This window comes from Lentzea kentuckyensis (assembly GCF_002150765.1).
Classification (GTDB): domain Bacteria; phylum Actinomycetota; class Actinomycetes; order Mycobacteriales; family Pseudonocardiaceae; genus Lentzea; species Lentzea kentuckyensis.
The window spans coordinates 55,868-113,270 of sequence record NZ_MUYM01000054.1; the positions used below are offsets into that span (position 1 = coordinate 55,868).

Below are 57,403 nucleotides of genomic sequence, written 5' to 3' on the forward strand. Positions count from 1 at the left end.
GTGCCGTCGGTCCGCGCGGCTGTCCGGGTCGGACTGCTGACGAACCTGCTCAACCCGAAGCCGGGCGTCTTCTACCTCTCGCTGCTGCCCCAGTTCCTGCCCGTCGGACAGCCCGCGTGGGGCGGCGTGCTCGTGGCCATCCACCTCGGCATCGGCCTGCTGTGGTTCCCGATCGTGATCACGGCGGCCGGCCGCGCGCGTGCTTTCCTGCTGCGGCAACGGATCCTGCTGGACCGCCTCTCCGCGTCCGCGCTGATCGCCTTCGGCCTGAAAACGGCGGCGGACGCGCGCTGACGTGTGATCTCATGACCCCATGACGACCGCCGCCCTCCTGGCCTTCACCCTCGTCGCGCTGCTCACCGTCGTCACGCCCGGCCTCGACACCGTGATGGTGTTGCGGACGGCGTTGCTGAGCGGCAGGCGTGCGGCGTTCGGCGTTGTCCTCGGCATCACGCTGGGGTGCCTGGTGTGGGCGGTCGCGAGTCTCGCGGGCTTGACGGCGCTGCTCACCGCGTCCGAACTGGCCTACGACGTCGTCCGCTGGCTCGGCGCCGCGTACCTGATCTACCTGGGCGCCAAGGCGTTGTGGCATTCGCGGAAGTCCGTGTCACTCGAGGACTCACGTCCGGTGCCGGATGCCAGGGCGTCATTGCGTGCCGGACTGCTGACGAACCTGCTCAACCCGAAGGTCGGCGTCTTCTACCTGTCGCTGCTGCCGCAGTTCATGCCCGCCGGCCAGCCCGCGTGGGGTGCGGCACTCGTCGCCATCCACCTCGGCATCGGCCTCGTGTGGTTGCCGATCCTGATCGCGCTGGCCGGCCGTGCCCGTGCCTTCCTGATGCGTCAACGGGTCCTGCTGGACCGTCTGACCGCATCCGTGTTCGTCGGACTGGGTTTGAAGCTGGCGTTCGAAGCGCGCTAGTAGTCCAGTCGGGTGAATATCGGCTACCCCGATCAGAATGCGCAATTTTGCCGATGCGTCCGTATGAGGGCCTGGGTGAGATTGATGGTCCGGCGTCGAGCTCAGCGTCGGACGGGCACTCCCGGTGGGTTGGGTTGGCCACGGTGATGACCGTGATCATCCGGGGGGAAGTGATCGCGGGGCGTTGGCCCAGCACCACCGGGTGCCCGTGCAGTTCGGAGCGCTTCAGCGTTCGCCGGTGGCCGTGCGATGCCAGGCCGCGAGCGCGACCCTGTTCGGCAACCCCAGCTTCGCGCGGATGTTGACCACGTGCCGGTCCGCCGTCCGCGGCGAGATGAACAGCCGGGCCCCAATCTGCTTCGAGGTCAGCCCGTCCGCGACGAGTCCGGCGATCGTGAACTCCTGCCTGGTCAGCCCACCCGGCAGTGCGGGTTTGACCGGTCGCCGCTCGGATTCCGGCACCGGTTCGAGCGCGAACTCCATCGCCTGTTCGTGCCGCAGGTCGGCGCCCAGCGTCGTGATCACCTGGTAGTCGTCGCCGAGCGCGCGGCGGACGGTCCGGTCAGCGCGTTCCAGCATCTTGTGGAACGGGCTCATGCTGCCGAACGCGACCCGTGAGATCCGTTCCTGCGACCGCAGCGCACCGAGCAGGCGGGCTGCACGGTCGTGCGCACCCAGCTCGGCGCACGTGCAGGCGAGCAGCCACAGGGTGTACGCGGGACCCCAGGCGTCGCCGAGCACCAGTTGGATCCGCAACGCCTCCACCGCGAGCGCGTGCACCTGTGCGGGGTCGCCGTGGATCAGTTCGTAGAGACCCTGCTGCCAGAGTCCCCAGGCGTGCGCCCAGTCCGCGCCGCTGTCCTCGCCCAGCCTGACCAGCCCGGTCGTGGCCTTCTCCGCCGCCTCGGCGTCCTGCAGGAAGCACGCGGCCATCGTGTGCAGCAGCTCGGTGATGTAGGTGTCGCCCGGCGACGCGAAATCGCGCGAGAGCTCGACGACGTGCGCGTACAACGGCACGGAGTCCGCTGAGCCCTCGACGTAGAAGAGGTGCGTGGCCTCGACGAACACCAGGTGCACGTCGGTCATCGGCAGCCGCGGCAACGAACGGGCCTCGTTCATCAACGGGATCGCCGCCGCCATGTCGCCCTGCGTCTGGGCCAGGTAGGCGATGTGCGCCAGCAGCGACGTGCGCAGCGGCGGCTCGGTGATCACCTTGAGCGCCACCGCGAGCAGGTCGCGCGCCTGGCCGAGCATGCCCGCGAACGACGTGAACCGGGTGCGCTGCACGTTCATCGCCATGACAGTGCCGATCTCGGCCAGGTCCGGGGTCTCGAGCGCGTGCCCGATCGCGGCGCGGATGTTCGGCCACTCCTCGCGCAGCCGTCCCATCCACAACGCCTCGTCCGGCGAGAACCACGAGCGGGTCGCCTCATCCACGAACCCGCTGTAGTGCAGCACGTGCCGTCGCAACGGCTCGTCCGCGCTCACGAGCAGACGAGCGCCGAACTGCGCCACGGTGTACAGCAGCCGATAGCGCGTACGCCGGGTGACCGGACTCGTCGTCGCCACCACGATCGACTTGCGGACCAACGCGGACAACGGCTCCAGCACGTCCGCGCCCACCACCGCCTCGGCGGCTGTGCGATCGAAGTCCGCGGGGAACACCGACAGCGTCCCCCACAGCTGCCGTTCCTCGTCCGTGCAGTGCCGCGCGGACCACTCGAAGGCCCGCTCCAGCGTGGCGTGGTGCGCCGGTCCGTGCGTGTCGCCGATCAGGAGGTCGAACCGGCGGTCGAGCTGGTCGAGCACGTCGGTCAGCGACATCTCGGCCAGCCGCGCGGCCGCGAGCTCGATCGCGAGCGGCAGCCCGTCCAACGCCCGGCACAGCGCCGTGACCTCGGGCAGGTCGTTCTCGGTCAGCATGGCGCCCGCCGCGTCCGCCCTCTCCAGGAACAGCTGCACGGCGTCCTCGTCGACGGTCAGCGGCGGCACCCGCAGCAGATGCTCGCCGTAGACGCCGAGCTGTTCCCGCGAGGTCGTGAGGATCGTCAGGCCCTCGCAGTCGCGCAACAGGTGGTGCACGAGGTGCCGAACGGCTTCCAGCAGGTGCTCGCAGTTGTCCAGCACGAGCAGCAAGTGCTTGTCGTACAACGACTCCACCAGCCGGCCGAGCCCGGAGTCCGGCGAGTTGTCGACGATCCGCAGCTCGGCCGCGACCGTGCGCGCGAGCAACGCCGGATCCTTGAGATCCGCGAGCCGCACCTCCCAGACCCCGTGCTGGAACGCGGACGTCCGGGTCATGGCGCGCCCGGTCTCCACGGCGATGCGTGTCTTGCCCACACCGCCGGCACCCACCAATGTGACCAGCCTGGCCTTGCCGAGGAGTGCCTCGGTTTCGGCGAGCACCGCCCGGCGGCCGATGAACGTCGTGGTCTGGGCAGGCAGATTGCCCCGCACGGTCATCGGCGCATCTTCGCTCAGTGACGCTCTGGTGTGCTGATGAGGATCACCTCACCACCCTTTCGGCCTAGTGGGTTCGACCGTGCGTGGTCGCCCGCTCACGAGAACGAATGATCATCTTGGTCGCCAGCCGCAGTCCCTGCCGCGCGTTGAGGTGCGGCAGGTACGCGCGGCTGACCGCGTTCGCGATGCGGGGCAGCGCGGCCGAGTCCGGGTAGGCCATGAACATCGGCCGGTAGCTCGGCTGGAACTTGGCCTTGAACGCGAACAGCGAGCGGAACCCGTAGACCGGCTCCAGCACCTGCCCGGTGAGGTCCAGGACGCGCTGCAGCGCCCGAGGGCGTTCGCCTCGGTCCAACCTGGCCAGCGGCGCTCCCGACAGGCTCAGGAACCGCGCGCCCTCGGCTTTCAGGTCCAGCGCGGCCGAGGCGATCAGGAACTCCATCGAGCCGCGGAAACCGTGCGAGCGGCGACGCATGAAGTCGAGCGTGTACCCGACGACCTCGCCGTCGGCGTACACCGGCAGCCAGCTCGTGATGCCGTGCACCGTGCGGTCGGCGTCCACGGCCAGCAGGCAGCGCACACCGTCGCCGGTGAGCTCCTCCAGCCCGCCGAGCGTGAAGCCCATCTCCGGCAGCCCTTTGTCCGCCACCCACTCCGACGAGATCGACCGGATCTGGTCGGTGATCGCGAACGGCGCGTCGGCGTACGTGCACCACTCGGCGGTGATGCCCTCCTTGCCGGCCTTGTTCAGGGCCGTGCGCACGTCCTGCCACTTCTTGCCGGTGAAGGCCAGCGTGTCCAGTTCGATCACGGTGTCCTCGGCGACCTGCACCGCGGACCACCCCAGGTCCTCCACCTCCTTCCGCGTCTTCTCGCCCACGCTGTACAGGCACGGCGTCCAGCCGTTGCGCGCGCAGAACTCCGCGAACCCGCGCACGGCGTCCACCGGCGCCGGACCGATCGGGTCGCCGACGGTCAGCGCGATCGTCGCCACCACCCGGTACGCGATGGCCGTCTCGCCGTCGGGCGTGAACCAGTACTGGTTGCCACGCCACGTCGTCATGTACGACAGCGACGAACCGCCGTAGCGCCGCATCAGCTCGCGGGCGTGCGCCGCCTCCTCCTCGCACGCGGACGGCCACGTGCGCCACGACGCCATCAGCAGACCCGCCAGCACGATCAGCCAGAACACCACGCCCGTGTACTCGAACAGCAGCATGCCGATGAACCCCTTGGCGGAGAACTGCAGCGGCACCAGGTCGAGGTAACCCGGCGGCAGGAACCGCGTCGGCAGATCAGCGAGCAGCTCGGTGAAACCCGGCTCCGGCGTGAACTGGTCGCGGACCAGGTACCCGCCGAAGACGTACAGCGCCGACAGCAACCCGATGCTGCCCGCCGTGAACCGCCAGAACTTCGTGACGGCATGCCGAGGTAGACGCACTGCGAAATGCTTGCGCGTCAACAACAGCACCACGGTGATCGCGAGCGGCGCCAGCATCGGCACGCCGAACGAGACCGTGAGCTCCAGCAGGCTGGCGTCCGGAAAGCGCGCGACGTACACGACGTACGAACCGATGAACGCCGCGAACGCCACGTTGAACACCAGCGCCGACCGCCACGCGAACCGCCGGCCGCGCCGCAGCCCTTCCGCCAGCACGAGCAGCAGCAACGCCGGCAGCAACGACATCACGAGCGCGGGGAACCGCCCGTACGACAGCTGAACCACCATCGTCCGGCACAGCTCGACCGCGTCCGAGGCGCACATCGCGTCGACGTCGTCGGGCGACGGCTGTGCGACGGCCACGACGTCCGCGAACCACCACAGCGGGCCGTTCGGGTACGGCGACATCATCGACACCACCGGTCCGAGCGCCGAAGCCGCGAGCAGCAGCGCCACCAGCACCCGCGTCTCCTGCAGCGGGCGCTCACCGGTCAGACCGGCGGTGCGCCCGGCTCCGCCCTTCACGACAGCGTTTTTTGGTATGGCAGCCCCGATCAGCAACCCGGCCACGCCACCGGACAGTCGGAGCAGGTCTTCGAACCAACCCGAGTACAGCGTAAGGACCAGCACCGACAAGATCAGCAACAGCCGGACGCGGCGCCTCCACAGCGGTGGCATCCGGAACGTCAGCGCGAGCGCGAGTCCGACCCCGCCGGTCGACGGCCCCGCCGTGACCTCGCCCACCAGCGACTCGAGCCAGCCCCAGTGCACGTCCCGCCCGAGCAGCACCAGCCCGAGGCCCAGGAACGAGCCGAGCACGTGCGAGGACAGGAAGATCGCCGCCGTGCGCAGCGCTCCGAACGTGCGCTCGGCCAGCGGGCCGAACACGAGCAGCAGCACGGTGGTTCCGACGTAGCCCAGCAGGTCCATCGACCACAAGGCCGAGCTGAACACGGTCCACAGCTGGCTCTCGGTGCCGAAACCGGTGCGGGCGAGCAGACCGTCGCTCGCGCCGTTGATCGCACCGGTCAGTGCCCCGAGGGTCCAGAGGACGACGAGGAACGTGCAGGTCAGTGGCGCGGTGCGGAACAACCGGGCGATCATCTGACCAGCCCTGTCCGCTGCGCGAGCCACGGCAGCGAGCTGTAAAAGCCCGGCCGCCACACGTTCCAGTCGTGCGCTCCCGGTAGTTCCTTCCACTGGACGTCCATTCCGGCCTTGCGACAGGCCTCGAACACCTCGGCGTCAGCCGGGCGGTAAAGAGCGTCGTCCTTGCCGGCCACGATCACGCCCGCGGTGTGCGGGAACCGTTTCCTGGCAAGGATGTCCATGGGATTCACGCGGATGAACGCCGCTTCGTCGCCGCCGAAGGCGGCCTTGACCGTCTCAGCGCGCGTGCCGAGCGTGGGCTCGCGCTGGCCGGACAGGTTGATGAAGTTCCCGTACACGTCAGGCGCGCGCACCGCGAGCTGAAGAGCGCACGTGCCGCCGTGTGAGAAGCCCGAGATCGTCCACGCTTCACGGCGTTCGTCGACCGTGAGGCGTTCTTTGATCCACTTGGGCACGTCGCGGGCCAGGTAGCTCTCCGACTGGCCCAGTTTCGAGTCGAGGCAGAGCGTGTTCGCCGTGGTGGAACCGAGCTGGTCGGCCATCACGACGATCGGTGCCAGGCCGTTGTGGGCGCGCGCGAACGCGTCCATGTTCTCGATGATCCCGCCGGCGTCGTACCAGTCGCGGGGCGTACCGGGCTGGCCGGCCAGCAGGACGATCACCGGCAGCCGCGGCCGGGGTTTCGCGGTGTACGCGGGCGGCAGGTAGATCCACGCCGGGCGGGCCCGGAACGTGCCGGGGATCTCGATCTCGGACAACGTGCCCTTGTCCGGCAGTCCGGCGGGGGCCTTCCAGACCTCGGCGAGCGTCTTGCCGGGCGGCACCTCGAGCACGTCCGAGGGCGTCTCCTCCTTCTCCGGGAGGTTCACGCTCGGGTTGTGGAACAGCTGCATCACCGCCCGCGCCGTCGGGTACTGCCCGAAATAGGCGTTGGTGGCCGTGATGGCGCTTGTGATGACGACGATCGCGGCGATCACGCTCAACACACGTCCGTACCATCGCGACGGACGTAGCCGTGCAACAGCGAGAGTCAGCGCCACGAGTGCCACGCCCAGCCACACCATCAGAATGATCGGCATGGGTTCGGGCCAGGGCTTCCACAGGTTGTTGACGACGAGCGTCAGCCCGGTCACGAAGAGCGCGCACACGAGCACGACGATCGGCAGCACGCGAACCCACCAGGTCCGGTTCTTCCGAATCACGAGGTATGTCAGTGCGAGCGCGGCCGCGACCGTGGCGGCCTTCGGGATCGGTCCGTATATCAGCGACAGATCCAGCGGGCTGAGCATGCCTCGTATTCTTCAGGAAGCCTTCAGGCGGCACATCAGAGGTTCGTCTTAGTTCAGGGCTGTGAACATCAGCCTTAAGAATGACAACCGGTCAGTCGGATGGCACGTCGCGCCACGCGTTCGTCAGCACCCGCAACGCCTCAGGATGCTCGGCGATCTCCGCGGCACGGGACAAATCGGACTCCGCCATCCCCAGTTCGCGCAACGAGGTCGCCGCACCGAACCGTTCGGCCGTGTCGTGGATCTGCTTGGCCAGGTCAGCGGGCGCCGTGTGGGAGAGAAGTGCCGTGTGCGTGGCGGCATGCGGCAATCCGAACGTACCGCCCAAAACGTGCGCGAGCTTGTGGTGCAGTCCCATGGGGACGGACGCGAGACAGGTGCCCGCGAGCCAGGCCGAGGACAACAGTTCGGTCCGCGCATCCACAGTGGAGGGGTTTCCGCTCAAAGCGTGCAAAACGCCATCAATCGCCCGGGAAGCGATGGCGTCGATCAACGGGTTCTCGTTGCCTCGCGCGGTGACGGCGTGTGCGAGGGCGTTCAGCGCGCTCGTCACCGTCACGTCGAGCGGCAGGTCCAGGGTCAGGTCGACGTCGTAGATCACCGTGTCCGGCTGGATCGACGCGTCCCGTCGCGTCTTCTTCAGCCCCGACGACGTCTCGCCCAGCACCGGTGTGACCTCGGACCCCGCGTAGGTCGTCGGAATGATGATCTGAGGCACGCCGGCGCGCACCGAGAGCGCCTTGGACAGTCCCGTGCTCGACCCGCCGCCTACCGACACCACGCAGTCCGCGCCGTGTTCGCGTAACAACGCGAGCGCGCGCTCCGTGACCTCGACCGGCGTGTGCATCGCCGCGCCGGTGAACCGAGTGGCGAGCAGCGGACCGAGCCCGGCCGCCACCTTGTCCCCGCCGTGCCGGGCGATCAGCAGGACCCGCGTCGCGCCCAGCCGCTCGGCCTCGGCGCGCACGGTGGCGGCGGTGCCACGGCCGAAGACGACGCGGCTGCGCGCGGGTTCGAAGGTGAAGCTCACGAAGGTCGAATATTCGCGACCGGGCGTAGCCGCGCAACCGCGAAGGATCAAGCCTTTCGGCTCTGACGGGTGATCTCGTCACTCCATAGCGTGAAACTTCATGAAGCGTGTTCGTGTTGTAGTGGCGTTAGCAGGGGCCCTGACCCTGACGCCAATCCCTGCCACAGCGGCGACACCGGCGTTCACCCTGTCCGGTGGGGTGTCCGCACCGATCCACTCGATGGCCGACGCGGTCCGCGAGACCGTCTACGTCGACTCGGGTCTCGACCTCGACGGCGACGGCACCCGCGACCGGGTGACCGCCGACATCATCAGACCCTCCACGACCGGGCGCGTGCCCGTGATCATGGAGGCCAGCCCGTACTACCAGAGTGCGGGCCGCGGGAACGAGAGCGAGGTCAAGACCTACGACTCCGCCGGCCTGCCGGTGAAGTTCCCGCTCTTCTACGACAACTACTTCGTGCCGCGCGGCTACGCCGTCGTGCTGGTCGACTTCCTCGGCACGAACCGGTCGCGCGGCTGCGTCGACGTCGGTGGCCAGTCGGAGATCGCGTCCGGCACCGCCGTGATCGACTGGCTGAACGGCCGGCGCACCGGCTACACAACTCTGACCGGCACCGCGACGAAGGCCGCCTCGTGGTCGACCGGCGCCGTCGGCATGATCGGCAAGTCGTGGGACGGCTCGATCGCGAACGGCGTGGCGTCGACCGGGATCGACGGGCTGAAGACCATCGTGCCGATCGCGGCCATCAGCTCCTGGTACGACTGGTTCCGCTCGGACGGCGTGTCCTTCACCGGTTACGGCACGCCGACCAGTCTGGGTTCGAACTTCGAGAACTCCAACGCGCGTTCGCGGTGTGGTGCCGTGCGCACGCAGATGACCAACGGTGCTCCGTCCAACGGTGACTACACGGCGATGTGGCAGGCACGTGACTTCGTGCGCAACGCGTCGCGCGTGAAGGCGTCGGTCTTCGCGATTCACGGGCAGAACGACCTGAACGTGAAGACGGTGCAGTACGGCCAGTTCTGGGACGCGCTGCCGGCGTCGGTGCCGAAGAAGCTCTGGTTCTCGCAGACCGCGCACGTCGACCCGTTCGACTTCCGCCGTGGTGAGTGGGTCGCGACGCTGCACCGGTGGTTCGACCGCTGGCTGCTGAACGTGCCGAACGGGATCGAGAACGAACCGCAGGTGTCCTCGGAGCGTGCGCCGGACCAGTGGGCGGACGACCAGACGTGGCCTCCCACGGGCACCGTCGGCACCGTGTTGCGTCCTTCTTCTTCGGGCCTGGGCACGGCAGCGGGCACCGGCACCGCGGCGTTCACCGACAACGGCAGCGGTACGCCGTCGAACTGGCTCTCCGGTTCGAACACGGGCAGGGCGATCTACTCGACCGCGCCACTGGCCTCGGACCTACGCGTCGCCGGTACGTCGTCGATCACCGTGGGTGTGTCGTCGTCCACGTCGACCGCGCACCTGACGGCGTACCTCGTCGACTACGGCCCGGCTCGGGTGCGGACCGGTGAGGGCATCCGGACCCTGACGACCGAGTCGTGTTGGGGCGAGAACCGCACGGGTGATGACGCCTGTTACCGCAACACGGAAGCAACGGCCGGCGACGTCGACGCGCAGATCATCGCGCGCGGATGGGCGGACCTCGCGAACTACGCGTCGCTCTCGGCTCCGCGCACCATCACGCCGGGAACCAAGTACCGCATGACGTTCCGACTGTCCACAACGGACCACGTCATCCCGGCGGGGCACCGGCTCGGCCTGCTGATCGCCGGCACGGACTCGAGCGCGACCGTCCGGCCGAGCCAGCTGCCGAGGCTGACCGTCGACCTGGCGGACACGTCGGTGCGGATCCCGCTGCTGGGCACGGTGCCGTCGGCTTCGGCGGTCCCGCTGGTCGCCAGCAGCGTTTCCGCTGGTACGAGGAGCGAGTTGGGCTAGCGCCCCGGACTGTCGGTGCTGCTCGCTAGCATCGGCGCCATGGGTTCTACAGACCACGGGGACGCGCTGCAGGTCCTGCAGCGCGTCTTCGGGTATCCCGAGTTCCGCGGCGACCAGGCCGCCATCGTCGAGCACGTGATCGCGGGTGGCGACGCGCTCGTGCTGATGCCGACCGGTGGCGGCAAGTCGCTGTGCTACCAGGTGCCCGCCCTGGTCCGGCAGGGCACCGGCGTGGTGATCTCCCCGCTCATCGCGCTGATGCAGGACCAGGTGGACGCGTTGCGCGCGCTCGGCGTGCGCGCGGGCTTCCTGAACTCCTCGCTGTCGTGGGACGAACGGCGGATGGTCGAGGCCGAGTTCGTCAACGGCGAGCTCGACCTGCTCTACCTGGCGCCGGAACGGCTGACGTCCGAGGCCACCCTGCGCCTGCTCGACCAGGGCGAGATCGCGCTGTTCGCGATCGACGAGGCGCACTGCGTCTCCCAGTGGGGCCACGACTTCCGCCCGGACTACCTGATGCTGGCGCACCTGCACGAGCGCTGGCCGAAGGTGCCCCGCATCGCGCTCACGGCCACCGCGACGGACGCCACCCGCAAGGAGATCCTGACGCGCCTCGAACTGGGCGAGGGCCGCCAGTTCGTGTCGAGCTTCGACCGCCCGAACATCCAGTACCGCATCGTCGCGAAGAAGGAACCCAAGAAGCAGCTTCTCGACCTGCTGCGCGGTGAGCACCAGGGCGAGGCCGGCATCGTCTACTGCCTCTCCCGCGCCTCGGTCGAGAAGACCGCGGAGTTCCTGGTGGCCAACGGCATCCAGGCCCTCCCGTACCACGCGGGGCTGGACGCGTCGGTCCGGCAGCGCAACCAGGCCCGGTTCCTCCGGGAGGACGGCCTGGTCATGGTCGCCACCATCGCCTTCGGCATGGGCATCGACAAGCCGGACGTCCGCTTCGTGGCCCACCTCGACCTCCCGAAGTCGGTCGAGGGCTACTACCAGGAGACGGGCCGGGCCGGCCGCGACGGCCTCCCGTCCACCGCCTGGCTCGCGTACGGCCTGCAGGACGTGGTGCAGCAGCGCAAGATGATCGAGTCCTCGGAAGGCGACCTGGCGTTCCGCCGCCGCTCCCAGGCTCACCTCGACGCGATGCTCGCCCTGTGCGAGACCATCACGTGTCGCCGCACCATGCTCCTCGACTACTTCGGGCAGACCGGCGTTCCCTGCGGCAACTGCGACACCTGCCTGACGCCGCCGGAGTCGTGGGACGGCACGGTCGCCGCGCAGAAGATCCTCTCGACGGTCTGGCGCCTGCGCAACGAGCGCGGCCAGAAGTTCGGCGCCGGCCAGACCATCGACATCCTGCTGGGCCGCAAGACCGCCAAGATCATCCAGTTCGACCACGACCGCCTCAGCACCTTCGGTCTCGGCGAGGACCTGAACGAGAGCGAGTGGCGAGGCGTCGTCCGTCAGCTCCTCGCTCAGGGCCTGCTGGCCGTGGAAGGCGAGTACTCGACGCTGGTCCTCACCGAGGCGAGCACCGAGGTCCTGAGCCGCAAACGCGATGTCCTCATGCGCAAGGACCCGGCCCCGGTCCGCTCCACCACCCGCGTGGCCTCCCCGAGTGCAGCCAAGGCGAAGGTCGACCTCCCGGCGGAGGCAGGCCCGCTCTTCGAGGCTCTGCGCGAGTGGCGCGCTCAGCAAGCCCGCGAACAGAGCGTCCCGGCCTACGTGATCTTCCACGACGCCACCCTGAAGGCCATCGCGGCCTCCCGTCCCGGCTCGCTCACCGCCCTGGGTGCGGTGAGCGGCGTGGGGCAGGCGAAGCTCGCGAAGTACGGCGAACAGATCCTGGAGGTGGTGGCGGCAGGCGGCCCGGCCCCCGCTGCCGAGCCGGTGGCCCCTGCCCCCAAGCCGAAGTCCAGGACGACGAGCACGGGCGGTGCGGCGTGGGGGTCGGACGCGGACGAGTGGCCGGAACCGGAGGAGCCCGACGAGCCGATGGACTGGTAGCGGTCAGCTCGCCGCCCGCCTTGATGTCCGGTGCGGCTCAGGTCACCTTTTCGATCTGAGCACGCTTGATGACGTTCTTGCCCGATTCGCCGACCAGGTTGAAAGCCGCGCTGTTCAACACCACACAGCCCGACCCGACGCCGATGATTCGTACGGTCGTCTGCCGCGCGTTGTCCAGATTGGTCACCCGGACCGAAGTCCCGACCGGCAGCTGCGACGAAAACGCTCCGGCCGCGCCACCGACGGCGGACAACCCGACCGTCGCACCGTCGCAGACGACCTGACCGACCACGCCGGAAGACCGGACCCGAGACGTGGAGGTCCGGGCGGGTGCCGGTGCCGGCGCATTCCCCACGATCTCCACGCGAGTTCGCCGGAGAACGCTTTCCGCCCCGATCCGCGCCGAATCATCGGAGCGCAGCGAGTCAAAGGCAGCGGTGTTGAGCGAGGCGCATCCGTTCGACACCCCGGTGACCGAAACGGTGATCGCCTTGCCGTTGGCGAGATTGGTGATTCGCAAAGACGTTCCGACCGGGAACTGGTCGGACAGCACACCGGCGGGTCCGCCGGACGCGACCGAGCTCAGCGCCTTGCCCGCGCAGACCTCCTTGCCCGCCACCCCCGACTGCGAGGAGGGGGCGTCGGAACCGGCGAGGGCGAAGGCCGCACCTCCGACGGCCGCGATGACCGAGAACGCCCCGGTACCCGCGATCCAGCCCTTCGACCAGCGCATGTGCAACACCCGACCTTTCTTTCAGGCCGTACGGCCCGCAGATCGGGAAGGTTCAACGGCGCGTGGCTCGAACCAGCGCGGTTGGGTCACATGACGCCAGGTGATCTCGCAGGGCGACGTGGGCGAACCGGTACTCGCCGTCGACGCGGGTGAGCAGCAGCCGGTCCTGGGCGACGTGCAGCAAAGCCTTGCGGCGGAACGACAACTCGCCGAGCGACAACGGCCGCGTGACGCCTTCCGCGGCCGCTTCGGCGAGTGCGTCGAACGGCCAGACGTAGTCGCGGGCAGCGGTCGGCGTCACCAGCAAACCCAGTGCGACGCCCAGCGCCGGTCCCCATGATCCCAAGATCCCGAGCCCGCCCAGCGCACCGACCAATCCGAGCACCGGGACGGCCGGCTGCACCCACCACGGGCGCCCGATTCTCATGCGTTGCTGTTGCACCGGGCGCACCGTGCTCCACACCCGTCCCACGGCCGCTGCGAACACACCGCCTGCCACGCCTGCGGAAAAGCCGATCCCCATGCCCGCCAACACCACGTAGGGACCGGTCCAGATCATCAGGACTCCCGGCGTCGCGGCGATCAGTACGGACCACGCCGCGGGCGCTTTGCCTGGTACGAAGCCCAACGCCAAGAAGAATGACACCACCACCACGAACACATACGCCACGAAGTACGGCCACGGCGTGCCAATGCCACCAAGCCACAAACCGGCGAGCCCGACCAGCAGACCCGCGAACACGCCTGCGAGAAAACCGAGCGCAGCCGTCAGAATTCCGTGTGCGCGTCCAGGCGGGTGGAAGACGTGCGGCAGTTTGTTCACCAGCGCGAGCAAAGAAGAAGACGCGACGACAAAAACGACTGCGGGCAACAACCCGAGCTGTACACCGGTCAAAAACGCCACGGCACACACACCACCGGCATATGCGGCAGGTACCGCGCGCACGAACAGCAACCACAAAGGACGCGTTGGCAGCAGCGGAATCCACGCACGGCGGTGAGGCATGTGCACCGGCGCGCCGAGATCCGGCCTGCCCAACCGTGCGAGGAACTTCAACGCGCGGATGGTCGGGCCCGCGGCACGTTGGTTCGAAAGCCGCTCCACCACGAACGACCCCACGAAGTCGATGCCGATCGTGTCGACCTGCTTGTCCAGATGGGTGAGCGCCAACAGGTTCAGCGCCAGCGGTGAGTCGAGCCGTTCCCAGATCGCCGGCGTCAGCGCGGACTCCAGGCTGTCGAGACGTGGGCTGACCGAAGCGATGTACTCCAGCACCTGGCCGCGTGACAACGGCTCGACGTGGACCGACGGCAGGTTCTCGATCGGAGCCGTCGAGCAGACGACCGACGCGAACGGGGCGAGTTCGGACTCGCAGTGCGCGCGATCGACGCGCGGCACCTCGTCCAGGCCGTCGATGAGCACGGCCACCCGCTCACGGCGCAGCCAGATCGTGCCGGCCGAGCGGCTGATGCCGTAGCGCCGGTTCATCTCGCGCAAAAGCCACGCGGTGAACTCGGTCGGCTTGCGGGTGCCGTACGCGCGCCACGTCGCCAAGTCCACGACAACGGGAATCGGTGCCTCGGGGTCGTTTCGCGCGCGCTCGACCAACACCAGGCACAGCTCGCGCAGCAACGTCGACCGCCCGCTGCCGACCGGGCCGACCAGAACCATGGTGTGGCCGAGCCGGTCGTAGACGGCTTCCAGGTCCGAGGAGGAGATCTCCTCGCCCTCGACCCGCACGAAGAGCCGCGGCTGCCGCAGCACGCCGAGTTTGATCTGGGTCTGTGCGGCCAGCGACGAAGCGAGCAGGGCCTTCACGCGCGTCTCGACCCGTCCCAGGGCGGCGGTACGGCTGCTCGTCTCGTGACCGCGCACACGTTCCCAGATGGCAAGACCGATCGCGACCAGGACCATCGCTCCGACCGTGGGCCAGAGCCACCGGCCGAACCGGCCGAGGAACTCCGGAGTGGCCCCGCCGGTGCTCACACTGATGGCCGCCGGAAGCAGTAAAACGACGGTGACCAGGCACAACGCGGCCAGGGCGGTCAGCCGTGCCGCTCTCGTCACCCCGCTCGGATCCACCTTCACCTCCGCGATCCCGGCGAACGACGGTAACCGGGCCGCCGGGATCGCGGAAGTGACTCAGAGGCGTTGCCAGAGCGACGCCGCGTTCGGTGGTTCCCACGTCGTGATCGACGTGTGCGCCTGCAGGCACTGATAGTCCAATCCGGCGTAACTCACACGCGAACCAGACGCATAAGCAGTCCCAGGCGCCCACGCTGGGTATGTCCCACCGCCGGGAGGTTCCGTCGTTGTGGTGGTTGGTTGTGATCCACACGCCCCGAAGACCTCGAACTCCCAGAACGAGAACCCGTACACAGTGCCGCGGTTCTTGCCGTTGAACCTCACATGTCGCGCGCTACCGGAAATCCCGATGTCCTCCACGCCACCTGAACCGGTGAACGTCGTGTACGCGTCCCGCCAGGAACTTCCGTTGTCGGACAGCTGAATCGAGTACGCACGACCGTATGCGGCCTCCCAGTTGATGCGCACTCGCGAGAGAGCGCGCGAGGACCCGAGATCGACCTGCCACCAGTGCGGTTCGCTGTGCGCGGACGACCACCGCGTCGACGTCGAACCGTCCACCGCGAACGCCGCCGCCTGGTTCCCGCTCTCCGTACTGGACGCCGACGTCGGCCGGTTCCGCGACAGCAGCGGCCCGCACGTCGGTGGAGGAGTGGTGGTGGTCGTGGGTCCGCCGCCGGATCCACGCGTCCACACACCCACGTAGTCCACGACCATCGGAATACCCGGCACGATTCCCGGACCCGGTGTGCGCGTGCCGGAGTAGTTGTCGGGGAACTCGCCGCCGATCGCGACGTTCAGGATGATGAAGTACCCGGCGTGCCCCGTCATCTGGTTCCAGGTGTCCGCGGGCAGCTGGTTCTGGTTGACCTGGTGGAACAACTCGCCGTCGACGTACCACCGCAGCTGTTGTGGCGACACCGAGGCGTCCCACTCGAACCGGTAGGCGTGGAAGCCGCCCTGGCACGAGGCGCCGGGGCACGGCCGGTTGTTCGCGATGCCGTTCTTCTCGTTGCACGGCCCGCCAGGCGACACGCCGCAGTGCAGAACGCCCCACACACGGTTGACGCCGTTGACGTTCTCCATGATGTCGAACTCGCCGACACCGGGCCAGTTCCACCAGTTCCCGCGGTACGGCGAACCCAGCGCCCAGAACGCGGGCCAGTACCCCAAAGCCGCGGCACCGGACACGTTCGGCATTTGGATCCGCGCTTCCATCCGCAACACGCCGCCGACGGGTGCCTTGAAGTTCTGCGCGTTCGTCTCGATGCGGGCGGACGTCCAGTTGCCCGCGCCGTCCCGGCGTGGCGTGATGCGGAGGTTCCCGCCACCGTCGAGCGAGACGTTCGCCGGATTGCTGGTGTGCGCGGCGATCTCGCCGGTGCCCCAGTTCGCTGGTCCGCCCGGATAGCCGTGACCGAGCGAGAAACGCCAGTTTCCCGTGTTGGGCAACGAGTTCGCCGGTCCGGTGAAGTCGTCGCCGAACACCTGCGTCCACCCGGCAGGGGGAGGTGGAAGCGCGGCGTTGGTGTCGTGAGCGACAGCGACCAGCGCGCTCACCGAGAGCACGCCGGCCGCTGCCAAGGCGATGGATGTTCGTTGTCGAGTGAGCCTCATTGCCAACCCTCCGAACGAGCGCGTGAGAGCGCTCCCACGGACGATGGTGGCAGGCCTGTCAACGGTGCGGAGACATCACTTTCGCCGGTACCGGTTCCGTGCGATCACTGCTGCTCGCCGAAATTCCGGAGGCCTTCCTTGAGTTTGTCCTCGCCCTTGTCGATGTGCTCGCTGTGCTTGCCGCCGGTCTTCTCGTCGGCGAACTGCCCGGCGCGCTCGACGCCGTCGTCGACCTTGTCTCCGTGCTGGCCGATGAGATCCTTGGCCTTGTTCTTCAGGTCATCGAAGCCCATGACTGCATCACCTCCCTATGGAGTTCGGGGTACCCCGTGTCGCATCCGGTACACGTCACTGGATGGAGTGAAGCGCGGCCACAGTGGACGTCCAGATCGAGGCCACGCGGAGTGCGCAAGTGATCCGTTAAACCTTGCCGGGGTACCGTCTGTTGCACTAGGAAACGCGCATGAGGCGATTCGCAGTCGGTCTGGCAGTGATGGCACTGGCCGTTGGGTTCATCACCACCGGAACCGCGTCCGCGCAACCAGCTGTGCAGCCTGACGCACGGCCTGACTGCGGTTACACCGTGACGCCGGACGAACCTCCCGCTCGTCCGGTGTCCGTTCCCCACGACCCGTGGTTCACCAAGGGCAAGGTCCTGGTCAAGGTCAAGACGAACCAGGGCGACATCCCGCTGGTGCTCGACCGCGCCAAGGCGCCGTGCACCGCGCACAGCTTCATCCACCTGGCACACCACGGCTTCTACAACCAGACCGAGTGCCACCGCCTCACCGCGTACCCGACGCTGAAGGTGCTGCAGTGCGGCGACCCGTCCAACACCGGTGAGGGCGGCCCCGGCTACAAGTACAAGGACGAGCTGCCGACGGACCTGAAGCCCGCGCCGAACGACCCGACGGGCCTGCGTCGCATCTACCCGCGCGGCACGCTGGCCATGGCCAACGCCGGCCCGGACACGAACGGTTCGCAGTTCTTCCTCGTGCAGTCGGACTCGATCCTGCGCCCGAACTACACGGTGTTCGGCCAGATCCTGCCGGAGGGCCTGAAGACCCTCGACAAGATCGCGGCGGGCGGCATCGCGGGCGAGAACCCGCTGGACGGCCGTCCGAACGTCAAGTCCGAGCTCAAGTGGGTGTTCCCCCTCGGGCTCTAGTGCTGGGCCCAGCCCTTCAACGCTCCGTAGAACGCATCCGAGAGCCGCCGGACCACCTGATCCTCAGGTAGTCCGGCGGTTTTCGTCAGATCGATGATCTCGCGCGGGTCGAACAACGCGTTGTGCAGAAAGCGCGCCACGGACAGCAACGCGTCCGGCAACGCGAGATCGATCAAGACCCCGCGTAACGCACGGTCCCACGCATTGCACGACAGCGACGTCATCGCGTCGGCGGAATGCAGACGCTCCAAGAACCCCTGCTGTGACCAGAACCGCACGATCACGGGACCGTGCACGTTCTGCATCTTCACCCAGCGCGTGGCCTGGTGTTCGAACAACTCCTTGCCGGTCTTGCGGCATCGTTCGCCGTGCTCGATCAACGACTCGATGACGTCCTCGTGATAGGCCGCCACAAGTGCTTCCACCGAAGGAAAGTGGCGATACGCCGTCGCTTGCGAAAGCGCCGCCCTGCGCGCGATGGACTGCATCGTCGCCGTTGCTGGTTCAGTCCGCAGGACGTGCGTGGCCGCATCCAGCAATCGCTTGCGGTTGCGGCGCGCGTCACTGCGGCTGCTCGTCTCCTCCGGCAGAGCGTCCTCCCACCCGCGAACCCCGTTGCGAGTGCAGGATAAGCGGAACGATCAACGGAACGAGGCGATTCCGGTCAATGCGTGGCCGATGGATAGCAGGTGGATGTCCGAGGTGCCCTCATACGTGAGCACGGATTCCAGGTTGTTCGCGTGGCGCAACGGCGAGTACTCCAACGAGATGCCGTTGGCGCCGAGAATGGTCCGGCTTTCCCTGGCGATCGCGATGGCCGACTCGACGTTGTTGTACTTGCCGACGCTGATCTGCTCCGGCTTCAACGTGCCGGCCTCCTTCAGCTTCGCGAGGTGCAACGCCAGCAGCATCGCGTTGCTGACCTGGACCGACATGCTCGCCAGCTTCCGTTGCGTCAGCTGGAAAGCGGCGATCGGCCTGTCGAACTGGATGCGCGTGCCCGAGTAGTTCAGTGCCGCCTGCAACGAATCCCGCGCGGCGCCGACAGCACCGAACACGATCCCGAAGCGCGCCTCGTTCAAGCACGAAAGGGGAGCGCGCAAGGAAGTCGCGAGCGGTAGTCGCGCGCTTTCCGGCAGCCGCACGTCCTCCAGGATCAACTCGGAAGTGACGGATGCTCGCATCGACAGCTTGTTCTTGATGTCCTGCGTCGAGAATCCCGGTGTGCCGCGGGGAACGAGGAATCCTCGAATTCCCTCCTCGGTCTGCGTCCACACCGTGGCGACGTCGGCCAGACCGCCGTTGGTGATCCACATCTTGGTGCCGTTGAGCACCCAGTCCGAGCCGTCCCGCACGGCGCGCGTGCGCATGCCGGACGGGTTCGAGCCGAAGTCCGGCTCGGTCAGCCCGAAGCACCCGATCGCCTCACCGGCGGCCAGGCGCGGCAGCCACTCCTGCTTCTGCTCCTCCGAGCCGTACTTCCAGATCGAGTACATCGACAGCGAACCCTGCACGGACACGAAGCTGCGGATCCCGCTGTCCACGGCCTCCAGTTCGAGGCACGCGAGCCCGTACGCCAGCGCCGACGTGCCGGCGCACCCGTAGCCCTCGAGGTGCATGCCCAGCACGCCGAGCTTTCCGAGCTCCTGTGCCAGCTCGCGGGGCAGGACGCCCTGCTCGAACCACGAACCGATGTGCGGCCGGACGTGATCGGACAGGTACGCCGCGACGGTGGCCTGGATGTCGCGGTCCTCGTCGCTCAGCAACGACGGGATGTCCAGCAACTGCAACGGGTCCTGCACTGGGTCCGGCACTTCACTGCTCCAGCTTCGGCGGGCGCAGCCGGTAGGTGACCGGCGTGCGCGACAGGCGGATGGGGTTCGCGACGAGCGTCATGTCGCCGATCGTCGCGGTGGGGTGGAGGTCCAGCGACTCGGCCAGCGCGAACGCGTGCGCGACGTCGTTCACCGGACCGCACGGAACACCAAGGGGCGTCAGCGTTTCGAACCAGTGCTGCGCCGGGCGGGCCCGCAGCCGCACCGAGAGGAGCTCGAACAGCTCGTCGACGTGCTCGACCCGGTCGGAGTTCGTCACGAACCGCGGATCCGTGGCCAACTCGGGCACGTCCAGCACCGAGCACAGCCGGCGGAACTGCCGGTCGTTGCCCACGGCCAGCACGATCGGCTGGTCGGCCGTCGGGAACACCTCGTACGGCGCGATCGACGGATGCCTGTTGCCCATCGGCTTCGGCACCGCGCCGGCCAGGGTGAAGCCCGCGCTCTGGTTCACCATGCTGGACAACAGCACCGTCAGCAGGTCCAGCTCGACCAGCTGACCCAGCCCGGTCGACTCCCGGTGCCGCAGCGCCGCCAGGATGCCCACGCAGGCGTGCAACCCCGTGAGGACGTCGACCAGCGCCACACCGGTCTTCACCGGCTCGTACGGACCGGGCCCGGTCACGCTCATCAACCCTCCCACGGCCTGCACGAGCAGGTCGTAGCCGGCCAGGTCCGCGCCCTTGCCCGAACCGAACCCCGAGATCGAGCAGTAGACGAGGTCGTCACGCCCCAGCGACTCGTAGTCCAGCCCGAACTTCTTCATGGTGCCCGGCTTGAAGTTCTCGACCACGACGTCCGCACGCGCGATGAGCTCGCGCGCCTGCTCCCGGCCTGCCCGGGTCGACAGGTCGATCTGCACGGACGACTTGTTCCTGTTGACGGACAGGAAGTACGTCGCCTCGTCCGCGTAGTGCGGCGGACCCCACGTGCGGGTCTCGTCGCCACGGCCCGGCTGCTCGACCTTGATCACTTCGGCACCGAGGTCGCCGAGCATCATCGTCGCGTACGGCGCCGCCAGCACCCGGCTGAAGTCCGCGATCACCACGCCTTCGAGCGAGCTCATGCGACCCGCCCCCGCAGCTTCATCGCGGCCAGCACCCGGTCCTGCGCCAGCTCCCGTGCGGCCACATGTGTGGTGGTGCCCCGGTTTCCGGCCTCGGCGATGACGTTCGCCGCGTTCGCCCTCAGCTTCGAGGACACGGCTTCCAGCACCGTCGCGGGGTTCACCGGGAACGGCGAGTACCGCGCGTCCATCCCGAACGCGGCCGCGACCACGCCACCGGCGTTCGCGATGAAGTCCGGCACGACCGTGATCCCGCGCCGTGCGAGAACCTCCTGCGCCGCAACGGAAGTCGGCAGGTTCGCGCCCTCGACCACCAGGGTGGTGTCGAGCTCGCCCGCGAGTTCCGCGTCGATCACGTCCTGCAGCGCCGCCGGCACCAGCACGTCGCACGGCACCCGCAGCTCGGCACCGAGCTCGCGCACGTCGCCGTACTCCTCGACCGCGAGGTCACCGAATTCTCCTCGCAGCTTCAGCAGCCGTGCGACGTCCAGCCCGTCGGGATCCACCAACGCGCCGTGCACTGACGACACGGCAACGACGACAGCACCGAGTTCGGCGAACCGCTTCGCCGCCGCGGCACCGACCGCGCCAAAACCCTGAACGGCCACGCGTTTGCCTTGCAGGGCCATCAGTTCGTCCGCCACCTCGGCCACGCCGAACCCGGTGACGCCCAGCTCGTCGTACGGAAGACCGCCGAGTTGAGCCGGTGCGCCCATCATAGCGCCGCGGTCCGACAGTTCGTCCTGGACGATCGCGGCGTCCCGTTCGGTGAGGCCCATGTCGAGCCCGAGCACGTACTCGCGCGGCACCTCGTTGGAGAGCTTGCGCGCGAACGCCCGCAGCGCCGCTTCCTTGTCAGGAGAGGAAGGATCGAAGACGATCCCGGCCTTGGCGCCGCCGAAGAACAGGTCGACCCCGGCCCACTTCCACGTCATCACGCGCGCGAGCCGGGCGATCTCCGCGACGGTCACGTGCGGGCTCATCCGCGTGCCGCCCTTGCCCATGCCGCGCGCGGTGTTGTCGATGACGAGCACACCCTTCACGCCGGTGCGCCGGTCCGACACGCAGACGACCTTCTCGGGTCCCCATTCGTCCATGAGCTGGAGAACGTCCATCAGCTTTCCCTCACACGCAGTTGAGTTCCGGCCGCGCCTGGTCGGCGGCGAACCGGGCGGCGTCCAGACTGGACACGTCGACGAACGGCTCGCGGCCGAGCACGAGGTCGCGCACGACCTCCCCGACCGCTGGGCCCTGCAGGAAACCGTGCCCGGAGAAGCCGGTGGCGTAGAAGAACCGGCCGGCCGAGCCGATCAGCGCGTTGTGGTCCGGCGTCACCTCGTACAGCCCGGCCCACCCGTTGCGCACGCCCACGTCCAGCAGCTTCGGCGCACGCCTGCCGATCGCCTCGGTGAGCCGGGGCAGCCAGGCGTCGGACATGTCCAGCTTGAAGCCAGGGGTCTCGTCCGGGTCGGACATGCCGAACAGCAGCCCGCGGCCCTCGCGGTGGAAGTAGAAGGTGCTGCCGAAGTCGATGGTGAAGGGCACCACCCGATCGTGTAGTTCGGGCATGGGCTCGGTGAACATGATCTGGCGCCGCAGGGGAGAAACCGGCAGGTCAACGCCCACCATCTCGCCGATCTCCCGCGACCACGCACCGGCCGCGCAGACCAGATTCCCGGTCGAAACCTCGCCGCGGTCGGTCTGGACGCGAAAAGTGTCGGACCCCGTCCCTACGATCGATCTCACGGTGGTTCTGGTGTGGAAACGGACACCGGATCGGCGGGCCGCGGTGGCATAGCCGAGGACCACGGACTCAGGAGTGCAGTGTCCGTCGTCCGGCGAGAAGGTCGCCGCGAGCAGGCCGTCCGTTTCGATCAACGGCGACATCCGTCGTGCTTCCTCGACAGTCAGCATGCGACTGCGCACTCCGAGGGAGTTCTGGAGGTCGACGTTGCGCTCGAACGCCGTGACGTGTTCCGGAGAGGAAAGGAGGAACAGATAACCGACCTGGTGCAGATCGATCTCCTGCCCGGGCCGCTGCGGAAAGCGCTGGAACGCTTCGAGTGATCGGGCGCCGAGCCTGATGTTCAGCTCGTCGGAGAACTGGGCGCGCACCCCACCCGCTGCTTTGCAGGTGGAGCCGGAACCCAGCTCATCCCTCTCCACGACCACGACATCGCGGACGCCTGCCTCGGCGAGGTGGAAGGCAATGGATGTGCCCATCACCCCGCCGCCGATGACGACGACCTCGGCCTGACCGGGCAGCTCAGCCGAGCCGGTAGTCAAGGTTCGCCTCGATCTCGAGCGTGTCCATCTGCGCCTTCTGCAGCTTCCCGGAGTAGTCCCAGTTCATGGACTGCCAGCGGGTGAACTGGTCGAGCACCCACACGCCCGACTGCCGGGAGCCGTTGCCGCTCTTGCCGTTCCCGCCGAACGGCAGGTGCGCCTCGGCCCCGGACGTCGAGTTGTTGACGCTCACCATGCCGGCGGAGATGGCGGCCCGGAACCGGAAGGCCTTGTTCGGGTCCGTGGTGTAGATCGAGCACGACAGGCCGTAGCCCGGCTTGTTGCCGAGCTCGATCGCCTCGTCCAGGTCCGAGTACTTCATGACGCCGACGATCGGGCCGAACGTCTCCTGCAGGAACAGCTCGTCGTCGGCACGCACACCGGAAACGATTGCGGGGTGGTAGAAGAAGCCGTTCTCACCAGTGAAGCCGTTGCGGGAACTGGCAGCCGTGATGCGGCCGGTCGGGCCGTGCACCGTGTGGTGCTCGCCGATCCAGCCGAGGTACTTCTCGTACGCCAGTGCGAACTTCTCGTCCAGCAACGGTCCATACAGGACATCGCCCGTCGGGTCGCCCACGCCTGCCTCGGCGACGGCTTCGACGAACCGGGACAGGAACTCGTCGTACACCGACTCGTGCACGATCGCCGTGCCGAGCGAGGTGCAGCGCTGGCCCGCGGAGCCGAAGCCGGCGAACAGGGCGCCTTGCACGGCCAGGTCCAGGTCGGCGTCCTCGGTGACGACCATCGGGTTCTTGCCGCCGAGCTCCAGGCACGGCGTCTGGAGGTGGCGTCCGCACAGTTCGCCGATCCGCACACCGACCTCGCTGGACCCGGTGAACCCGACCTTGTCGACGAGGCCCTCCCGCAATGACTGCTCCAGGCCGTTGAACGTCTCCGACCCCTCGGCGAAGACGATCTCGAACACGCCGGCCGGGATGCCGGAGGCCTGGAACACGTCGTAGAAGGCCTGGGCCGACGCCGCGGAGTACTCGGCGGGTTTCCACACGACCGAGTTGCCGCAGAGCAGCGCCGGGATGATGTACCAGGACGGCACGGCGACCGGGAAGTTGCCGGCGGTGATGATGGCCGCGACGCCGACGGGGTTGCGGAACGTGAAGAGCTGCTTGTCGGGCATCTCCGACGGGACGGTCTGCCCGTAGAGGCGCCTGCCCTCGCCGACGAAGAAGTTGCAGGTGTCCACGATCTCCTGCACCTCGCCGCGGGCCTCCGCGATCGGCTTGCCGATCTCGCGGGTCACCAGCTGGGCGAGCGGCTCGAAGTTCGCCTCGACGAGCCGGCCGATGTTGCCGATGACCTGTCCACGCACGGGCGCGGGCACGCGGGCCCACGCGCGCTGTGCCGCCTTCGCTCGTTGTGCTGCGTCGACGAAGGTGCGGCTGGTCCCGAGCTCGATCTCGGTGACCACGTCGGAGGTGTTCGACGGGTTCGTGGAGACATAGGGCATGCCTCCACCCTGGTAGTTGTGCGAGGCTTCCGCCAGAGGTCGCAGAATGAAACCTCGCGACGTCGAGCATAAGCTGACCTGGTGCTCAACCCGGTCCATCTCCGCACGCTCGTCGAGGTCGTGAAGGCCGGCTCGTTCGCCGAGGCGGCCCGCCGCCTCGGCTACACGTCGTCGGCCGTCTCGCAGCAGATCTCGGCGTTCGAACGCGCCGTCGGCGTGACGCTCTTCGAACGTGAGGCGCACTCGATCAGGCCGGCCAGCGCCGCGTTGCTGATCGCCGACCGCGGCGGCGAGCTGCTCGCCGCGTTCGACGGCTTCGAGCACGAGGTCAAGGCGATGGTGCAGGGGCTGCGCGGGCGCCTGCGGATCGGCACGTTCCCCACGGCGAGCTCGCGGGTCGTGCCCAAGGCGCTGGCGAAGCTGTCGGCGGACCTGCCCGGCGCCGAGATCCGCCTGGACGAGGCCGAGCCGGACGACGTGCTGCCGCTCGTGCTGACCGGCGAGCTCGACCTCGCGCTGGTCTACGCCTACGACCTCGTGCCGCAGACGTGGCCGGAAGAACTGACCGTGGTGCCGTTGCTGGACGAATCTCTCCTGGTCATGGTGCCGGCCGAGCATCCAGCCGCGAAAAACAACGTCAAACTCGAAGATCTCAAGGACGAACGCTGGATCGCGTCCCGGGATGGCACCTCCGGAGCCACCTGTCTCACGCGCTTGTGCGCCGCTTCCGGGTTCGCGCCAAAAATTGTTTTCCGAAGCAACGACTACGAGGTCGTGCAGTCACTCGTGGCAGCAGGCGTCGGTGTCGCTCTGGTGCCCGCGCTCGGTTACAAGGGGTTGCCGGGCACGCACGCGATGCCGTTGCGCAGCAAGCCGTTGCGCAGGCATGTGCACGTCGTCCACCGCACCGCGAATACCAACCCGTTGTTGCGGGACGCGGTAAACGCTCTCCAGGAAGTTTGCCAAAACGCCGTGGGCGGCTACATATCTCGGCCATGATGGAGAAATGGGGGAACTCAGCAGCGATGGGGCGCTGGCTGGGATCGGGGACTGGGGTTCACCGGATCAGCGCGCGCACATCAGACATTTGATCGACAACGCCGGACCGGGCGTCGAGGAAATGATCCTCGACGCGCTCGACGATGCGGGCGAGGTTCGCCCGCTGCTGTGCCGGGTGCTCGCGGAACGCGATCCTGACCGCGACCCGGAATACGCGCTCCGGTATTTCTACGCCGAGACGGACGGGCCGGTCCGCCGGTGGCTGGGCCAGGAGGTCTACCGCAGTCCGTGGATGTGGCTCTACGGCATCACCAGGCTGCGCAACGCGAACCCGGTCGCCCGCGTCACGCCGGACGCGACGCATTGGCAGGCCACCCGCCGCCAGATCGCGGTGATCGCGCTCGGCGACACCGCCGACCCGGCCGCGCTCCCGCCGGTCGTCGGCCGCCTGCGCGACGTGAAGTGGTGGGTCCGGACCCAGGCGGCGGCAGCCGTCCGCCGGCTGGCGAAGTCGGGCGTGCAGATCGGCGGCGCCAGCGAGGCGTTGCTCGGGTGCCTGCACCACGACCGTCAGGAGGTGATCGAACAGGCTGCTGCCGCACTGGCGCTCCCGGCGCTGCGCGAACGCCTCCTGTGGTCACGCGCGACGTTGATGCCGCTGGCCGGCGCCATTGTCGACAACGCACTCGACGGCGTGGTCGTGCCGCTCGCACCGCTGTGGCCGGGCGAGGTCTGAGGGCGTCCGGCTACTCGCCGGTCCGGCCGTCCGCGAGTTCGCGGAGCAGATCCAGATGCCCCACGTGCCGCGCGGTTTCCTGGGCCACGTGGGCCAGGATCCACCGGACGGTGAACTTCTCGTCCGCCGCGCTGTCACCGGGCTTGCGCTGCTTCAACGCCTCTGCGTTGGTCCACTCCTCGCGGTACGCCTGGAGCAACGACTCAGGCGTGTCCTCGGCCGTGAGGTCCCACGACGGGTCCGGGTCGCCCTCCCACAACGACGGCAGGTCCAGCCCCGCGCCCGCGATGCACAGCCAATACCGTTCCACCGCAACGAGATGCTTGAGCACACCGAGCGCGGTCAGTTTCGGCGACGTGGCGATCGGGGCCGTCGCGGCCTGGTCGCGGGTGAGCCCGTCGACCTTCAGCACGGCCGTCCTGCGCAGGAAGTCCAGGAACTCCCAGGCGAGCACGCTTTCGTCCGTGGCGAGGTTCGCGGGCCAGGTTCGAGTCACCGGGCGAGTGTGTCAGTCTCAGTAGTAACGGCGTAGCTGAGGCCAGATTTCGTCCCACGACTGCGTTGGCGCCGTACACGCCCAGATCTCCGTGCCGTCCTCGTCGTTCTCGATGACGTTGCGGTGCTGTGCGACGCGCTTGCACCCGGTGAACGGCGGCGCGTTGAAGCCGACGAGCAACACGTTCTTGTTCGACGTCTGGGGCGGTCCCCAGTCGTAGAACGACATGTGGCCGGAATAGACCTGGATCGGCGTGAAGGTCTCGATCGCGCCCGCCTGGCCGTAGTTGCGGGCGATCACGACCGGCCGGTTGTTCTCCCAGTACGCCTTCTCGACGGTGGCGGCGAACTCGTTCCAGCCGACCTGTTCGCCGGGCTCCTGGTTGAGGGCGAGGATCGGCCCGATCGCCTCCCTCGGCAGCACCGGCAGCGAGACGACCACCGCGGGCACCACGCTCGAGACCACCAGCACGGCGCCGGTCACCTTGCGGCGCAACAACCATTCCTGGGCCTGCCGCGCGCCGGCCGCCACCAGCACGAGCAACAACGACACCGCGTAGTACGGCTTGCCGCCGGTGATCAACGTGAGCGCGCACAGCACCGGGTAGGCCAGTGCGACGGAGCGCAACGTCCTGTCGCGCCAGAGGTTCCGGAACCCGATCACCCACACCGGCACCAGCAACGGCGACAGCAGCAGGAACTGCATCGGCACGAACATGACGCGGTTCTCCAGGCCGTCGTCCTCGCTGATGCCCTGGGCGACCGTGAGCAAGGGGAAGTCGTGCAACGCCTGCCACGCCACCACCGGTGCCGCGATCACCATGCCGACCGCGATCCCTGCGGGCAGCCACCACGTGCGGAACACGTCACGCGGACCGGTGATCAGCAACGAGATCGCCAGCGCCGCGACCAACAGCAGCAGCAACCACTTGTTCGCGAGTCCAACCCCGATGGTCGCGCCGATCGCGAGCCACCACCGCCCGTCCTTCGACTTGAGCAGCCTGATCGTGAAGTACCCGATCAGCGTCCACACCAACAGGTCCAGCGTCGCCGTCGACAGCATGTGGTCCACCGCGAGCACGTACGACCCGGTGGCCGACGCGGCCGCGGCGAACACCGCGCCACCACCGAGTTCCCTGGCGACGAGCGCGACCACGACGGTCGTCGCGAGCGCCATCAACGTCGCCACGACGCGCAGTCCCGTGGGCGTCCTGCCGAACAGCTCGGTCGAGATGTCGGCGAGGATCGGCGTGATCGGTGGCTGGTCGACGTAGCCCCACGCGGGCCGGTCGCCGGCGGCCATGAAGTAGAGCTCGTCCCGGTGGAACCCGTACCGGCCCGACAACGCGGTCAGCACCACCGCCTGCACAGCGAGCACCATCCCCAGCCCACGCCTCATGGGCGGACGGTACCCAGCGGGTGGATGATCAGGTGGCGGTTTTCCGGTACCAGCGCGGTGAGGTGTTGATCGGCGGTTTCAGTCCCGCGTTGACCACGATCATGCCGGGCCCCGCCGCACTGGCCAGCGCGTCCCGGAGTCCGTCGAAGCCGTCGAGCGTGATCGCCGGAATCCCGAAGCTCTCCGCGAGCTTCGCGAAGTCGGGCCTCGTCAGGTCCACCCCGCTGATGGCGTGGTTCGCGACCTGCTGGTCGTACCGGAGCATCCCGTACCCGCCGTCGTCGACGAGCACGATCGTCAACGGCAGCCCCTCCTGCTTGAGCGTCGCGAGATCCCCGCACGCGAACAGGAACCCGCCGTCTCCCACGACCGCGATCGTCCGCCCGGCGACGGCCGCCCCGAGCGCCGCCGGAAACCCGAACCCGAGCGTCCCCCACCCGACCGGGTAGGCCAGCCCGCGCGGCTTGGTGACGTGGTGGAAGCCGCCGATCCAGTACCCGGGGATGCACATGTCGGCGACGATCGTCGCGTCGGTGCCCTCCAACGCCCGCAGCAACTGCACAGCTTCCGACGAATCCGCTTCGGCCAACGCACGCACTTCCGCGTTGACCGCTTCGACGTCCACCGCGGCGTCCTTGCCCGCGACCCCGGTCGCGAGCGCGGCGGTGACCGCGGCCGCGTCACCTTCGATCGTGACGTCGGCGGGGTAGTTCTTGTTCGCCTCGGCCTTGTCGATGTTGACGGCCACGAGGTTGCGCGGCTTCGGCTGCAACCAGTTCTGCGTCATCATGCCGTCGAAGTCGGTGCCGATCGCGATGACCAGATCGGCGTCGTCCCACAACTTCCCCACGGGTGGCGCGTGCACCGGTCCCCGCACCACCCAAGGACTGTCGACCAGCCCGCGCGCGCCATAAGTGGTGACCACCGGTGCCTGCAACCTGGCCGCCAGCGCCCCCACCGCCACCCCGGCCCCCGACCGCGCGGCGCCACCACCGACCCAGATCAGCGGCCGCTCGGCCCGGTCGATCAGCGCTTCGGCCTCGGAAAGGTCCGGGACGACATGGGTCTGTGGCACCTTCGCCGGCGCGTGGCCGGCCACCTCGGCGGACAGGAAATCCGTTGGCACACCGAGATAAACGGGCCCGTGTGGGCTCCGCACGGCCTGTTGCACCGCCTTGTCGGTGAACGCCGCCAGTTCGCCTGCCGCCGGCACGTCGAACGCCGCCTTGGTAACCGGCCCGAACATCGCCTTCTGGTCCCGCGTCTCGTGCAACACACCCCGATAGACCCCGGGCTGCCGGAGCGTGGACGGGATGTCCGTGGCGATCACCAGCACCGGACTGCCGGACGCCCACGCCTCACCCGTGGCACCGAGCGTGTTCGCCGCCCCTGGCCCGGTCGTCACCACCGCCACACCGAGCCTGCCGGTCGCCCGCGCGTAGCCGTCCGCCGCGTACACGGCCGTCTGCTCGTGCCGCACCCCGATCATGCGGATGCCGGGGTGCTTCCGCAGCGCCTCCCAGATGGCGAGGTTGTGCACGCCGGGCAGGCCGAACACGACCTCGACGCCGTGCGCGGCCAGCACTTCCAGCAGCCTCTCGGCACCCTTGGACATGAGCCCGACGCTAAGGCTCGCTTATCGCTGCGGCAACGGGTGTGCAGCAGGTCTGGTGCTCAGCGTCAGCCCGCCTCACCGCGGCAGGGCCCGGCCGGGGGAGGGCTCGACGAATTCACATTTCTTCGTACAGCTCATGGATTCGACCGGCCCGAACCTCGGGCGACGGCGGTGTGGCGTCTGTGTGCAATTCGGCTCGGCGCCGCGCGGATTCACCCTCTGGGGTGAAATGGCTGATCGGGTTGGACCATGATGGCAGGCCCGTTCAGCTGAGTGAGCGAACGGTTGTCCGCAGCGCGTGCACCCCCGGTTGACCAGGGCGATTCCATCTGGGGTAGTACTACTACCAGGAGGTACGCCGGTGTCGGCGCCGTTCCGGGAAAGGCGGGGCGGAATGGGTGTGTTAATGAGATGTGTCAACTTTGATTTGTCGGGGATTCGCCAACTCGTGAAATGGTCTCCAGATGATTGACGACTGAACCATGTTCATGACATACCCCCTTGTGTCACTATGTGCGCGACCGCACGACCTGGGGGTTGGAGATGCTGTACTTCGGTGGGCTGTTCGGAGTGGTGATGTTGTGTCTGACGATCTTCGCTGTCGTGGACGTGATCACGACCGACGAAGGCTCAGTTCGCAATCTGCCGAAGATGTTGTGGCTTCTTTTGGTCTTGCTGTTCCCGTTGGTGGGCTCGATCGCGTGGTTCGTGGCGGGCCGTCCGGTGGTGGGGACCGGACGCGCGCGCTTCGGTGCGTACGAACGTGAAGCATCTGCTTTTCCCGAGTACAACCGGCCGGGGCGGTTCGCGGCCACCAATCCTGACGACGACGAGGAGTTCCTGCGCCGCTGCCGTGAGCGCGCGGAGGAACAACGACGCAAGGGACGCGAGAACCAGTGAGGAAAGTCCTGCTGTTCTTAGTTGTTCTGCTCGCCGGCTGTGGAGGCAACGCGCAGCTGGCGGCCCCACCCGAGGCACCCCGAACGTCCACTTCGGACAAGCTGGCGCCGGGCGAGTTCCAGGCGCGCTGGTGGACGTGGGCCTCCCAGCCGGCGAACACCAATCCCGTTTCCGACACCTCCGGGCGCTTCTGCATGCGCGAGCAGCCCGTCGAGGTCTGGTTGCTCGCCGGGTCCCTCGGCAACGGGCCGGTCGAGCGGCAGTGCCGGGTTCCCGCCGCCAAGCCGCTGCTCGCGCCCGTCGTGAACCTCGCGAGTGACGTCGCCAGCTGTGAGACGTTCATGAAGAGCGCGCAGGGCGAGGTGCTGCTGGACGGCTCCACGCAGGCGTTGACGAGAGTGTCCGCCACGCCGTTCACCTACGAGGCCCGTGCGGGCAACCCGTTCGGCTCCCAGGTCGGGCGGATCAACTCGGTCGGCTGCGGCCTGTACGCGTGGATCACCCCGCCGCCGTCCGGTGAGCGCGAGCTGGTGATCCGCGGGTCGGCGGACGGCAAGGAAGTCGACGTCAAGTACAAGCTGATCGTGGGCGCCGACTAGGAAAATCGGGTGCGCGGGTCCGGTAACGTGGTCCGTGGCGTCGAGCAGACGTGAGGCTGGAGCCGCTCCCCGGCAGTGAGTGGCACGTTCCGCCGCAGTGTTCAGCAACTCCTGCTCACCGAAGCGAACCGACCACGTAGACGCGTGTACATGCGTCCTTGTCGTGCCGAGCCGGGCGGCGGAAACGAGGACTGCTGTCATGGCACGTCTGTCCACCACGGACCAGCTCGCCGATCTGCGGCGCGCCTACACGGGCGAGAACCTGTCCCAGGCGGTTCCAGCCGTCCGCGACGGTGACCTGTTGCCCGATGCGACCACCGAGGCACAGCGGCAGCTGGAAGCCAAGGTGCTGCTCGCGGGCTGCACCGCGGCCAGCATGCTCCAGCTGATGCCGCCCGCGAGCATCATCAGGCCCGCCCACGCGTTCCGGACCGTGGAACCGGGCGAGACCCTCAAGCTGCACCTGAGCGACCGGGCTCTCGGTCCGTTGCTGTTCGAACTGCTGCCGCGCACCGAGGCCGGTTTCGGCATGGGCGTCGCGGGACTCGCGCACCGGCAGTACCGGCGGTCGGCCGAGCTGACCACGGGCGACGCCGGTGTCGTCCTGGTCGGTGTCGACGAGAACGCTTGGGACCTCGGCATGCGTTACGTGCGCTGGATGCACGAGTTCCGCGGCGTGGAGCACCTCGACGGCGGCGGCAACGATGAGGCGATCGCCGAAGCGGCCACTGGGAGCGCTCTACTGCGCCGGGTACACCTGTGGCATGACGCGAGCTGGCTGCGAGCACTTCCGCTGGGAACAGGGTGGTTCGTCGAGTGGCCGGGCGGGCCGCAGGAGAGCGAGATCGCCCGGAAGCTGGCCCATCCGCAGTTCGGCACGACCCTCGACATCACGCTCCGGCGCGCCGAGGCACCTGGGCAGGACGTCGAGGAGGGCATGCGGACCTATCCGTGGCCCGAGGAGTTCGTGTCTGCCGTCACGGCCGGTGAGCCTGATCAGGGGCCTGCCCGCCGGTAGACTGCCCTTTCGCACGCAGGAACGATCGTCAGGAGGACCCCGGTGACCCAGCAGGCTGCCGAGGCCCAAGCCGAAGCCACGCGCAAGGCCCCTCGTGTGCTCGTCGCCGAGGACGAGGCGCTCATCCGTCTCGACCTCGTCGAGATGCTGCGCGAAGAGGGCTACGACGTGGCGGGCGAGGCCGCAGATGGCGAAGAGGCCATCAAGCTCGCGACCGAGCTCAACCCCGACCTGGTGATCCTGGACGTGAAGATGCCCAAGGTCGACGGGATCGAGGCCGCTCAGCAGATCGCGGGCAACCGGATCGCACCGGTCGTGATCCTCACCGCGTTCAGCCAGCGCGATCTGGTCGAACGCGCCCGTGACGCCGGTGCGATGGCCTACCTGGTCAAGCCGTTCGCCAAGCGGGACCTGGTGCCCGCGATCGAGCTGGCCATGAGCCGGTTCAGCGAGCTCGCGGCGCTCGAACAGGAGGTCGCCGGGCTCACCGAACGCCTGGAGACGCGCAAGGTCGTGGAACGGGCCAAGGGCGTGCTCATGACCAAGCAGGGTCTGAGCGAGCCGGAGGCGTTCCGGTGGGTGCAGCGCACCGCCATGGATCGCCGCACGACGATGAAGGCCGTCGCGGAGGCCGTCATCGAGAACTTCGGCTGAGTTCGAGCCATACGGAGTCCGTCTGCCGCCCCGGATCCTCGGGGCGCAGGCGGACTTCGACGTTGTGGCTGCCCTTGAGCGAGATCTCCAGCTCGTGCCGGCCGCCGACACCGCCCGGCATCGGCATGGTCGCGACGTGGCCGCTGTCCACGTACACCTCAATGCCCGCCAGCGGCGCCACTGATCGCGCGTGAGCGGCGTCGAGGGTGATCGCCAGTGTCGCGTCGTTCGGGGTCACACGGATGAACTCAGCCGTCATCACGGGCAGCACGGGCGCCGGCTCGTCCGGCGCGTTCGCCAGCTTCACCTCCGACCGTCCCGGCACCTCCAGGTAGCTCTCCAGCACCTGGGCCTGCGACGCACCGGGCATACGCAGCACGAACGGCGACAACGCGTCGGGCCCGGCCGGCCCGAGCAGCTCGGCCGGCACGTCACCGGCCACGGTCAGCTCGCCGTCCTCCGCCCCGGACCAGCCGCTCACCACCGGCCGCAACGGCACCCGCGCCGAACCGAGCTGCGCGACCAGGCCGTTCGGATCACCACCGTCGCCAAGACGCACCGTTGCTCGCACTCTCGCTGAAGAAGCGCCACGCAACGGTGCGCGCGCTGTGCCAATGCCCGGCGCCTCCTCATCGGGCTCCAGCACGCGCAACGTCCCCGCCACGATCGGTGTCTCGGTCACCTCAGGCACGGACTGAAGGGGCCCGGTGATACCGACCGCGTCGACCTCCACACGTCCCGGATAGCTGGGCGGCGGGGTCATGCTGATGAGCACGCTCGCCTCACGCCATTTCGGCACAACTGGTGAAGTGGCGATCTGCGCGTTGTCTTGTAGAACGCGCACACCGTTACGTGTGAGCACTACTTCGAATCGATGCAGAACGCCCGCGCCGCGGATACCGGGCAGCACGGAGTCGTCCACCACGACCCGAATCGCATCAGCAGGAGGTATGGGTCCGACGCGATCCGGTGTTCCCGGCACCAGGTCGAGCACGAGCTTCCCGCGCGGCCCGGCGGCGTCCGTCACGACGGCCACCCGGCCCAGTTCGTCCGAGTCGTTCAGTTGAAGCAACGTTCGTGCGCGCAACACGGCCGTGTCGTTCCCGCACGGCATGTCGATCACCAGTCGGCCGCCCGAGCCGGAGCTGGGGTTCACACAGCCGGGTCGCCCGCTCAGGTGGTAGCGGCGTTCCAGGAACGTGTCGTCGAAGTCGTCCAGCCAGCCGCCGACCGCCCGGCGCCACCCGTCGTCAGCAGGACGTTCCTCTGCTCTGGCGGCCAGGGAGCGCTGGCCGAACGCGTCCACGGCCCGCACGTCGGCCTTTCCGGAGCCCGCGATCTCGGGCGACGCGACAAGCCTGCCGAAGACCTCGTACCCGGACGCGCCGGTCACTGGCACCCATTGGGTTCTGCCGTCACTGCTCCATACGGAGGACGGTGCGTTGAGCGGCGCCGGCTGAGACGGCAACTTGACGAAATCCGCCGCGTACTTCGTCAGCCGAACGGCCTGTGAGCTGGGCTTCTTCGTCGCGTCATCGGTCTCGCGCAGAACCATCACCGCGGCGACGAGCACGGCGGCGGCGCCAACGGCTGCGATCACCCGACGACGCGGAGTCATACGTCCACGTTATGGCAGCCGTCCAAAGAGTGAACGGAGGTTACGGTATGTGACATTGCTTAAGTGAAACATAACGCCGCGTTGCGTTATGGTCACGAGCCCATTGGCTTTGATGACTGGGGTCACAGTCATCGCCTAGGTTCCGGCCATCCCTCAGGAGAGGGTGAAGGAGCGGTGCGCGGAGAACTCGCGTTGCCGGGAGCAGGGATATAGGAGGGACATCACGTGCGTAAGCACTCTGTGAAGTCCGCTGCGATTGTCGGCGCCACGCTGCTCGTCGTCGCAGCCTGTGGCTCGAACAAGGAAGAAGGCGGCACCGCGGGGGGCAGCTGCGACACGTCGAAGGGCACCTTGACCGTCGGTGTAGTCGCCCCGCTGTCCGGCAACCTGTCCGCTCTCGGCATCGGCATCAAGCAGTCCGCCGAGCTCGCCGTGGACGAGGCCAACCAGAAGTGCACGGTCAAGGGCTACAAGCTGACCGTGTCGGCCCAGGACGACGAGGCGAACCCCGCCAAGGGTGCCCAGGCGGCCACCAAGCTGTCGACCGACCCGAACGTCGTCGGCGTCGTCGGCACGCTGAACTCGTCGGTCGCCCAGACGGTGCAGCCGATCCTGCGGGACAAGAAGATCCCCCAGGTGTCGCCCGCCAACACGAACCCGACGCTGACCAGGGGCAACGACTTCCTGACCGCCCCGAAGCGCCAGTTCGACAACTACTTCCGCGTCTGCGCCACCGACGACCTGCAGGGCCCGTTCGCGGCCAACTACCTCGTCGAGAAGGCCGGCAAGAAGAAGATCGCCATCGTCACCGACGGCAAGACCTACGGCGCGGGCCTCGCGGCCGAGCTGTCGAAGCAGGTCGTGAAGAAGGGCGGCCAGATCGTCGGCCAGGAGACGGTCGGCGAGAAGGACACCGACTTCTCCGGCGTCATCGCCAAGGTCAAGGCGCTCGCCCCGGAAGCCGTCTACTACGGCGGTGAGTACCCGGCCGCCGGCCCGCTGTCGAAGCAGATGGCGAGCGCGGGCCTGAACGTTCCGCTGATGGGCGGCGACGGCATCTTCGACCCGAAGTTCATCGAGCTCGGCGGTAAGGAAGGCGACCTCGCCACCTCCGTCGGCGCGCCGACCGAGTCCCTGGCCACGGCCAAGGCGTTCGTCGACGCGTACAAGAAGAAGTTCGGCAAGGAGGACTACGCCGCCTACGGTGCGTTCTCCTACGACGCCGCGAACGCCATCATCGGTGCGCTGGCCAAGACCCTCGACGGCGGTGCCGCGTGGGACGAGTCGAAGCGCGACTCGATGCTGACCAACGTCGGCTCCTACAGCGGTTCCGGTGCCACCGGTGAGGTCAAGTTCGACCAGTACGGCGACAGCACGAACAAGGTGCTGACCGTCTACTCGGTCACCTCTGGCAAGTGGAAGGACGTTCAGACCGGCGAGTTCACCGGCTGATCGACTACCTGGTAACTGATTGAAGCCACGGCGGGGGCGGGCGTTGTTTGCTCGCCCCCGCCGTTTACGGAGGTAGTCGTGTCAATCCTGCTCCAACAGCTGGCCAACGGGGTGATCCAGGGCGCGTTGATCGCCCTGATCGCACTCGGGTACACCATGGTGTACGGCATCATCCAGCTGATCAACTTCGCCCACGGCGAGGTGTTCATGGTGGCCTCGTACGGAGGCCTCGCCACGTTCACGCTTCTTCCTGACGACCTCAAGAAGTCGCCTGCCGTGGCCCTGCCGCTCATGTTCGCCGGCGGCATCGTGGTGGCGGTCCTCGTCGCCGTGATCATGGAACGGTTCGCCTACCGGCCGCTGCGCAACGCGCCCCGGCTGGCCCCGCTGATCACAGCGCTCGGCGTGTCCGTGTTCCTGCAGGAGGCTGTGCGCGTCTTCTACCCGAACGCGAAGTCGAACCTGCCGTACCCGAAGGTCTTTCCCGAGGGCAACCTGACGCTCGGCCCGATCAACGTGTCGTGGACCGGTGTGATGCTCGTCCTGCTCTCGGTGGGCCTCGCGGTCGTCCTGCAGACCTACATCAACAAGTCGCGAATGGGCCGGGCGATGCGCGCGACCGCGCAGGACCCCGACACCGCGAAGCTCATGGGCGTCAACCCCGACCGCGTGATCGTGCTGACGTTCGTCTTCGGCGCTGTGCTCGCCGGTGTCGCCGGCATCATGTACGGCGGTTACCTGAACAACATCAACATCGACATGGGCTTCCAGACCGGCATCTTCGCCTTCACGGCGGCTGTCCTGGGCGGTGTCGGCAGCATTCGCGGCGCGGTCATCGGCGCGTTCATCATCGGTCTGATCAAGACCGTGGCCGGCCAGTACATGCCGGGCGGCACCCAGTACGACTACGTGTGGATCTTCGTCGTGCTGATCCTCGTGCTCGTCTTCCGCCCGCAGGGTCTGTTCGGTGAGCCGGAAAGGGTGCGCGCATGAGCACGAGCACTGTGTCCACTCCCGCCACGACGGCTCCCGTCGAGAAGCGTTCCGCACTCGCGCCGCTGGGCAAGCCGTTCGCGGCCGCCGGTGGTGTCCTGGGTATCGTCGCGGCCCTGCTGCCGTGGGTCACGTTCAGCCTCAACGACGGCAACTGGCCGGACAAGTCGACGCTGCAGTTCTTCGACGCGCCGTTCGCCGTCACCGGCTTCCGCTGGCACGTCCTGCTGCTCGGCGTCCTCATCCTGGTCGCGGCGTTCGCGCCGGTCCCGTCCAAGGGCAGGGTCGTCCGTGCGCTCGGCTGGGGCCTCACCGTCGTGTCGTTCATCAACGCCGCGTACATCACGGTCAAGGGCGGTGGGCTCGCCGCCATCACGGCGCTCGACGGTGCCACGGCGTTCGGCAGCGTCGTCGGCCTGATCGCCGGCGTGCTGGCGATCCTGGCGGGCTACGGCATCGGCATCGAGCCGGTGGGCGAGTGGAAGTTCAAGGTCTCCACGCCGGTCGCGTACCTGGTGCTGCTGGTGTCGTTCGGTGCGGTGCTGTACGCCGTCGCCGCGATGCTGACCACCGGTGGCGTCGGCTCCTCGAACCCGTACGCGGGCGCGATCTTCCTGGCGTTCCTCGGGTTCGCGGGCGGTCTGCTCGGCGCGCTGAGCGGTGTCGGGTTCATCCGCTGGCTCTCGGCCCTGTCCGAGCAGCACCGCGTGTTCAGCGTGATCGTGCTGGCGGCGTGCGCGCTGCTGCTGCCGTTCACCGACGCCGGCAACGAGTACTGGATGACGGTCGCGGCGAACATCGGCATCTACGCCGCCACCGCGATCGGCCTGAACATCGTCGTCGGTCTCGCGGGTCTGCTCGACCTCGGGTACGTGGCGTTCATGGGTATCGGTGCCCTCGTGGCGGCGAACTTCTCCGGTGCCGCCACGGCGCACTTCGGCATCACCCTGCCGTTCCCGGTCGCCGCGGTCGCCGCAGCGGTCGTGGCCGGCATCTTCGGTGCCATCGTCGGTTCGCCGACGCTGCGGGTGCGCGGTGACTACCTGGCGATCGTGACGCTGGCGTTCGGTGAGATCTTCACCCGCTCCGCGCAGAACAACATCGGTGGCATCACCAACGGCTCCAACGCCATCCCGGGCATCCCGCCGCTGTCGCTGTTCGGCAACGAGTTCAACAAGTCGATCTCCATCGGCGCGGTGAAGCTGCCCGCCGGTGTCCTCTACTACGTCCTCATCGTGCTGCTCGTCGCCGCGACGATGGCGGTGTTCGCGAACCTCAAGTTCAGCCGCATCGGCCGCGCCTGGATCGCGATCCGCGAGGACGAGGACGCGGCCCGCGCGATGGGCATCCGCACCGGCAAGATGAAGATCCTCGCGTTCCTCATCGGTGCCACCCTCGCGGGTCTCGCGGGCGCGGTGTTCGCGCACAAGAACGGCACGGTTTCGTACGAGTCGTTCAAGTTCCTCGAGTCGGTCACGCTGCTCGCCGCGGTCATCCTCGGCGGCATGGGGTCGATCCCCGGCGCCGTGCTCGGTGCCGCGCTGCTGTTCGTGCTGCCCGAGAAGCTGCGCGACTTCGAGGACTACCGCCTCATGATCTTCGGCCTCGCGCTGATCCTGATCATGCGGTTCCGGCCGGTCGGCCTGATCCCCGATGCGCACAGGCGCGCTGAGATGATCGAGCGCGCTGATGAGAACGCCGAAGAGGCGCACGTGGAGGCGAAGAAGGCATGAGCACGCCCGTATTGGAGGCGCGTGACGTCTCGATGGTCTTCGGTGGCCTCAAGGCGTTGAAGGGCGTCACCCTGACGCTCGACGAAGGCAAGATCGTCGGCCTGATCGGCCCGAACGGCGCGGGGAAGACCACGTTCTTCAACTGCCTGACGGGTCTCTACACGCCGACCACGGGCCAGGTGTTGCTCAAGGGCAACATCCTGCCCGGCGACCCGGCCCAGGTGACGGACGCGGGCGTCGCCCGCACGTTCCAGAACATCCGCCTGTTCCCCAGCATGACCGTGCTGGAGAACGTGATGGTCGGCCGGCACGTGCGGATGAAGCAGGGCCCGCTGGCCTCGCTGTTCCACGGCCCCGCCTACCACCGCGGTGAGAAGGCGGCCAGGGACCGGTCGCGGGAGCTGCTCGCGTTCGTCGGTCTGAACAACCTGGACGACGAGCTCTCGCGCAACCTCCCGTACGGCGACCAGCGCCGTCTGGAGATCGCGCGCGCGTTGGCGACGGACCCGGCGGTGCTGCTGCTGGACGAGCCCACGGCCGGCATGAACCCGCAGGAGACGGAAGCGACGCAGCAGCTGATCTTCCGCATCCGCGAGACGGGTGTGTCGGTCGTCGTCATCGAGCACGACATCAAGTTCATCTTCGGGCTGTGCGACTCGGTTTCCGTGCTCGTGCAGGGCGAACTGCTCGTCGAGGGCAGCCCCGAGGTCGTGCGGGCGGACCCGCGGGTGGTCGAGGCCTACCTCGGCAAGCCGCCGGAGGAAGTCCAGCACGAGGTCGAGGCCGCCGCTGCTTCTGCTGAGGAGGAGCAGGCATGACCGCGCTGCTCGAAGTCCGCAACCTTTCGGTCGCCTACGGTGCCATCGAAGCTGTCCGCGACATCTCGTTCACCGTCGAGGCCGGCCAGATCGTGTCGCTGATCGGCTCGAACGGTGCGGGCAAGACCACGACCCTGCGCACCATCTCGGGTCTGCTGCGGCCGGCGTCCGGCGAGATCCTGTTCCAGGGCAAGCCGATCCACAGCGACCCGGCGCACGCGATCCTCGGTGAGGGCATCGCCCACTGCCCCGAGGGCCGCCGGCTCTTCCCGCGGATGACCGTGGAGGAGAACCTGCAGCTCGGTGCCTACGTCCGCAAGGACGACGGCATCGAGGCCGACATGCAGCGCGTGTACGACCTCTTCCCCGTGCTGGGGGAGCGGCGGCACAACAAGGCCGGGCTCTTCTCCGGTGGTGAGCAGCAGATGCTGGCCATCGGGCGCGCGATGATGTCCAAGCCCCGCCTGCTGATGCTCGACGAGCCCTCGATGGGTCTGTCGCCGATCATGACGCAGCGGATCTTCGACACCATCAAGGAGCTGCAGTCGCTCGGCACCACCATTCTGCTGGTGGAGCAGAACGCGCTGGCGGCTCTGGCGTTGTCGGACCACGGGTACGTGATCGACCTCGGCAAGACCACTTTGGACGGTCCGGGGCACGAGCTGCTCGCCTCGCCGCGAGTGCGTGAGGCGTACCTGGGCGAAGCTCACTGATTCAGTTGTTGTGGGAGCGGGGCGGAGGGATTGTCCTCCGCCCCGCTTTCGTTCACCCGCGGTCGAAATCGGCCAGGATGCGGGGCAGGGCGAGCTTCGCGGCTCTGCCGTGGTTCACGTCCGCGCCCAGGTCGATCAGCGTGGACTCGGCGTGGTGCCGTTTCAGGCGTTGGTCGCAGTAGGCGGACGTTTCGAGCAGGGTGTCCTTGTCGCCGGCGGACGAGTAGATGGTCACCGGGACCGCGGGGCGCCAGTCGCAGTAGCCGTCCGCCTGGCGCAGTTTCGCGCGCAGGACGCCCGTCGGGTGCTGGACGCGGTCGAGGTAGTCGGCAGTCAGTAGTTCCGCCATGGTCGCGGGCAGGTGCGGGAAGATCTCCTCGTTGCGGTGCTCGCCGTCGAAGAGCGTCTCGATCGACGGGTCGCGGAAGGCCTCGGCCGGGCTGTCGTAGAGGTGGTGGAGCCGGTTCCACGCCACCGTCCAGTACGCCATGTACGCGACGCCGTTCGAGATCTCGTCCTTCGTCGCTTTGGCGACCAGCAAGCTCGGCTTGAACGGGCCGCCGATGGGCGCGAGACCGCCCACCTTCAGGCGCGGGTCGGCGCCGGACTGCAGGGCCTGGCCGAGAGCCATGGTGGCGTGACCGCCCTGCGAGTGGCCGGTGATCATCACTCGCGGGTCGGGACGTAAACCTCTCCACGCGGCGAACTCGCGGGCCGCGCGCAAGGCGTCCACCGAGGCCGTGACGGTGGACGGGGCGTCGACGTACGGGTGGTGGCCGGGGCCGGTGCCCAGACCCAGGTAGTCAGGGGCCGTGGTCAGGAAGCCGGCTGAGGCGAACAGCAGGGCCGCGGCGCGGTCGTTGCCGTCCGCCACCGAGGCGACCGAGCCGCGGTAGCCGGTGGTGCCGTGCAGCCAGGCGGCTTGGCGGGGCGTTCGGCTCCCGTTGCGCGGTAAGGCGATCAGGGCACTCGCCGTCGTCGGTTTTCCGAACGGGTCGATGGTGCGGTAGGTGATGCGCTTCGCGTCCACGGCGAAGCGGACGCGCGAGGCGTCCAGGCTGTGGTCCCCCAGATAAGTGACCAACTGGCTGGTGTCCATGGTGGACACCGGGACGACGTCGAGGAGTTCGCCGCGGGTCGTGTGTGCGGAGGCGGTGGCCGGGACCGAGGCCGCGACCACGACGCCGCACAGGACCGCTGCTGTCAGCCGGGTCGTGAAGGTCATGCCTCAACGATGTCGAGGTGATCTTGGTTGGACACTGGGGCTGACCGCAGAGATGGGGTGTGGTTCACCCCAGTGTTCAGGCTCCAGGTGCCTTCGCCCGCAGGATGCACGTGAGGCGGGCGGTGCAGGTGCGCTTGCCGTCCTCATCGGTCACGACGATCTCGTACGTCGTGGTGCTGCGGCCGAGGTGGATGGGGCGCGCCACGCCGGTGACGAGGCCCTCGCGCGCGGCGCGGTGGTGGGTGCAGGACAGTTCGAGTCCGACCGCGATCGAGCCGAACTGAGCGGCGTGCATCGCGGATCCGAGGGAGCCCAGCTGCTCGGCGAGGACCGCGTTCGCGCCGCCGTGCAGCAGGCCGAACGGTTGCCTGTTGCCCTTGACCGGCATGGTGCCGATCATCTCCTGGACATCCCATTGGGTGATTTCGATGCCCATCCGGACATGCAGCTGTTCCTCGGCGAACTCGACGGGCAGGTCGGGGGTCACGCGCGCTCCAAGGGCTCAAGCAAAACTGTCAGACCCCCACCCTAGACTCGGGCTCGTGACTACCTCAGACGTGAAGCGGCTCCTGCTCATCGACGGTCACTCGATGGCCTACCGAGCGTTCTACGCCCTGCCCGCAGAGAACTTCGTGACGAAGACGGGCCAGGTCACGAACGCCGTGTACGGGTTCACGTCCATGTTGATCAACATCCTGCGCGACGAGAAGCCGACGCACGTGGCGGTGGCGTTCGACGTGTCCCGCAAGACCTTCCGCTCCGAGCAGTACCCCGAGTACAAGGCCGGTCGCTCCAAGACGCCGGACGAGTTCCGCAGCCAGGTCTCCCTGATCAAGGACGTGCTCGCCACGCTCCGGGTCCCCACCATGGAGAAGGAGAACTACGAGGCGGACGACATCATCGCGACCCTGACCACGCAGGCCGTGGAGCAGGGCTTCGAGGTGGAGATCGTCACCGGCGACCGCGACGCGTTCCAGCTGGTCAACGACCAGGTCACGGTGCTGTACCCGGTCAAGGGCGTCTCGGAGATGGGCCGGTTCAACCCCGCGTACGTCGAGGAGAAGCACGGCGTGCGGCCCGACCAGTACGCCGACTACGCGGCGGTGCGCGGCGACTCCTCGGACAACCTGCCGAACACGCCGGGCGTGGGCCCGAAGACGATCATCAAGCTGCTCAACCAGTTCGGCGGGCTCAACGAGCTGGTCGACCGCGTCGACGAGGTGCCGGGCAAGGTCGGCGAGGCGCTGCGCGGCAACCTGGCGAACATCATCATGAACCGTCAGCTCACGGAGCTGATCAAGGACGTCGAGCTGCCGTACACGATCGACGGCCTCGAGGCGCAGGCGTGGGACCGCGACGCCGTGCACGCGCTGTTCGACGAGCTGGAGTTCCGCGTCCTGCGCGACCGTCTGTTCCAGACCCTGACGGCCGCGGAGCCCGAGGCCGAGGAGGGCTTCGAGGTCTCCGGTGGCGCGATCCCCGCCGGCACGCTCGCGAAGTGGCTCGACCAGAACGCGCGCAAGACCCGCGTCGGCGTGGCCCTGCGCATCACGACCGACCTGGAGGGCGTCGCCCTCTGCGCGGCCGACGGTGAGGGCGGGTACGTCGACGTCACCGAGCTCAACGAGGCCGACGAGCAGGCGCTGGCGGCCTGGCTGGCGGACGAGGGCGTCGCCAAGGCGGGCCACGACCTGAAGCTGCCGCTGCGTCGCGTGCGCGCCCGCGGGTGGAAGCTGCGCGGCCTGTCCTCGGACACGGCGCTCGCCGCGTACCTGGTGCGGCCCGGCCAGCGTTCGTTCGCCCTGGACGACCTCGCGTTGCGCTACCTCAAGCGCGAGCTGCGCGCCGAGGAGTCCGGCGACGGCCAGCTGTCGTTGCTCGCCGACGAGTCCGAAGAGGCGCAGAAGGTCGCCACCAGCACGATCCTGCGCGCACGGGCCGTGGCCGAGCTCGCCGACCGCCTGGACACCGAACTGGTGACCATCGGCGGCGCCGACCTGCTGGCGAACCTCGAGCTGCCGCTGATGAACGTGCTCGACGAGGTGGAGGCCGTCGGCATCGCCATCGACGTCGAGCACCTCTCGGAGCTGGAGGCGCATTTCGCGGCCGGCGTGAAGCAGGCGGCGCAGGACGCGTACTCGGTGATCGGCAAGGAGATCAACCTCGGCAGCCCGAAGCAGCTGCAGACGGTTCTCTTCGAAGAGCTGAAGATGCCGAAGACGAAGAAGACCAAGACCGGTTACACCACGGACGCGGACGCGCTGCAGAACCTGTTCGAGCAGACCGAGCACCCGTTCCTGCAGCACCTGCTCTCGCACCGCGACGTCACCCGGCTGAAGTCCACTGTGGACGGCCTGCTGAAGTCGGTCGCCGACGACGGGCGCATCCACACCACGTTCCACCAGACCATCGCCGCCACCGGCCGACTGTCCTCCACGGACCCGAACCTGCAGAACATCCCGATCCGCACGGACGAGGGCCGCCGCATCCGCCAGGCCTTCGTCGTCGGCGCGGGCTACTCCGAGCTGATGACCGCGGACTACAGCCAGATCGAGATGCGGATCATGGCCACGCTGTCCGGCGACGAGGGCCTGATCGCGGCCTTCAACAGCGGCGAGGACCTGCACACCTACGTTGCCTCGCAGGCGTTCTCGATCCCCACCGCCGAGGTGACGGGCGAGATGCGCCGCCGCATCAAGGCCATGTCGTACGGCCTCGCGTACGGCCTGTCGGTGTTCGGGCTGTCGCAGCAGCTCCGCATCCCGACCGAAGAGGCCCGCGAGCAGATGGAGGCCTACTTCTCCCGCTTCGGCGGCGTGCGCGACTACCTCAACGAGATCGTCGAGAAGGCCCGCAAGGACGGCTACACCGAAACCGTCCTGGGCCGCCGCCGCTACCTGCCGGACCTCACCTCGGACAACCGCCAGCGCCGCGAGATGGCCGAACGCATGGCCCTCAACGCGCCGATCCAGGGCAGCGCCGCGGACATCATCAAGGTGGCCATGCTCGGCGTCTACCGCGCGCTGGAGTCGTCCGGCCTGCGGTCGCGGATGCTCCTGCAGGTCCACGACGAACTGGTCCTCGAGATCGCCGACGGCGAGCGCGAGGCCGTGGAGGCCCTGGTCCGCGACCAGATGGGCAACGCCTACCCGTTGCAGGTCCCGCTGGAGGTCTCGGTCGGCGTGGGCCGCTCCTGGGACGACGCCGCCCACTAGCACCGCGTCGCGGCTTAGTTCTAGCGCTTGCCCCGTGGATGAAGGGACCCTTCATCGACCTGAGGTGGATGAAGGGTCCCTTCATCCACAACCGGGAGCACAACTAGGCCGCGACAACCTACTAGGCACTAGCGCCTGTGTGGTGTCCGCCGGCGTCGGCGGGCACCACTCAGCGGTCGGCGCCCGCGAACTGGCGGTAGGCCGCGTCGAGGTACTTCGCGAGCTGGATGTCGCGATCGGACACCCGGTGCCCGATGTCCCAGGTGGTGAGGTAGACCCGGACTGTGCGCCAGATGTTTTCCCAGCGTGGGTGATGGTTCGCGATGTCGCACCCCGGCGCGACCTCGTCCATGAACGTGATCGCGTCGCGGAACCGGCGGAAGCGGTACTCGCGGAACAGCTCGACCCGGACGCCGGACGGGTCTTCCGGCAGCGTGCTCTCCAGCACGGTCCACTCGCTGAGCGCGCCGCGCAGCGCGATGCCGAGCTTCTCCGCGCTGATCGGATCCGGTGTCTCCAGCGGTGGCACCGGATAAGGCCCGGATGGAGGTCGCCCGCTCGCACCTGGTGCCGGGGCCATCAACGACCGTATTCGGCTCGCCACGAGTTCGACGTCGTGGTCGAAGTACGCGTCGCGCAACTCGACGGCCTGTCGGCTGCTCAACGCGGCGACGGACTCGGGCAGCTTGTCGGGCGGTGCCATCGTGGCGCCGCTGACCAGCACCGGGATCACCGGTTTCGACAACGTCAGCGCGAGCTCCAGCTCCCGGCGCACCCAGTCGGCAGGCTGGTCGATCAGCCGCTCGCCCCACTCGTTCGCTGCCCGCAGCCAATCCGGCCCGATCACCACGAGGACCACGTCTGCCGCGGCGACCGCCTCTTCGAGCTCGTCAGGCCACACCGCGCCCGGCTGGACCGAAGAGGTGTCGAGGAACACCGATTCCTGTCCGAAGGTCTCCCGGAGCACTCCGTGCAGGCGCCCGGACACCGGTGCGGTGTCATTGCGCCGGTAGGAGATGAAGACCTGGGCCATGTGCGCCACCGTGGTGAGCATGGACAGGGCGCCAGAGGCTGTTCCTCGCCCCACCTCAACTTATAACCGACCGGTGGGCTTGCCGCAAGACCGGGGGTGCCCCTCACAATTCGTGGCCTGACCAGGGGATTCGAGGGGATTCACGATGCGGTTTCTGGTGTCCACGATCGGTTCGCGGGGAGAGGCACAGCCCGTCACCGCGCTGGCGGTGCAGCTGAAGGCGCTGGGCAACGACGTGACAGTCGTCGCGCCGCCGGACTTCGAGGACCTCGTGACCGGCAACGGCCTCGACTACACGCCCGTCGGCCCGCACCTGCGCACCGTCACCGCCGTCAAGCTGAAGCCAGAGGACCTGGGCCGGCTCGCCGAGGAATCGGTGCGGGAGCAGTTCCGGGTCGTCGGCCAGGCCGCGCGGGGAGCGGACGTGCTGGTGGCAGGTGGTGCACTGCAGCACGCCACGCGTTCGATCGCGGAAAGCATCGGCGCGCGCTACGTGTACGCGAGCTTCTGCGCCAACACGTTGCCGTCACCGCACCACGCGCCGCCCGCCATGTTGGGCCGTGTTCCGGTGAACGGAACGCCCGAGGAAAACCTCGCGCAGTGGGACCAGCAACGCCAGTTGTTCGGAAGTTCGCTCAATGCGATCAACGCCGAACGTGCCGAGCTCGGCCTCGACCCGATCGACGACGTCCGCGACCACATCTTCGGCGACGCACCGTGGCTCGCCGCGGATCCGGTGCTCGGACCGTGGCCCGGTCCCGGCGACCTCGTGCAGACCGGCGCCTGGCTGGCTGACGACGAACGTCCGCTAGCCCCGGAACTGGAGGCGTTCCTCGCGGACGGCGAACCGCCGATCTACTTCGGCCTGGGCAGCATGCGGGGAGCCCAGGACAAGGTGGACCAGGCGGTCGAGGCCGCTCGCGCGCTGGGCAGACGCGTTGTCCTGCAACGTGGTTGGGCCGATCTGCGGCTCGTGGACGACGCCCCGGACTGCCTCGCGATCGGTGAGGTGAACCAGCAGGCGTTGTTCCGCCGCGTCGCCGCGGTCGTGCACCACGGTGGTGCCGGCACCACGACAACGGCCGCGGCGGCAGGCACTCCCCAGATCGTGCTGCCCCACATGTACGACCAGTACTACTGGGGCAACCAGGTCGAACGCCTGAACATCGGACGGTCGGCGCAGGCCGTGACCACTGAAACCCTCGCGGAGGCACTGCGGCTCACCGAACAGGCCGCCAAGGTGGGCACACAGGTGCGCACGGACGGTGCGCGGATCGCGGCGGAACGGCTGATGACGTTGTAGTCCAGGTGAACCGGGCCATCTGAGACGTACGTGTTGTGGGTGTCCGCGCATGAGGGAGACCCGCGATGCCGTACCAGGTTGGGCTCGATCTCGGATCCGCAGGCACCACGGTCGCCACCGGCCGTGGTGTCACGACCACCTGCAAACACCGTCAGCACGCCACAGCCAAGGAGATCGCGAAGGTCATCGACGACCTCGCGGCCCGGTACGGGGAACCGCCGAGCCGGGTCGCGATGACGCACCCGTTGACCTGGCCGCACGAGTACCTCGAACAGTTCCGCGCAGACCTGATCGACGAGGGGCGTGCGGATGTGTTGTTCGTGCCGGCACCACACGCTGCCGCCATCGCGTTCGACGACAACGCGCAGATGCCCGAACACAGCACGGTGGCGGTGTTCGACTTCGGTGCCACCGGTTGCGACATCACGTTGCTGCGCAAGCAAAGCGTGTTCCTGCTGGCCGGGCAGCCGGAGCGGGTGGAGATCGGTGGGTTCGACCTGGACGACCTGGTCATCGAGCACGTGATCGCGAAGATCCGGACGCACAGCCCCGAGCTCGTGCGGAGCTGCGTCGAGGCGAAGGAACTGCTCGGCAGCTATCCCGAGGTGCGCATTCCGGTGGTGGTCGACGCCGAGGTCCGCGAGATCAGGCTCAGCCGGCTGGAGTTCGAGTCGATCATCCGGCCCGCGATAGAACTCGTCGTCGACGCACTCGAACGCGTCGTCAGAACCGCGGGTCTGTGCGAGCCCGAGGTCATCCTGCTCGTCGGCGGATCGGCGCGGATTCCGCTGGTGGTCAGGGAGATCGCGCAACGGTTGCACATCCCGGTGATGAGGGCACCGGACGGTGCGGCCGCGATGGGCGCGCTGCTCGAAGCCGAACAGCTGGAGCCCGAACCGTCCGAAGAACCGACGGTCTTCCTGCCGGCGCCGCGCGAGGAGGAGCCGTCGAAACGGCGGCTCCCGACCACGCCGTTCATCGCCGCCGGACTGCTGGTGCTCGTCCTCGGCGGTGGCTGGGCCGCGCACGAGGCCATGAACCGGCCGAAGGTGCAGGTGGAGACCACCAGCGTGGTGCTCAAGCCGCCCAGCACGGCGGAACTGCCCCGCATCAACGGGTGAGCGCGCGGATCTCCTTCAGCGTCCGGTCGATCTCGTTCGGGGTGTTGAGGATCGCGGTGCCGATCCGCGCGTACGGGATCCGGTAGGCCGCCGTGGTGATCTGGATGCGCTTCTGTTCCAGTCGCGCCACGACCTGATCGCCGGTCTGCCCGGTGACGTCGAAACACACCATGCCCGCGGACATCCGCGGGTCGCGTGGCGTGTGGATGACGACGCCGGGCATCCCGGCGAGCCCGTCCTTGAACCTCGTCGCCAGTTCGGTGATCCGTGCCGCCACCTGGTCGCGGCCGAGGCGTTGGTGGAACTCGACGGCCGCCTTCACCGCGTAGTAGTGCTCGAACGCGTGGAAGCCGCCCGGCCCGAGCAACGCCGTCTCGCTGCGGTTGCTCAGGCTCGGCAGCAACGGCACGATCTGGTCGCTCACCTGGGGATTCACCCACACCATGCCGGTGCCGCGCGGTCCGAACAACCACTTGTGCGTGCCCGCCACCACCACGTCCGCGCCCATGCGCGCCGCGTCGTCGTCGACGGCGGCCAGTCCGTGCACACCGTCGACAACGAGCAGACAGCGGTCTTCTTGCTTGCGGCCCTTGTTGACTTCGGCGACAACGGCAGCACACGCCCGCACAGGCATTCTCACGCCCGTGCTCGACTGCACCCACGTGATACCAACGGCGCGCGTCTGCGGTGTGATCGAGTTGCGCAGCCTCGTGGCGACCTCGTCCTCGGTGACCTTCGCCGAGGACTCGTAGAGCGTGCCGATCCTGACCTTCGCGCCGACCCGGCCCGCCGCCAGCCGGGCGGCCTGCTGGTGCCATGCGTGGTCCTGGTCGCTGAGCAGCAGTTCCTGGTCCGGTCGCAGTTTCAGGCCGCCGTAGACGATCGAGAGCCCGATGGTCGTGTTGGGCACGAACGCGATGTCGTCGGGGTTGCCGCCGACGTACTGCCCGAGCGCGACGGCGACCTCCTGCGCTTGTCCGGTCATCAGGTCGTGCGAGTTGGCGTCGAGTTTGCGCTTGAAGTTCTCCACGGCCGTGCGCACCTCACGCGGGTTCGACGCGAGGTAGAACAGTCCCAGGTTGATCAGCGTCGGGTCCAGCCGGAACTCGCGGCGCACGGCACCCCAGCCCACTCCCGGCGCGGCCGACGCGGCGGTCGGCGTGACGGCGAGAAGTCCGGTCCCCACGAGGAAATCACGACGATCCATGCCGTCCATAGAACCGCTGACGGACGTTGTTGGACAGCTGTCCGTTGTCCGGAGCAAACGGGATTCCGGTGTTCAGCGCTTTGGCCCCGATCGTGAACAACTCGCCGAGCATGCTCACACCGATGGACAGCTGCGTCGGCGTGTGCCCGCCGATGAGCAGCCCCAGCCCGAGGCTCGCGCCGAGCGACGTCACCCACACGACCAACGTCCACGGCGTGTAGCGCTGCCACAGGTGCCCGTCGCGTTCGAACAGCTTGATCGTCATGCCCCGGAACGCCCCGAACGCGAATCCGGCGGCGAGCGGGACCAGGTAGGTCAGGTGGAACTCGTCCACCGCGCGGATGCCGAAGAACGACAGGAACGCGGGCGGCGCCAGCAGGTCCCTCGCGTTGAGCGGCTCACCCATGAACCGGCGCACCAGCACGTACAGCACACCGGCCGCGATCAGCGCATATGTCATTGCTTCCCCCTTTTGTAGCATGACCCTGCTACTTAAACTAGCAGGGTCATGCTACAAAAGGGAGGTGTCACCTCGAGTCGTCGATCCCGTCGCCCGTCGCCAGGCCGTCGCGGAGGCGGTGTTCCGCGTGGTCGTGCGGGACGGGGTCGAGCAGGCCTCGCTGCGCAACGTGGCGGTGGAGGCGGGGCTGGCCATCGGCTCGATCCGGCACTACTTCGACAGCCACGACGACATGATCCTTTTCGCCGTCGAGGCGCTCATCCAGTCCATAGACCAGCGCGTCATGGAGCACGTGCGGTCACTCACGGACCGCACGGACCTGCGCCGCCCAGCCGAACGCGTGCTGTCCGAGGTCCTCCCGCTCGACGACCGCCGGCGCGACGAAGCCGTGCTGTGGCTGGCCTTCGCGACCGCAGCCCGGACCCGCCCCTCGCTGCTCCCGCACGCCGAACGGCTCTACGACGGACTGCGCGCGCTGTGCCACCGGGCGCTGACCGTGATGTCGGAGGCCGGCACCGTGGCGGCCGATCTCGACATCGCGCTGGAGACCGAACGGCTGTCGTCGCTGCTGAACGGCCTCACCGTCGACGGTGTGCTGCACCCGGACCGGATGACGCCGGACCTCACGGTGTCGTTGCTGCGCCGGCACCTCGACTCGCTGCGGTAGCTTCCACGACCCACACCGGCAGTTGGGGCATGTCGTAGACGCCGGTCAGCGAGATGACGTCCCGGTCGAACCGGGTGATCTCCCAGCCGCCGTCCTCCAGTGCGGTCCGCAGTTCGGTCTCGGTCATGTCGAACGGGCTTCCCTCGACCGCGAGCGAGGTGAGGTTCAGCAGCGCGCCGTCGACGGCGGCGTTCCGCAGGGCGCCGGCCAGCCCGGGGCGTTGCTCTGCCGGTACGCAGTGGATCAACGCGCTCGCCAGCACCGTGTCGAACTGCCCGGTGAACGCCGCCGAGTCGCCCACGACCCAGTCGACGCCGTCGCCTCGGCCACGAGCCGTTTCGATCGCGGTGGGCGCGATGTCGACGGCGGTCACCCGGAATCCGCGCGATGCCAGGAAGACCGCGTTGTCGCCCGTCCCGCAGCCCGCGTCCAGCACATGGCCGCGGAACCGTCCGGCGGCTTCCCACTCGACGACGATCGGTTGCGGCGCACCGATGTCCCACGGCACGCCGGCGTGCGGCATCCCCTCGACCAGTTCGCCGCCCCGGTAGAACTCCTCGAAATCAACCATGTCACCCAGCCTGGCGGGCGCAGCACCAATCCATCAGTGATGGACCGAAAAGTGGCGGAATCCAGCAGGAATTACCCTCGAACGGTGGAATCCATCGACCAGAGGCTGGTCCACGCGCTGCAGATCGACGGCCGCGCCCCGTTCGCGAAGATCGCCGACGTGCTCGGGACCTCCGAACACACCGCCGCCCGCCGCTACCAGCGGTTGAAGGAGCGCGGCATCGGGGTGAAGGGTGCGCTCAACCGCTTCCGGCTCGGCCACCACGCCTGGACGCTCCGGCTCCGCTGCACCCCGGACGCCGGTCCGGCGCTGGCCCAGGCGCTCGCCCGGCGATCGGACACGTTCTGGGTGCACCTGATGTCCGGCGGCACCGAGATCTCCTGCCTGCAACAGGTGGCGAATCCCGACCAACTGCTGCTGGACCGCCTCCCCAGGCGGTTGGTGGACGTGAGCGCGCACAACATCCTCCGCGGGTTCGCGTCGCCGGGCACCTGGCGCGGCATCGCCTGCCTCACCGACGACGAGGCCGCCGCCCTGAAACCGGAGTTCGAGCCTGAACCGCCGACGGAGGTCACGGACCTGGACGAGGCGCTGATCGCCGCTCTCGCCACCGACGGTCGCGCCGGTTTCGCGGAGCTGGCAACGAAAGCGGGCACGTCCGAGACGACCGCCCGCCGCCGCGTCGAGCACCTCAGGCGCACCGGCGTCCTGGAGTTGCACCTGGACGCCGATCCGGCCCAGTTCGGGTTCTCCACTCAGGCCAGGCTCTGGATGCGCGTCCAGCCCCGCCATCTCGCCGCGGCCGGCGCGGCGCTGGCCACCCATCCGGAGGTGTACTTCGCCGCTGCCACCACAGGGCCGGCGAACCTGGTCGCCAGCGTCACCTGTCGGGGCAGCGGCGATCTCTACCGCTATCAGACCGAGTGCATCGGCATGCTCGACGGCGTGACGGAACTGGAAACGGCTCCGGTTCTGCGCACGCTGAAGCGGTCGTGACCTCACGTCCGTACAAGTTCACTGCTTGGGTGTCACCTGCACGTCGCGTGCGGTCAGTTCGGCGCCGCACTCAGTGCACTCGACCTTCGCTCGCACGCCGCCGCCGCAGTCACGGTGGTGCAGGTGGAACGACTCGTCCTCCTCCTCTGGGGCCATCCACTTCTCGCCCCACGTGCGCAGTGCCATCAGCACCGGGTAGAGGTCGCGGCCCTTCTCAGTGAGGCGGTACTCGTGCCGTGTGCGCCCATCGTGCTGATAGGGCACGCGCTTGAGCACGTCTTCCTGCAGCAACACGTTGAGCCGGTCGGTCAGCACGCTGCGCGAGATCTCCATCGCGGACTGGAAGTCCTCGAAGCGGCGGGTCCCCAGGAAGATCTGGCGGAGCAGCAGCAGCGTCCAGCGCTCGCCCAGCAACGCGGCCGGACGGCTCAGCGTGCAGGGCATGCTGGCGAAACTCGCGTACGACATGAACCCAGGATATCCCTTGCGTTCGTTTTTCGAACTCAGCTACAGTTCGGATTCCGAACCCAGGGGGTCGATCCTCATGCGCGTCACCGAGCTCAACCGCGACACCGCGCCGGAAGCTGTCGACGCGGTGTTCGCGGGACTGTCGGCGCGAAGCCGCTACCTGCGGTTCCACTCGCCGACGCCACGGCTGACCGCCTCGGCCCGGCGGGTGCTCGTCGACGTCGACGGCGAACGGCACGCGGCCGTGTGCGCGCGGATCGGCGGCGACCCGGTCGGCATCGCGCGGTTGATCAGGACCAGCGAGTGCGGGGCCGAGATCGCCGTCGCCGTGATCGACCTGTGGCAACGCCGTGGCGTCGGGCGCCGGTTGCTGGAGGAGCTCACGACGGTGGCGGCCAGGATCGGCCTCGCGGAGCTGCACGGCGACGTGCTGCCGGACAACGAGGGCATGCTCGCGTTGGTGCGCAAGGTGTTGCCCGGCGTGCGCCTCACCAGGGAGATCGACACGATCCAGCTGAGCTACCCGCTGGCGTGGGTGACCGCCGAGATCACGGACGCCGATCTCATCGCGAGCCTCAACGCTCCCGGACGGTGAACGAGTAGTCGCCGGTCTTGCCGCTCTCCGACCAGATCACGATCTGCGTCTTGCCGTTCTCGCCCTCGTGCTTGGGGTTCCAGCAGACGTAGTGCGGCGTGTAGGTCTTCGCCTCGTCCTCGGCCGACTCCGCGGAGAAACCGAGCTGGATGTCCTCGCACGGCTTGCCGTCCTCGATCTCCACGCTCGCCGCGTCGAACGTGTGGACGTCGACTCGGCCGGGGACGTCGAGCTTGCCCTTGATCTCGCCGGGCTTCGACTGGAACGCGCGCTTCTTCAACGTCACCAGGCGGAAGCTGTACTTGCCCGGCTGGCCTTCATGCCCGGAGACGACCAGCTTGTGCTTGCCAGGTGCGGTGACACCGAACTGGTTCGGGCCGGGCAGGCCGTTGCCCTTCTGGTTCGTGTCTTCCTGAGCGGTGACCTTGAAGTCCACCTCGCCCTCGACCTCGACGAGCTCGAACTCCGTGGCGTCACCGAGATCGACGTCGTAGGTGTCCTGCTCGTCGGCGCTCGCGATGTCGCCGGCGCGGGCGTCGCCGTCCCGCACGTCCCCCTGCGCGGTGGTCCGGGCGTCCGGCCGGGGTGCCGTCGTCGGTGTGGTGGACGTCGGCTTCGCTGCCGCACCACACCCCGCGAGCACTGCCACGAGCGCGGCGATGATCGTGATTCTCACTGTTCTCCCTCGTGCACGGTCCAGCCCGACGGGTTCGGGACCAGGACCCTCAATGCGGTGCTCGTGTCTTCGAAGTGGCGCACCAGTTCCGTGGTCAGCGCGGAGACCTCGGTCGTCTCGCAGCGCAGATCGTGCGGCACGTGGTGATCGAACAGCGACTGGTGTTCCACATAGGCCAGCGGACGGGCTTGATCGACCAAAGGCCTTGCCTTGACCCGCAACGGTCTGGCACAGGACGCGCCGATCACCGGGTCGCCCATGAACGCGGGCACGACGGCCAACACCCTGCGCCCCACCAGATCGCCCGGCACGAACCGTTCCGGCGGTGCCGTGACGTACGCGGCCAGCCCGGCGAACTCGCGCCCCCTCGACGCGAGTTCGCCGAGCACCCCCAGTGCGGCCGGCGCATCGGCCAGCCGGTAGAGCAGCACTCCGCCGTAGACCTTGTGGTCCAACGGGTGCAGCTTCAGCGTGACGCTGGTGATCACGCCTTCCGGCTGTTCGGTGGTGATGAGCCGGCCATCGGCCGTGATGCACTCGGCGCGAACCAGGTTGTCCGCGGTCGTCCCGTGCAACGGCGTTAGCCAGCCGTGTGCTCTCGCCAGCACAGCGCCCACCACCGTGGCGTGCGACAGCCGCGGTCCCGGCGTGGCCAGGCCGTGTGCCTGCGTCGCCGCGTCCAGCTCGGCCCAGGTCGCGCCCGCCTGCACCTCGGCGGTCCGTTCAGCGGCGTTGATCGTGATCCCCCGCAACGCGCTCAGGTCCAGTGCCACCTCGTGCGGTTTCGGCTGCCGGCTGGTCGTGACCGCGAGCCGCTGCCGCGCCGCGAACCGCATGGTCGCCGAGATGTCGTGCGGCGAGGTCACCTGCACCTTCCGCAACGCCGTGATGTCCATGGGACGAGCCTGGCGATCCGGCGTTTCACGAACGTCTCACCGTGAGATGCTGACCTTGTGCCAACCCTCTCGGTGCGCCTTCTCGGGCCTGTTGACGTGCGCGTTTCCGATGTCACGATCACGCTTGACCGGCCGCTCGAACGCGCACTGGTCGCACGTCTGGCGCTGGCGCGCGGTGCCGCCGTCTCCGACGAACGGCTCGCCCGCGACCTCTGGGGCGACGTCGACCTGGCCCGTCCGCGCGAACGTTTGCGCGTGCTGGCCTCCCGGCTGCGGGCGAACCTCGGTGAGGCGTCCTCGGCCTTGTCGCGGACGGGCGCGGGTTACCTGCTCGACGCCGCACCGTCCGATGTGGTCACCGCCGAGCAGGCGTTGTCGGACGGCAGCCGTGAGGTCATTGCCAACGCACTGGCGTTGTGGCGCGGCGACTCGTTGGCCGACTTGCGCGCGGTGCCGTTCGGATTCGCCGAGGGGGAGCGCCTCGACGCTCTGCGCGTTGACCTCCGTGTCGGTCTTCTGGCCGTGTCGCAGGAAGCGGGCGCGGGTATCGAGTTGCGTGCTGAGCTTGAGGAACTCGTTGGTGAGCATCCGCTGCACGAGCGGTTGAGCTGCATGCTCGCGTTGTCGCTCTACCGCGGTGGACGTCAAGCGGACGCATTGGCCGTGTTGGCCCGGCTGCGGACCAGGCTTTCCGACGAGCTCGGTGTCGACCCGGCTCCGGAGACCGTGTCGATGGAACTGCAGATCCTGCGCCAGGAAGCGCCGGGCGGTGCTCCGAAACGGCGGTTGCCGGCGGCCGGCACGACGTTCCTGGGCCGTGACGCCGATCGGGCCGCCATCGTCGAACGGCTGGCGGTGACCCGTCTTCTGACGCTGACCGGTGTGGCGGGCAGCGGCAAGACCCGGCTCGCGCTGGAGGTCGCGCGCGTTGTCGAACGCCCGGTGGTGTGGCTCGACCTGACCGCGGTCCGGGCCGCCGACGAGATCCTGCCCGCGCTCGTCGCCGAGGCCGGCGAGGACTACCTGGCCGAGCTCGAAGGCGCGCTGCTCGTCGTCGACAACGCCGAACACGTGCTTTCCGCCGTGTCGTCCGTGGTCTCCGAACTGCTGTCCGGCACCGGAAAGCTGTCGGTGCTGGCGACCTCCCAACGGCCGTTGCTCGCCGACGGCGAAGAGGTCCGCAACGTCGGTGCGCTCGCTCCGGGCGCGTCCGCGTTGCTGTTCTGCGACCGCAGCGGAGCCGAGCCCTCCGCCGAGGTCGACGCCATCTGCGCGGCCGTCGACCACCTGCCGCTCGGCGTCGAGCTGGCCGCCGGTCTCACCCGCACGTTGTCCGTCCCGCAGCTCGCGCGCAGGCTGGACGACCGGCTGCGGTTGCTGGTCGGCGGACTGCGGGGGAGCCGGCAGCGGCACAGCAGCCTGCGCGCCGCCCTCGACTGGAGCCACGAGCTGCTCGACGACGTCCAGCAGGCCGTGCTGCGCCGCGCGGCCGTGTTCCTCGGCGGCTGGACCCTCGAAGCGGCCGAGGAGGTGCTCGCCTTCGACGGCGTCGAGGTGGCGGACGTCGCCGCGACGCTGACCGAACTGGCCGACCGCAACCTCGTCGCCGTGACCGAGGGCCCGCGCTTCCGCATGCTCGAAACGGTCCGCCACTACGCCCTGGCCAAGCTCGAAGAAGCCGAGGCCGTGCGTGCCCGCCACCTCGCCTGGTGCTCCGCCTTCGTCACCGCCCGCGAGATCCGTGCGGACGCCGCGAGCGTGATGGGCGAGCTGTACGAGGAGTGGCCGAACCTGCTGTCCGCGCTGGAGACGGCGGCCGGCACGCCGCGCGCCGGTGCCGGGCTGCGCCTGGCCGTCGACATGCACGACGCCTGGATGGTGCGCGGCCTGGTCGTGCAGGCCGCCCGCGTCTACGAGGGCCTGATCGACGCCGACGTGCCCGACGACGTCCGCGCGCTCGCCCTGTGCAACTACGGCTTCTTCTGCACCCAGATCGGCCGCCTGTCGCTGGCGAGCGAACTCCTGGACCGGGCCGCGCCGCTCGCCGCGGACGACCTCCTGACCATCCGCGTCCTCTACTACCGCGCCATCGCCGAGATCCAGCGCGGCTGCCCGGCCCAGGCCATCTCCTGGGCGGAACGCGGCCACGCCGTCGCCGAACGCGTCGAGCACGTCACCTATGTGTCGGCGTTGGGCTGCGTGCTGGCCATCGCCCAGATGTACGCGGGCGACCTCGACGCCTCCCTGCGCAACCATCTGGCCGCCAACGCCATCGACCGCTCCCTCGGCGACGAGCACGGCCTGGCCCGCGGCCTGGTCAACGAGAGCATGACGCTGTTGAGCGCCGGCGACGCCGACGCCGCCCTGGCCCGCGCGGACGAGGCCGAAGCCCTGTCCGAACGGCTCGGCGACGCCATCGGCGCCACCCACGTGGGCATGATCAGGGCCAGGGCCGCGTTGCTCGCCGGCCGGTTCGACGAGGCCGTCGACCGCCTGCGCACCGTGCTGGACGACGCCGAGGCAGGCGCCGACACCGGTCTGCTGCGGGTGGACCTCGCCTATGCCCTCGTCCGGCGCGGCGACCTGGCCGGAGCCGCCGCCGAACTCGCGCTGGCCGCGGCGGTGAGCGACGAACAGGACCTCACCTGGCTGGCCGTGCAACCGGTGGCGGCGGTGCTGGCCGCGCAGGAGGGTGACACCGCCCGCGCGGGCGAGATCGCGGCGGCCGCAAGGGCGGAGTTCGCTGCCCGCGGGTTCGG

The 57,403-nt window shown here is 68.5% G+C and carries 50 protein-coding genes (2 of these 50 cut by a window edge); 23 read left to right on the forward strand and 27 right to left on the reverse strand.

The genetic code is table 11. The features are described 5' to 3' along the window. On the forward strand, positions 1-294 hold the final stretch of the coding sequence (locus B0F77_RS24590; RefSeq protein WP_086665329.1) for a LysE family translocator. It extends 330 nt beyond the left edge of the window; the window shows 294 of its 624 coding nt (coding positions 331-624); its start codon lies beyond the left edge, outside the window; its stop codon occupies positions 292-294. A 19-nt stretch (positions 295-313) separates the two neighbouring features. Next, entirely contained in the window at positions 314-922 is a 609-nt protein-coding gene (locus B0F77_RS24595; protein WP_086665330.1) for a LysE family translocator, read from the forward strand. A 225-nt stretch (positions 923-1,147) separates the two neighbouring features. Here B0F77_RS24595 and B0F77_RS24600 read toward each other — a convergent pair whose 3' ends face one another. The 4 genes from B0F77_RS24600 to B0F77_RS24615 all read right to left on the reverse strand — a co-directional run bounded on the left by B0F77_RS24600 (position 1,148) and on the right by B0F77_RS24615 (position 8,255). After that, positions 1,148-3,385 (reverse strand): ATP-binding protein, encoded by a 2,238-nt coding sequence (locus B0F77_RS24600; RefSeq protein WP_086665331.1) that lies wholly within the window; start codon positions 3,383-3,385, stop codon positions 1,148-1,150. Between the two features lie 64 nt (positions 3,386-3,449). Continuing rightward, positions 3,450-5,960, reverse strand: coding sequence for a bifunctional lysylphosphatidylglycerol flippase/synthetase MprF (locus B0F77_RS24605; protein WP_143466885.1), 2,511 nt, complete (start codon positions 5,958-5,960; stop codon positions 3,450-3,452). Beyond that, complete coding sequence (locus B0F77_RS24610; RefSeq protein ID WP_086665333.1) at positions 5,927-7,225, reverse strand: alpha/beta hydrolase-fold protein; 1,299 nt, start codon at positions 7,223-7,225, stop codon at positions 5,927-5,929. The genes B0F77_RS24605 and B0F77_RS24610 overlap by 34 nt, the downstream gene beginning before the upstream one ends. Positions 7,226-7,316: 91 nt before the next feature. After that, positions 7,317-8,255, reverse strand: a complete 939-nt coding sequence (locus B0F77_RS24615; protein WP_086665334.1) for a maleylacetate reductase — start codon at positions 8,253-8,255, stop codon at positions 7,317-7,319. 100 nt (positions 8,256-8,355) lie between these two features. Here B0F77_RS24615 and B0F77_RS24620 point away from each other — a divergent pair, with 100 nt between their 5' ends. Together B0F77_RS24620 and recQ are read left to right on the forward strand one after the other, a co-directional pair. After that, a complete protein-coding gene (locus B0F77_RS24620) occupies positions 8,356-10,206 on the forward strand; it encodes a Xaa-Pro dipeptidyl-peptidase (protein WP_086665335.1) in 1,851 nt (616 codons plus the stop codon). 39 nt (positions 10,207-10,245) lie between these two features. Further along, complete coding sequence (gene recQ, locus B0F77_RS24625) at positions 10,246-12,213, forward strand: DNA helicase RecQ (protein ID WP_086665392.1); 1,968 nt, start codon at positions 10,246-10,248, stop codon at positions 12,211-12,213. A gap of 37 nt (positions 12,214-12,250) precedes the next feature. Here the strand turns inward: recQ and B0F77_RS24630 are convergent, their stop codons facing one another. The 4 genes from B0F77_RS24630 to B0F77_RS24645 all read right to left on the reverse strand — a co-directional run bounded on the left by B0F77_RS24630 (position 12,251) and on the right by B0F77_RS24645 (position 16,942). Continuing rightward, positions 12,251-12,946 carry an RlpA-like double-psi beta-barrel domain-containing protein gene (locus B0F77_RS24630; protein ID WP_143466886.1) on the reverse strand — a complete coding sequence of 232 codons (696 nt, stop codon included), beginning with the start codon at positions 12,944-12,946 and terminating at the stop codon, positions 12,251-12,253. Positions 12,947-12,998: 52 nt separating this feature from the next. Then, a complete protein-coding gene (locus B0F77_RS24635) occupies positions 12,999-15,014 on the reverse strand; it encodes an NACHT domain-containing protein (protein ID WP_143466887.1) in 2,016 nt (671 codons plus the stop codon). Positions 15,015-15,089: 75 nt separating this feature from the next. Further along, a complete protein-coding gene (locus tag B0F77_RS24640) occupies positions 15,090-16,649 on the reverse strand; it encodes a galactose-binding domain-containing protein (RefSeq protein WP_086665338.1) in 1,560 nt (519 codons plus the stop codon). A 104-nt stretch (positions 16,650-16,753) separates the two neighbouring features. After that, positions 16,754-16,942 (reverse strand): antitoxin, encoded by a 189-nt coding sequence (locus B0F77_RS24645; protein WP_086665339.1) that lies wholly within the window; start codon positions 16,940-16,942, stop codon positions 16,754-16,756. Between the two features lie 170 nt (positions 16,943-17,112). Between B0F77_RS24645 and B0F77_RS24650 the strand changes: the two genes are divergently transcribed. Further along, entirely contained in the window at positions 17,113-17,817 is a 705-nt protein-coding gene (locus B0F77_RS24650; protein ID WP_086665340.1) for a peptidylprolyl isomerase, read from the forward strand. On the opposite strand, the gene B0F77_RS24655 is transcribed toward B0F77_RS24650, so the two are convergent. The 6 genes from B0F77_RS24655 to B0F77_RS24680 form a co-directional block, all read right to left on the reverse strand. Beyond that, positions 17,814-18,356, reverse strand: a complete 543-nt coding sequence (locus B0F77_RS24655; RefSeq protein WP_158102812.1) for a TetR/AcrR family transcriptional regulator — start codon at positions 18,354-18,356, stop codon at positions 17,814-17,816. The genes B0F77_RS24650 and B0F77_RS24655 overlap by 4 nt on opposite strands. A gap of 102 nt (positions 18,357-18,458) precedes the next feature. After that, positions 18,459-19,631 (reverse strand): acyl-CoA dehydrogenase family protein, encoded by a 1,173-nt coding sequence (locus tag B0F77_RS24660; protein ID WP_211293986.1) that lies wholly within the window; start codon positions 19,629-19,631, stop codon positions 18,459-18,461. Position 19,632: 1 nt separating this feature from the next. Then, positions 19,633-20,718 (reverse strand): CaiB/BaiF CoA transferase family protein, encoded by a 1,086-nt coding sequence (locus B0F77_RS24665; RefSeq protein ID WP_086665342.1) that lies wholly within the window; start codon positions 20,716-20,718, stop codon positions 19,633-19,635. Continuing rightward, positions 20,715-21,833: a Glu/Leu/Phe/Val family dehydrogenase gene (locus tag B0F77_RS24670; RefSeq protein ID WP_211293988.1), complete on the reverse strand. Its 1,119-nt coding sequence runs from the start codon at positions 21,831-21,833 to the stop codon at positions 20,715-20,717. Before B0F77_RS24670 ends, B0F77_RS24665 begins: the two co-directional genes overlap by 4 nt. Positions 21,834-21,843: 10 nt before the next feature. Then, on the reverse strand, positions 21,844-22,941 hold the full coding sequence (locus B0F77_RS24675; protein ID WP_211293998.1) for an NAD(P)/FAD-dependent oxidoreductase: 1,098 nt from the start codon (positions 22,939-22,941) through the stop codon (positions 21,844-21,846). 43 nt (positions 22,942-22,984) lie between these two features. Further along, positions 22,985-24,469: an aldehyde dehydrogenase family protein gene (locus B0F77_RS24680; protein WP_086665344.1), complete on the reverse strand. Its 1,485-nt coding sequence runs from the start codon at positions 24,467-24,469 to the stop codon at positions 22,985-22,987. An 81-nt stretch (positions 24,470-24,550) separates the two neighbouring features. On the opposite strand from B0F77_RS24680, the gene B0F77_RS24685 reads away from it, so the two are divergent. Then, positions 24,551-25,468, forward strand: a complete 918-nt coding sequence (locus B0F77_RS24685) for a LysR family transcriptional regulator (protein ID WP_086665345.1) — start codon at positions 24,551-24,553, stop codon at positions 25,466-25,468. Positions 25,469-25,475: 7 nt separating this feature from the next. Beyond that, complete coding sequence (locus tag B0F77_RS24690) at positions 25,476-26,204, forward strand: HEAT repeat domain-containing protein (protein ID WP_086665346.1); 729 nt, start codon at positions 25,476-25,478, stop codon at positions 26,202-26,204. 10 nt (positions 26,205-26,214) lie between these two features. On the opposite strand, the gene B0F77_RS24695 is transcribed toward B0F77_RS24690, so the two are convergent. Genes B0F77_RS24695 through B0F77_RS24705 form a run of 3 tightly spaced genes read right to left on the reverse strand, consistent with a single transcriptional unit; the run spans position 26,215 to position 29,713 of the window. Beyond that, positions 26,215-26,700, reverse strand: coding sequence for a DinB family protein (locus B0F77_RS24695; protein WP_086665347.1), 486 nt, complete (start codon positions 26,698-26,700; stop codon positions 26,215-26,217). A gap of 18 nt (positions 26,701-26,718) precedes the next feature. Then, complete coding sequence (locus B0F77_RS24700) at positions 26,719-28,098, reverse strand: ArnT family glycosyltransferase (RefSeq protein WP_086665348.1); 1,380 nt, start codon at positions 28,096-28,098, stop codon at positions 26,719-26,721. Between the two features lie 28 nt (positions 28,099-28,126). Further along, positions 28,127-29,713: a thiamine pyrophosphate-binding protein gene (locus B0F77_RS24705; RefSeq protein WP_086665349.1), complete on the reverse strand. Its 1,587-nt coding sequence runs from the start codon at positions 29,711-29,713 to the stop codon at positions 28,127-28,129. 543 nt (positions 29,714-30,256) lie between these two features. Here B0F77_RS24705 and B0F77_RS24710 point away from each other — a divergent pair. The 4 genes from B0F77_RS24710 (at position 30,257) to B0F77_RS24725 (ending at position 32,884) form a co-directional block, all read left to right on the forward strand. After that, positions 30,257-30,613: a PLDc N-terminal domain-containing protein gene (locus B0F77_RS24710; RefSeq protein ID WP_086665395.1), complete on the forward strand. Its 357-nt coding sequence runs from the start codon at positions 30,257-30,259 to the stop codon at positions 30,611-30,613. After that, positions 30,610-31,212, forward strand: coding sequence for a hypothetical protein (locus B0F77_RS24715; protein ID WP_086665350.1), 603 nt, complete (start codon positions 30,610-30,612; stop codon positions 31,210-31,212). The genes B0F77_RS24710 and B0F77_RS24715 overlap by 4 nt, the downstream gene beginning before the upstream one ends. Positions 31,213-31,411: 199 nt before the next feature. Then, positions 31,412-32,230, forward strand: coding sequence for a hypothetical protein (locus B0F77_RS24720; protein WP_086665351.1), 819 nt, complete (start codon positions 31,412-31,414; stop codon positions 32,228-32,230). A 42-nt stretch (positions 32,231-32,272) separates the two neighbouring features. Then, a complete protein-coding gene (locus tag B0F77_RS24725; protein ID WP_086665352.1) occupies positions 32,273-32,884 on the forward strand; it encodes an ANTAR domain-containing response regulator in 612 nt (203 codons plus the stop codon). On the opposite strand, the gene B0F77_RS24730 is transcribed toward B0F77_RS24725, so the two are convergent. Then, on the reverse strand, positions 32,865-34,502 hold the full coding sequence (locus B0F77_RS24730; RefSeq protein ID WP_143466888.1) for a hypothetical protein: 1,638 nt from the start codon (positions 34,500-34,502) through the stop codon (positions 32,865-32,867). The genes B0F77_RS24725 and B0F77_RS24730 overlap by 20 nt on opposite strands. Before the next feature lie 225 nt (positions 34,503-34,727). Here B0F77_RS24730 and B0F77_RS24735 point away from each other — a divergent pair, with 225 nt between their 5' ends. The 5 genes from B0F77_RS24735 (at position 34,728) to B0F77_RS24755 (ending at position 40,211) form a co-directional block, all read left to right on the forward strand. Continuing rightward, positions 34,728-35,954 carry a branched-chain amino acid ABC transporter substrate-binding protein gene (locus tag B0F77_RS24735; RefSeq protein ID WP_086665354.1) on the forward strand — a complete coding sequence of 409 codons (1,227 nt, stop codon included), beginning with the start codon at positions 34,728-34,730 and terminating at the stop codon, positions 35,952-35,954. A gap of 78 nt (positions 35,955-36,032) precedes the next feature. Then, entirely contained in the window at positions 36,033-36,947 is a 915-nt protein-coding gene (locus B0F77_RS24740) for a branched-chain amino acid ABC transporter permease (protein WP_086665355.1), read from the forward strand. Further along, positions 36,944-38,680: a branched-chain amino acid ABC transporter permease gene (locus B0F77_RS24745; protein WP_086665356.1), complete on the forward strand. Its 1,737-nt coding sequence runs from the start codon at positions 36,944-36,946 to the stop codon at positions 38,678-38,680. Before B0F77_RS24740 ends, B0F77_RS24745 begins: the two co-directional genes overlap by 4 nt. Continuing rightward, a complete protein-coding gene (locus tag B0F77_RS24750; protein ID WP_086665357.1) occupies positions 38,677-39,498 on the forward strand; it encodes an ABC transporter ATP-binding protein in 822 nt (273 codons plus the stop codon). The genes B0F77_RS24745 and B0F77_RS24750 overlap by 4 nt, the downstream gene beginning before the upstream one ends. Then, positions 39,495-40,211, forward strand: coding sequence for an ABC transporter ATP-binding protein (locus B0F77_RS24755; RefSeq protein WP_086665358.1), 717 nt, complete (start codon positions 39,495-39,497; stop codon positions 40,209-40,211). Before B0F77_RS24750 ends, B0F77_RS24755 begins: the two co-directional genes overlap by 4 nt. Positions 40,212-40,263: 52 nt before the next feature. On the opposite strand, the gene B0F77_RS24760 is transcribed toward B0F77_RS24755, so the two are convergent. Then, positions 40,264-41,436: a lipase family protein gene (locus B0F77_RS24760; RefSeq protein ID WP_211293990.1), complete on the reverse strand. Its 1,173-nt coding sequence runs from the start codon at positions 41,434-41,436 to the stop codon at positions 40,264-40,266. A 76-nt stretch (positions 41,437-41,512) separates the two neighbouring features. Next, on the reverse strand, positions 41,513-41,872 hold the full coding sequence (locus B0F77_RS24765; protein WP_086665359.1) for a hotdog fold thioesterase: 360 nt from the start codon (positions 41,870-41,872) through the stop codon (positions 41,513-41,515). Positions 41,873-42,026: 154 nt separating this feature from the next. Between B0F77_RS24765 and polA the strand changes: the two genes are divergently transcribed. Further along, complete coding sequence (gene polA, locus B0F77_RS24770) at positions 42,027-44,651, forward strand: DNA polymerase I (RefSeq protein ID WP_245848598.1); 2,625 nt, start codon at positions 42,027-42,029, stop codon at positions 44,649-44,651. Between the two features lie 169 nt (positions 44,652-44,820). On the opposite strand, the gene B0F77_RS24775 is transcribed toward polA, so the two are convergent. Beyond that, a complete protein-coding gene (locus B0F77_RS24775) occupies positions 44,821-45,705 on the reverse strand; it encodes a 4a-hydroxytetrahydrobiopterin dehydratase (RefSeq protein WP_211293992.1) in 885 nt (294 codons plus the stop codon). A gap of 124 nt (positions 45,706-45,829) precedes the next feature. On the opposite strand from B0F77_RS24775, the gene B0F77_RS24780 reads away from it, so the two are divergent. Beyond that, positions 45,830-46,987 carry a glycosyltransferase gene (locus B0F77_RS24780; protein WP_086665361.1) on the forward strand — a complete coding sequence of 386 codons (1,158 nt, stop codon included), beginning with the start codon at positions 45,830-45,832 and terminating at the stop codon, positions 46,985-46,987. 65 nt (positions 46,988-47,052) lie between these two features. Beyond that, positions 47,053-48,108, forward strand: coding sequence for an Hsp70 family protein (locus B0F77_RS24785; RefSeq protein ID WP_086665362.1), 1,056 nt, complete (start codon positions 47,053-47,055; stop codon positions 48,106-48,108). On the opposite strand, the gene B0F77_RS24790 is transcribed toward B0F77_RS24785, so the two are convergent. After that, positions 48,098-49,315: an aminotransferase class V-fold PLP-dependent enzyme gene (locus B0F77_RS24790; RefSeq protein ID WP_158102813.1), complete on the reverse strand. Its 1,218-nt coding sequence runs from the start codon at positions 49,313-49,315 to the stop codon at positions 48,098-48,100. The genes B0F77_RS24785 and B0F77_RS24790 overlap by 11 nt on opposite strands. Next, complete coding sequence (locus tag B0F77_RS24795; RefSeq protein ID WP_211293994.1) at positions 49,302-49,775, reverse strand: DUF1453 domain-containing protein; 474 nt, start codon at positions 49,773-49,775, stop codon at positions 49,302-49,304. Before B0F77_RS24795 ends, B0F77_RS24790 begins: the two co-directional genes overlap by 14 nt. 64 nt (positions 49,776-49,839) lie before the next feature. Here B0F77_RS24795 and B0F77_RS24800 point away from each other — a divergent pair, with 64 nt between their 5' ends. After that, on the forward strand, positions 49,840-50,442 hold the full coding sequence (locus B0F77_RS24800) for a TetR/AcrR family transcriptional regulator (RefSeq protein ID WP_245848594.1): 603 nt from the start codon (positions 49,840-49,842) through the stop codon (positions 50,440-50,442). On the opposite strand, the gene B0F77_RS24805 is transcribed toward B0F77_RS24800, so the two are convergent. Further along, positions 50,399-51,013: a class I SAM-dependent methyltransferase gene (locus B0F77_RS24805; protein ID WP_086665365.1), complete on the reverse strand. Its 615-nt coding sequence runs from the start codon at positions 51,011-51,013 to the stop codon at positions 50,399-50,401. The two genes, B0F77_RS24800 and B0F77_RS24805, sit on opposite strands and share 44 nt — an antisense overlap. A gap of 84 nt (positions 51,014-51,097) precedes the next feature. Here B0F77_RS24805 and B0F77_RS24810 point away from each other — a divergent pair, with 84 nt between their 5' ends. Continuing rightward, a complete protein-coding gene (locus B0F77_RS24810) occupies positions 51,098-52,009 on the forward strand; it encodes an Lrp/AsnC family transcriptional regulator (protein WP_245848595.1) in 912 nt (303 codons plus the stop codon). A gap of 18 nt (positions 52,010-52,027) precedes the next feature. Here the strand turns inward: B0F77_RS24810 and B0F77_RS24815 are convergent, their stop codons facing one another. After that, on the reverse strand, positions 52,028-52,477 hold the full coding sequence (locus tag B0F77_RS24815; RefSeq protein WP_086665366.1) for a winged helix-turn-helix transcriptional regulator: 450 nt from the start codon (positions 52,475-52,477) through the stop codon (positions 52,028-52,030). A 76-nt stretch (positions 52,478-52,553) separates the two neighbouring features. Here B0F77_RS24815 and B0F77_RS24820 point away from each other — a divergent pair, with 76 nt between their 5' ends. Next, the gene (locus tag B0F77_RS24820) at positions 52,554-53,072 is read left to right on the forward strand and encodes a GNAT family N-acetyltransferase (RefSeq protein WP_158102814.1); all 519 of its coding nucleotides are present in this window, start codon (positions 52,554-52,556) and stop codon (positions 53,070-53,072) included. On the opposite strand, the gene B0F77_RS24825 is transcribed toward B0F77_RS24820, so the two are convergent. Together B0F77_RS24825 and B0F77_RS24830 are read right to left on the reverse strand one after the other, a co-directional pair. Further along, entirely contained in the window at positions 53,053-53,748 is a 696-nt protein-coding gene (locus B0F77_RS24825; RefSeq protein ID WP_086665368.1) for a hypothetical protein, read from the reverse strand. The genes B0F77_RS24820 and B0F77_RS24825 overlap by 20 nt on opposite strands. Beyond that, positions 53,745-54,644, reverse strand: a complete 900-nt coding sequence (locus B0F77_RS24830) for an FAD-binding oxidoreductase (protein ID WP_086665369.1) — start codon at positions 54,642-54,644, stop codon at positions 53,745-53,747. Before B0F77_RS24830 ends, B0F77_RS24825 begins: the two co-directional genes overlap by 4 nt. Before the next feature lie 96 nt (positions 54,645-54,740). Here B0F77_RS24830 and B0F77_RS24835 point away from each other — a divergent pair, with 96 nt between their 5' ends. Then, positions 54,741-57,403, forward strand: the 5' portion of a protein-coding gene (locus B0F77_RS24835; RefSeq protein ID WP_158102815.1) for an ATP-binding protein. It continues 43 nt past the right edge of the window; the window shows 2,663 of its 2,706 coding nt (coding positions 1-2,663); the start codon lies at positions 54,741-54,743; the stop codon falls past the right edge of the window.

Excerpts from the sequence above, each read along its gene's own strand:
- B0F77_RS24595 (WP_086665330.1), top strand. The coding sequence starts at position 314 with ATGACGACCGCCGCCCTCCTGGCCTTCACCCTCGTCGCGCTGCTCACC.
- B0F77_RS24600 (WP_086665331.1), bottom strand. The coding sequence starts at position 3,385 with ATGACCGTGCGGGGCAATCTGCCTGCCCAGACCACGACGTTCATCGGC.
- B0F77_RS24610 (WP_086665333.1), bottom strand. The coding sequence starts at position 7,225 with ATGCTCAGCCCGCTGGATCTGTCGCTGATATACGGACCGATCCCGAAG.
- B0F77_RS24620 (WP_086665335.1), top strand. The coding sequence starts at position 8,356 with ATGAAGCGTGTTCGTGTTGTAGTGGCGTTAGCAGGGGCCCTGACCCTG.
- recQ (WP_086665392.1), top strand. The coding sequence starts at position 10,246 with ATGGGTTCTACAGACCACGGGGACGCGCTGCAGGTCCTGCAGCGCGTC.
- B0F77_RS24630 (WP_143466886.1), bottom strand. The coding sequence starts at position 12,946 with ATGCGCTGGTCGAAGGGCTGGATCGCGGGTACCGGGGCGTTCTCGGTC.
- B0F77_RS24640 (WP_086665338.1), bottom strand. The coding sequence starts at position 16,649 with ATGAGGCTCACTCGACAACGAACATCCATCGCCTTGGCAGCGGCCGGC.
- B0F77_RS24645 (WP_086665339.1), bottom strand. The coding sequence starts at position 16,942 with ATGGGCTTCGATGACCTGAAGAACAAGGCCAAGGATCTCATCGGCCAG.
- B0F77_RS24650 (WP_086665340.1), top strand. The coding sequence starts at position 17,113 with ATGAGGCGATTCGCAGTCGGTCTGGCAGTGATGGCACTGGCCGTTGGG.
- B0F77_RS24665 (WP_086665342.1), bottom strand. The coding sequence starts at position 20,718 with ATGAGCTCGCTCGAAGGCGTGGTGATCGCGGACTTCAGCCGGGTGCTG.
- B0F77_RS24670 (WP_211293988.1), bottom strand. The coding sequence starts at position 21,833 with ATGGACGTTCTCCAGCTCATGGACGAATGGGGACCCGAGAAGGTCGTC.
- B0F77_RS24675 (WP_211293998.1), bottom strand. The coding sequence starts at position 22,941 with ATGGGCACATCCATTGCCTTCCACCTCGCCGAGGCAGGCGTCCGCGAT.
- B0F77_RS24680 (WP_086665344.1), bottom strand. The coding sequence starts at position 24,469 with ATGCCCTATGTCTCCACGAACCCGTCGAACACCTCCGACGTGGTCACC.
- B0F77_RS24690 (WP_086665346.1), top strand. The coding sequence starts at position 25,476 with ATGGGGGAACTCAGCAGCGATGGGGCGCTGGCTGGGATCGGGGACTGG.
- B0F77_RS24700 (WP_086665348.1), bottom strand. The coding sequence starts at position 28,098 with ATGAGGCGTGGGCTGGGGATGGTGCTCGCTGTGCAGGCGGTGGTGCTG.
- B0F77_RS24705 (WP_086665349.1), bottom strand. The coding sequence starts at position 29,713 with ATGTCCAAGGGTGCCGAGAGGCTGCTGGAAGTGCTGGCCGCGCACGGC.
- B0F77_RS24710 (WP_086665395.1), top strand. The coding sequence starts at position 30,257 with ATGCTGTACTTCGGTGGGCTGTTCGGAGTGGTGATGTTGTGTCTGACG.
- B0F77_RS24720 (WP_086665351.1), top strand. The coding sequence starts at position 31,412 with ATGGCACGTCTGTCCACCACGGACCAGCTCGCCGATCTGCGGCGCGCC.
- B0F77_RS24730 (WP_143466888.1), bottom strand. The coding sequence starts at position 34,502 with ATGACTCCGCGTCGTCGGGTGATCGCAGCCGTTGGCGCCGCCGCCGTG.
- B0F77_RS24745 (WP_086665356.1), top strand. The coding sequence starts at position 36,944 with ATGAGCACGAGCACTGTGTCCACTCCCGCCACGACGGCTCCCGTCGAG.
- B0F77_RS24750 (WP_086665357.1), top strand. The coding sequence starts at position 38,677 with ATGAGCACGCCCGTATTGGAGGCGCGTGACGTCTCGATGGTCTTCGGT.
- B0F77_RS24755 (WP_086665358.1), top strand. The coding sequence starts at position 39,495 with ATGACCGCGCTGCTCGAAGTCCGCAACCTTTCGGTCGCCTACGGTGCC.
- B0F77_RS24760 (WP_211293990.1), bottom strand. The coding sequence starts at position 41,436 with ATGACCTTCACGACCCGGCTGACAGCAGCGGTCCTGTGCGGCGTCGTG.
- B0F77_RS24765 (WP_086665359.1), bottom strand. The coding sequence starts at position 41,872 with ATGGGCATCGAAATCACCCAATGGGATGTCCAGGAGATGATCGGCACC.
- polA (WP_245848598.1), top strand. The coding sequence starts at position 42,027 with ATGGCCTACCGAGCGTTCTACGCCCTGCCCGCAGAGAACTTCGTGACG.
- B0F77_RS24775 (WP_211293992.1), bottom strand. The coding sequence starts at position 45,705 with ATGCTCACCACGGTGGCGCACATGGCCCAGGTCTTCATCTCCTACCGG.
- B0F77_RS24780 (WP_086665361.1), top strand. The coding sequence starts at position 45,830 with ATGCGGTTTCTGGTGTCCACGATCGGTTCGCGGGGAGAGGCACAGCCC.
- B0F77_RS24785 (WP_086665362.1), top strand. The coding sequence starts at position 47,053 with ATGCCGTACCAGGTTGGGCTCGATCTCGGATCCGCAGGCACCACGGTC.
- B0F77_RS24790 (WP_158102813.1), bottom strand. The coding sequence starts at position 49,315 with ATGGATCGTCGTGATTTCCTCGTGGGGACCGGACTTCTCGCCGTCACG.
- B0F77_RS24795 (WP_211293994.1), bottom strand. The coding sequence starts at position 49,775 with ATGACATATGCGCTGATCGCGGCCGGTGTGCTGTACGTGCTGGTGCGC.
- B0F77_RS24805 (WP_086665365.1), bottom strand. The coding sequence starts at position 51,013 with ATGGTTGATTTCGAGGAGTTCTACCGGGGCGGCGAACTGGTCGAGGGG.
- B0F77_RS24815 (WP_086665366.1), bottom strand. The coding sequence starts at position 52,477 with ATGTCGTACGCGAGTTTCGCCAGCATGCCCTGCACGCTGAGCCGTCCG.
- B0F77_RS24820 (WP_158102814.1), top strand. The coding sequence starts at position 52,554 with ATGCGCGTCACCGAGCTCAACCGCGACACCGCGCCGGAAGCTGTCGAC.
- B0F77_RS24830 (WP_086665369.1), bottom strand. The coding sequence starts at position 54,644 with ATGGACATCACGGCGTTGCGGAAGGTGCAGGTGACCTCGCCGCACGAC.